68 protein-coding genes are annotated in these 43,477 nt (G+C 61.5%); 43 read left to right on the top strand and 25 right to left on the bottom strand.

Features of this window, described 5'->3' with window-relative positions:
- Positions 1 to 165: 165 nt before the first annotated feature.
- The 18 genes from AC1RKI_RS29305 to AC1RKI_RS29220 form a co-directional block, all read right to left on the bottom strand.
- A complete protein-coding gene (locus AC1RKI_RS29305) occupies positions 166 to 426 on the bottom strand; it encodes a pyocin activator PrtN family protein (protein WP_227459267.1) in 261 nt (86 codons plus the stop codon).
- A 68-nt stretch (positions 427 to 494) separates the two neighbouring features.
- Positions 495 to 1,037 (bottom strand): hypothetical protein, encoded by a 543-nt coding sequence (locus tag AC1RKI_RS29300; protein ID WP_492795123.1) that lies wholly within the window; start codon positions 1,035 to 1,037, stop codon positions 495 to 497.
- A gap of 5 nt (positions 1,038 to 1,042) precedes the next feature.
- Positions 1,043 to 1,546, bottom strand: a complete 504-nt coding sequence (locus tag AC1RKI_RS29295) for a hypothetical protein (RefSeq protein WP_492795125.1) — start codon at positions 1,544 to 1,546, stop codon at positions 1,043 to 1,045.
- Positions 1,543 to 1,815, bottom strand: a complete 273-nt coding sequence (locus AC1RKI_RS29290) for a hypothetical protein (RefSeq protein WP_492795127.1) — start codon at positions 1,813 to 1,815, stop codon at positions 1,543 to 1,545. Before AC1RKI_RS29290 ends, AC1RKI_RS29295 begins: the two co-directional genes overlap by 4 nt.
- Entirely contained in the window at positions 1,808 to 2,878 is a 1,071-nt protein-coding gene (locus tag AC1RKI_RS29285; RefSeq protein WP_492795129.1) for a hypothetical protein, read from the bottom strand. The genes AC1RKI_RS29290 and AC1RKI_RS29285 overlap by 8 nt, the downstream gene beginning before the upstream one ends.
- Before the next feature lie 202 nt (positions 2,879 to 3,080).
- Positions 3,081 to 3,623: a hypothetical protein gene (locus AC1RKI_RS29280; protein WP_492795131.1), complete on the bottom strand. Its 543-nt coding sequence runs from the start codon at positions 3,621 to 3,623 to the stop codon at positions 3,081 to 3,083.
- On the bottom strand, positions 3,620 to 3,880 hold the full coding sequence (locus tag AC1RKI_RS29275) for a hypothetical protein (RefSeq protein WP_492795133.1): 261 nt from the start codon (positions 3,878 to 3,880) through the stop codon (positions 3,620 to 3,622). The genes AC1RKI_RS29280 and AC1RKI_RS29275 overlap by 4 nt, the downstream gene beginning before the upstream one ends.
- Positions 3,881 to 4,083: 203 nt before the next feature.
- Entirely contained in the window at positions 4,084 to 4,590 is a 507-nt protein-coding gene (locus AC1RKI_RS29270; protein ID WP_492795135.1) for a hypothetical protein, read from the bottom strand.
- A gap of 2 nt (positions 4,591 to 4,592) precedes the next feature.
- The gene (locus AC1RKI_RS29265; RefSeq protein WP_492795137.1) at positions 4,593 to 5,117 is read right to left on the bottom strand and encodes a dATP/dGTP pyrophosphohydrolase domain-containing protein; all 525 of its coding nucleotides are present in this window, start codon (positions 5,115 to 5,117) and stop codon (positions 4,593 to 4,595) included.
- Positions 5,114 to 5,425, bottom strand: a complete 312-nt coding sequence (locus tag AC1RKI_RS29260) for a hypothetical protein (RefSeq protein ID WP_492795139.1) — start codon at positions 5,423 to 5,425, stop codon at positions 5,114 to 5,116. The genes AC1RKI_RS29265 and AC1RKI_RS29260 overlap by 4 nt, the downstream gene beginning before the upstream one ends.
- Positions 5,426 to 5,428: 3 nt before the next feature.
- Positions 5,429 to 5,770, bottom strand: coding sequence for a hypothetical protein (locus tag AC1RKI_RS29255; protein WP_341249093.1), 342 nt, complete (start codon positions 5,768 to 5,770; stop codon positions 5,429 to 5,431).
- A gap of 123 nt (positions 5,771 to 5,893) precedes the next feature.
- Complete coding sequence (locus AC1RKI_RS29250; protein WP_492795141.1) at positions 5,894 to 6,019, bottom strand: hypothetical protein; 126 nt, start codon at positions 6,017 to 6,019, stop codon at positions 5,894 to 5,896.
- On the bottom strand, positions 6,016 to 6,579 hold the full coding sequence (locus tag AC1RKI_RS29245; protein WP_492795142.1) for a hypothetical protein: 564 nt from the start codon (positions 6,577 to 6,579) through the stop codon (positions 6,016 to 6,018). The genes AC1RKI_RS29250 and AC1RKI_RS29245 overlap by 4 nt, the downstream gene beginning before the upstream one ends.
- A 97-nt stretch (positions 6,580 to 6,676) precedes the next feature.
- A complete protein-coding gene (locus AC1RKI_RS29240) occupies positions 6,677 to 6,922 on the bottom strand; it encodes a hypothetical protein (protein ID WP_492795144.1) in 246 nt (81 codons plus the stop codon).
- Positions 6,919 to 7,155 carry a hypothetical protein gene (locus tag AC1RKI_RS29235; RefSeq protein ID WP_492795146.1) on the bottom strand — a complete coding sequence of 79 codons (237 nt, stop codon included), beginning with the start codon at positions 7,153 to 7,155 and terminating at the stop codon, positions 6,919 to 6,921. Before AC1RKI_RS29235 ends, AC1RKI_RS29240 begins: the two co-directional genes overlap by 4 nt.
- The gene (locus AC1RKI_RS29230) at positions 7,152 to 7,592 is read right to left on the bottom strand and encodes a hypothetical protein (protein WP_492795148.1); all 441 of its coding nucleotides are present in this window, start codon (positions 7,590 to 7,592) and stop codon (positions 7,152 to 7,154) included. Before AC1RKI_RS29230 ends, AC1RKI_RS29235 begins: the two co-directional genes overlap by 4 nt.
- Positions 7,593 to 7,780: 188 nt before the next feature.
- Positions 7,781 to 8,014, bottom strand: coding sequence for a hypothetical protein (locus AC1RKI_RS29225; protein ID WP_490714893.1), 234 nt, complete (start codon positions 8,012 to 8,014; stop codon positions 7,781 to 7,783).
- Between the two features lie 189 nt (positions 8,015 to 8,203).
- Entirely contained in the window at positions 8,204 to 8,731 is a 528-nt protein-coding gene (locus AC1RKI_RS29220) for a helix-turn-helix domain-containing protein (RefSeq protein WP_492795150.1), read from the bottom strand.
- Between AC1RKI_RS29220 and AC1RKI_RS29215 the strand changes: the two genes are divergently transcribed.
- Positions 8,730 to 9,023: a helix-turn-helix domain-containing protein gene (locus AC1RKI_RS29215; RefSeq protein WP_492795152.1), complete on the top strand. Its 294-nt coding sequence runs from the start codon at positions 8,730 to 8,732 to the stop codon at positions 9,021 to 9,023. The two genes, AC1RKI_RS29220 and AC1RKI_RS29215, sit on opposite strands and share 2 nt — an antisense overlap.
- Here AC1RKI_RS29215 and AC1RKI_RS29210 read toward each other — a convergent pair whose 3' ends face one another.
- Entirely contained in the window at positions 9,024 to 9,368 is a 345-nt protein-coding gene (locus AC1RKI_RS29210) for a hypothetical protein (RefSeq protein WP_490714891.1), read from the bottom strand.
- A 165-nt stretch (positions 9,369 to 9,533) separates the two neighbouring features.
- Here AC1RKI_RS29210 and AC1RKI_RS29205 point away from each other — a divergent pair, with 165 nt between their 5' ends.
- The 42 genes from AC1RKI_RS29205 to AC1RKI_RS29000 all read left to right on the top strand — a co-directional run bounded on the left by AC1RKI_RS29205 (position 9,534) and on the right by AC1RKI_RS29000 (position 38,781).
- Positions 9,534 to 9,920 (top strand): XRE family transcriptional regulator, encoded by a 387-nt coding sequence (locus tag AC1RKI_RS29205; protein WP_244785454.1) that lies wholly within the window; start codon positions 9,534 to 9,536, stop codon positions 9,918 to 9,920.
- Complete coding sequence (locus AC1RKI_RS29200) at positions 9,917 to 10,111, top strand: hypothetical protein (RefSeq protein WP_244785452.1); 195 nt, start codon at positions 9,917 to 9,919, stop codon at positions 10,109 to 10,111. Before AC1RKI_RS29205 ends, AC1RKI_RS29200 begins: the two co-directional genes overlap by 4 nt.
- A 9-nt stretch (positions 10,112 to 10,120) precedes the next feature.
- The gene (locus AC1RKI_RS29195; protein ID WP_492795154.1) at positions 10,121 to 10,288 is read left to right on the top strand and encodes a hypothetical protein; all 168 of its coding nucleotides are present in this window, start codon (positions 10,121 to 10,123) and stop codon (positions 10,286 to 10,288) included.
- Positions 10,289 to 10,298: 10 nt separating this feature from the next.
- Complete coding sequence (locus AC1RKI_RS29190) at positions 10,299 to 10,595, top strand: hypothetical protein (RefSeq protein WP_341249090.1); 297 nt, start codon at positions 10,299 to 10,301, stop codon at positions 10,593 to 10,595.
- The gene (locus AC1RKI_RS29185) at positions 10,595 to 10,954 is read left to right on the top strand and encodes a nuclease domain-containing protein (protein WP_341249089.1); all 360 of its coding nucleotides are present in this window, start codon (positions 10,595 to 10,597) and stop codon (positions 10,952 to 10,954) included. The genes AC1RKI_RS29190 and AC1RKI_RS29185 overlap by 1 nt, the downstream gene beginning before the upstream one ends.
- On the top strand, positions 10,951 to 11,196 hold the full coding sequence (locus AC1RKI_RS29180; RefSeq protein WP_341249088.1) for a hypothetical protein: 246 nt from the start codon (positions 10,951 to 10,953) through the stop codon (positions 11,194 to 11,196). The genes AC1RKI_RS29185 and AC1RKI_RS29180 overlap by 4 nt, the downstream gene beginning before the upstream one ends.
- Positions 11,193 to 12,170, top strand: coding sequence for a helix-turn-helix domain-containing protein (locus AC1RKI_RS29175; protein WP_341249087.1), 978 nt, complete (start codon positions 11,193 to 11,195; stop codon positions 12,168 to 12,170). Before AC1RKI_RS29180 ends, AC1RKI_RS29175 begins: the two co-directional genes overlap by 4 nt.
- Positions 12,167 to 12,679: a DUF1064 domain-containing protein gene (locus tag AC1RKI_RS29170; protein WP_492795157.1), complete on the top strand. Its 513-nt coding sequence runs from the start codon at positions 12,167 to 12,169 to the stop codon at positions 12,677 to 12,679. The genes AC1RKI_RS29175 and AC1RKI_RS29170 overlap by 4 nt, the downstream gene beginning before the upstream one ends.
- Entirely contained in the window at positions 12,676 to 12,924 is a 249-nt protein-coding gene (locus AC1RKI_RS29165; RefSeq protein WP_341249085.1) for a hypothetical protein, read from the top strand. The genes AC1RKI_RS29170 and AC1RKI_RS29165 overlap by 4 nt, the downstream gene beginning before the upstream one ends.
- Before the next feature lie 113 nt (positions 12,925 to 13,037).
- Positions 13,038 to 13,577: a hypothetical protein gene (locus AC1RKI_RS29160; protein ID WP_341249084.1), complete on the top strand. Its 540-nt coding sequence runs from the start codon at positions 13,038 to 13,040 to the stop codon at positions 13,575 to 13,577.
- Positions 13,574 to 13,846 (top strand): hypothetical protein, encoded by a 273-nt coding sequence (locus AC1RKI_RS29155; RefSeq protein ID WP_341249083.1) that lies wholly within the window; start codon positions 13,574 to 13,576, stop codon positions 13,844 to 13,846. The genes AC1RKI_RS29160 and AC1RKI_RS29155 overlap by 4 nt, the downstream gene beginning before the upstream one ends.
- Positions 13,847 to 13,862: 16 nt before the next feature.
- Entirely contained in the window at positions 13,863 to 14,486 is a 624-nt protein-coding gene (locus AC1RKI_RS29150) for a DNA-binding protein (protein ID WP_341249082.1), read from the top strand.
- On the top strand, positions 14,483 to 14,983 hold the full coding sequence (locus AC1RKI_RS29145; protein WP_341249081.1) for a hypothetical protein: 501 nt from the start codon (positions 14,483 to 14,485) through the stop codon (positions 14,981 to 14,983). The genes AC1RKI_RS29150 and AC1RKI_RS29145 overlap by 4 nt, the downstream gene beginning before the upstream one ends.
- Positions 14,984 to 15,129: 146 nt before the next feature.
- A complete protein-coding gene (locus AC1RKI_RS29140; RefSeq protein ID WP_341249080.1) occupies positions 15,130 to 15,282 on the top strand; it encodes a hypothetical protein in 153 nt (50 codons plus the stop codon).
- A complete protein-coding gene (locus AC1RKI_RS29135) occupies positions 15,279 to 16,184 on the top strand; it encodes a hypothetical protein (RefSeq protein ID WP_341249079.1) in 906 nt (301 codons plus the stop codon). The genes AC1RKI_RS29140 and AC1RKI_RS29135 overlap by 4 nt, the downstream gene beginning before the upstream one ends.
- 525 nt (positions 16,185 to 16,709) lie before the next feature.
- Positions 16,710 to 17,036, top strand: coding sequence for an HNH endonuclease signature motif containing protein (locus tag AC1RKI_RS29130; RefSeq protein ID WP_341249078.1), 327 nt, complete (start codon positions 16,710 to 16,712; stop codon positions 17,034 to 17,036).
- A 388-nt stretch (positions 17,037 to 17,424) separates the two neighbouring features.
- A complete protein-coding gene (locus AC1RKI_RS29125) occupies positions 17,425 to 17,931 on the top strand; it encodes a terminase small subunit (RefSeq protein WP_492795161.1) in 507 nt (168 codons plus the stop codon).
- A 2-nt stretch (positions 17,932 to 17,933) separates the two neighbouring features.
- Entirely contained in the window at positions 17,934 to 19,625 is a 1,692-nt protein-coding gene (locus tag AC1RKI_RS29120) for a terminase large subunit (protein WP_492795163.1), read from the top strand.
- Between the two features lie 94 nt (positions 19,626 to 19,719).
- Positions 19,720 to 20,946 carry a phage portal protein gene (locus AC1RKI_RS29115; RefSeq protein WP_492795165.1) on the top strand — a complete coding sequence of 409 codons (1,227 nt, stop codon included), beginning with the start codon at positions 19,720 to 19,722 and terminating at the stop codon, positions 20,944 to 20,946.
- The gene (locus AC1RKI_RS29110) at positions 20,924 to 21,760 is read left to right on the top strand and encodes a head maturation protease, ClpP-related (protein WP_492795167.1); all 837 of its coding nucleotides are present in this window, start codon (positions 20,924 to 20,926) and stop codon (positions 21,758 to 21,760) included. The genes AC1RKI_RS29115 and AC1RKI_RS29110 overlap by 23 nt, the downstream gene beginning before the upstream one ends.
- A gap of 10 nt (positions 21,761 to 21,770) precedes the next feature.
- Positions 21,771 to 23,006, top strand: a complete 1,236-nt coding sequence (locus tag AC1RKI_RS29105) for a phage major capsid protein (protein ID WP_492795169.1) — start codon at positions 21,771 to 21,773, stop codon at positions 23,004 to 23,006.
- Positions 23,007 to 23,087: 81 nt separating this feature from the next.
- Entirely contained in the window at positions 23,088 to 23,372 is a 285-nt protein-coding gene (locus tag AC1RKI_RS29100) for a HeH/LEM domain-containing protein (RefSeq protein WP_492795170.1), read from the top strand.
- 3 nt (positions 23,373 to 23,375) lie between these two features.
- A complete protein-coding gene (locus AC1RKI_RS29095; RefSeq protein ID WP_492795172.1) occupies positions 23,376 to 23,720 on the top strand; it encodes a head-tail connector protein in 345 nt (114 codons plus the stop codon).
- A 1-nt stretch (position 23,721) separates the two neighbouring features.
- Positions 23,722 to 24,057 (top strand): phage head closure protein, encoded by a 336-nt coding sequence (locus AC1RKI_RS29090; protein WP_492795174.1) that lies wholly within the window; start codon positions 23,722 to 23,724, stop codon positions 24,055 to 24,057.
- 3 nt (positions 24,058 to 24,060) lie between these two features.
- Positions 24,061 to 24,588 carry an HK97 gp10 family phage protein gene (locus AC1RKI_RS29085; protein WP_492795176.1) on the top strand — a complete coding sequence of 176 codons (528 nt, stop codon included), beginning with the start codon at positions 24,061 to 24,063 and terminating at the stop codon, positions 24,586 to 24,588.
- Positions 24,585 to 24,938, top strand: coding sequence for a DUF3168 domain-containing protein (locus AC1RKI_RS29080; RefSeq protein ID WP_492795178.1), 354 nt, complete (start codon positions 24,585 to 24,587; stop codon positions 24,936 to 24,938). Before AC1RKI_RS29085 ends, AC1RKI_RS29080 begins: the two co-directional genes overlap by 4 nt.
- Positions 24,939 to 24,998: 60 nt before the next feature.
- Complete coding sequence (locus AC1RKI_RS29075; RefSeq protein WP_404991172.1) at positions 24,999 to 25,658, top strand: phage tail protein; 660 nt, start codon at positions 24,999 to 25,001, stop codon at positions 25,656 to 25,658.
- Positions 25,658 to 26,002: a phage tail assembly chaperone gene (locus tag AC1RKI_RS29070; protein WP_492795180.1), complete on the top strand. Its 345-nt coding sequence runs from the start codon at positions 25,658 to 25,660 to the stop codon at positions 26,000 to 26,002. Before AC1RKI_RS29075 ends, AC1RKI_RS29070 begins: the two co-directional genes overlap by 1 nt.
- 17 nt (positions 26,003 to 26,019) lie before the next feature.
- Complete coding sequence (locus AC1RKI_RS29065; protein ID WP_492795182.1) at positions 26,020 to 26,310, top strand: DUF1799 domain-containing protein; 291 nt, start codon at positions 26,020 to 26,022, stop codon at positions 26,308 to 26,310.
- A gap of 1 nt (position 26,311) precedes the next feature.
- Positions 26,312 to 29,293, top strand: coding sequence for a phage tail tape measure protein (locus AC1RKI_RS29060; protein WP_492795184.1), 2,982 nt, complete (start codon positions 26,312 to 26,314; stop codon positions 29,291 to 29,293).
- A gap of 23 nt (positions 29,294 to 29,316) precedes the next feature.
- Positions 29,317 to 29,652, top strand: coding sequence for a hypothetical protein (locus AC1RKI_RS29055; protein WP_492795186.1), 336 nt, complete (start codon positions 29,317 to 29,319; stop codon positions 29,650 to 29,652).
- Positions 29,652 to 30,128, top strand: a complete 477-nt coding sequence (locus AC1RKI_RS29050) for a DUF1833 family protein (protein ID WP_404991169.1) — start codon at positions 29,652 to 29,654, stop codon at positions 30,126 to 30,128. Before AC1RKI_RS29055 ends, AC1RKI_RS29050 begins: the two co-directional genes overlap by 1 nt.
- Positions 30,128 to 30,514: a hypothetical protein gene (locus AC1RKI_RS29045; protein ID WP_341249062.1), complete on the top strand. Its 387-nt coding sequence runs from the start codon at positions 30,128 to 30,130 to the stop codon at positions 30,512 to 30,514. Before AC1RKI_RS29050 ends, AC1RKI_RS29045 begins: the two co-directional genes overlap by 1 nt.
- Positions 30,505 to 34,149, top strand: coding sequence for a TipJ family phage tail tip protein (locus AC1RKI_RS29040; RefSeq protein ID WP_492795188.1), 3,645 nt, complete (start codon positions 30,505 to 30,507; stop codon positions 34,147 to 34,149). The genes AC1RKI_RS29045 and AC1RKI_RS29040 overlap by 10 nt, the downstream gene beginning before the upstream one ends.
- A gap of 59 nt (positions 34,150 to 34,208) precedes the next feature.
- Positions 34,209 to 34,898 carry a tail fiber protein gene (locus AC1RKI_RS29035; protein WP_404991166.1) on the top strand — a complete coding sequence of 230 codons (690 nt, stop codon included), beginning with the start codon at positions 34,209 to 34,211 and terminating at the stop codon, positions 34,896 to 34,898.
- A gap of 9 nt (positions 34,899 to 34,907) precedes the next feature.
- Positions 34,908 to 35,510: a phage tail assembly chaperone gene (locus AC1RKI_RS29030; protein WP_404991165.1), complete on the top strand. Its 603-nt coding sequence runs from the start codon at positions 34,908 to 34,910 to the stop codon at positions 35,508 to 35,510.
- Positions 35,511 to 35,686: 176 nt separating this feature from the next.
- Positions 35,687 to 36,826 carry an acyltransferase family protein gene (locus AC1RKI_RS29025; RefSeq protein WP_492795191.1) on the top strand — a complete coding sequence of 380 codons (1,140 nt, stop codon included), beginning with the start codon at positions 35,687 to 35,689 and terminating at the stop codon, positions 36,824 to 36,826.
- 82 nt (positions 36,827 to 36,908) lie between these two features.
- Positions 36,909 to 37,442 (top strand): glycoside hydrolase family 19 protein, encoded by a 534-nt coding sequence (locus AC1RKI_RS29020; protein WP_492795218.1) that lies wholly within the window; start codon positions 36,909 to 36,911, stop codon positions 37,440 to 37,442.
- Between the two features lie 29 nt (positions 37,443 to 37,471).
- Positions 37,472 to 37,810, top strand: coding sequence for a hypothetical protein (locus AC1RKI_RS29015; RefSeq protein ID WP_492795193.1), 339 nt, complete (start codon positions 37,472 to 37,474; stop codon positions 37,808 to 37,810).
- Positions 37,794 to 38,216 carry a hypothetical protein gene (locus AC1RKI_RS29010; protein WP_492795195.1) on the top strand — a complete coding sequence of 141 codons (423 nt, stop codon included), beginning with the start codon at positions 37,794 to 37,796 and terminating at the stop codon, positions 38,214 to 38,216. The genes AC1RKI_RS29015 and AC1RKI_RS29010 overlap by 17 nt, the downstream gene beginning before the upstream one ends.
- Complete coding sequence (locus AC1RKI_RS29005; protein ID WP_492795197.1) at positions 38,213 to 38,401, top strand: hypothetical protein; 189 nt, start codon at positions 38,213 to 38,215, stop codon at positions 38,399 to 38,401. Before AC1RKI_RS29010 ends, AC1RKI_RS29005 begins: the two co-directional genes overlap by 4 nt.
- On the top strand, positions 38,398 to 38,781 hold the full coding sequence (locus AC1RKI_RS29000; protein WP_492795199.1) for a hypothetical protein: 384 nt from the start codon (positions 38,398 to 38,400) through the stop codon (positions 38,779 to 38,781). The genes AC1RKI_RS29005 and AC1RKI_RS29000 overlap by 4 nt, the downstream gene beginning before the upstream one ends.
- Before the next feature lie 1,005 nt (positions 38,782 to 39,786).
- Here the strand turns inward: AC1RKI_RS29000 and AC1RKI_RS28995 are convergent.
- From AC1RKI_RS28995 to AC1RKI_RS28970, 6 genes are all read right to left on the bottom strand, one after another.
- Positions 39,787 to 40,017 carry a hypothetical protein gene (locus AC1RKI_RS28995; protein WP_492795203.1) on the bottom strand — a complete coding sequence of 77 codons (231 nt, stop codon included), beginning with the start codon at positions 40,015 to 40,017 and terminating at the stop codon, positions 39,787 to 39,789.
- A gap of 103 nt (positions 40,018 to 40,120) precedes the next feature.
- Complete coding sequence (locus AC1RKI_RS28990) at positions 40,121 to 40,300, bottom strand: hypothetical protein (protein WP_341249051.1); 180 nt, start codon at positions 40,298 to 40,300, stop codon at positions 40,121 to 40,123.
- 548 nt (positions 40,301 to 40,848) lie between these two features.
- Positions 40,849 to 41,244, bottom strand: coding sequence for a hypothetical protein (locus AC1RKI_RS28985; protein ID WP_492795205.1), 396 nt, complete (start codon positions 41,242 to 41,244; stop codon positions 40,849 to 40,851).
- 232 nt (positions 41,245 to 41,476) lie between these two features.
- The gene (locus AC1RKI_RS28980) at positions 41,477 to 42,106 is read right to left on the bottom strand and encodes an ATP-dependent DNA ligase (RefSeq protein WP_492795207.1); all 630 of its coding nucleotides are present in this window, start codon (positions 42,104 to 42,106) and stop codon (positions 41,477 to 41,479) included.
- A 5-nt stretch (positions 42,107 to 42,111) separates the two neighbouring features.
- Positions 42,112 to 42,336 carry a DUF2188 domain-containing protein gene (locus AC1RKI_RS28975; protein ID WP_492795209.1) on the bottom strand — a complete coding sequence of 75 codons (225 nt, stop codon included), beginning with the start codon at positions 42,334 to 42,336 and terminating at the stop codon, positions 42,112 to 42,114.
- Between the two features lie 67 nt (positions 42,337 to 42,403).
- A complete protein-coding gene (locus tag AC1RKI_RS28970; RefSeq protein ID WP_492795211.1) occupies positions 42,404 to 43,069 on the bottom strand; it encodes an SOS response-associated peptidase in 666 nt (221 codons plus the stop codon).
- Positions 43,070 to 43,477 lie beyond the last annotated feature (408 nt).

Raw genomic sequence — 43,477 nt, 5'->3', positions numbered from 1 at the left:
ACCCCGCAATCCGAGTCCACAAGCGGCATGCAAGGAAATATCAGGCCCCGCCGGATTTCCGTGGCCCCCATGATGGATTGGACGAACTAAAAACGGTACAGGCAAGCCCAGAAAGGCAAAGCGGGGAGACGTTGCTCCCCGCGTAGCACTGAAGTAGCACTTCGATCAGCTGTTCAGCTGCTCGCACTCCTTCTTCGCGGCGGCGCGACGCTCGTCGATATAGCCCGCCAGATCCTCCACGTGTACCCCCTTCGCGCTCTTGTTTGAACCCTCGATCCGGACCACGGGCAGGCGGATTTCGCCTAGGCTGATCTTCCGTAGCAGCTTCTCGGGGCTGAGATGGGGGAAGTAGTCTCTGGCCACCACATCGATAGGGATCACGGCGGTGGCGCCGTACTGGGCCAGCAGAAGGAAGATCGTGGTCATTTGAGTCCCCACAGGATTCGGGTTTGTTCGATGATGCGTTGCGCTGCTTCGTGCATTTGATGGTCGATTCACGATGGCAATCCCGCGGCAGCTGCGCGCAGTGATTCGAGGAAAGGCGCCGCTTTAGCTGCCCGGCGAGCGATCTCCGCCTTGATGGCGGCGTCCAGGGCGGCAGGTTCATCCGCCAGGCCCCTGTGGCGCTCGCACAGCTCCGCACGGTGGTCTGTCACCGGATTCCAGTTCCGGGCCAAATAGACGATCAGGGCGCCGGGCTGGGCATTCTCGGGCGGGCAGAGGCGGCACTTGTTCTGATGGCGGCGCTCGCCCACCGGGCGGGAGTTCCGGATCTGCGGATACTTCGCCCGCTCGGCGGCCACCTGGTCGTCTGTCAGCGCCTCAGCGGCCAGCTGCAGGGCGAGGAGGGTGGGGAAGCGTTTATTGGGCAGTGCATCGAGCCAATACGATTCCTCGAAGGGTTTGCCAAACGACTCGCGCCGCGCGTCCAGGTGAACACCAAAGCCATCTCGGTCGGCATAGCGGTAGAAGGCCAAGCCGTTGGCGCCGTGGCCGTGCACAGTCGAGTAGAGGGTGAGGTTGTCAGGAATGTTCATGCGAGCTATCCCTCCCTCCGCCCGTCCAGCGAAGCGCGGGCTGTGCATATTGCGGCGTCTTGCTCATCTAGCGCTGCACTCAATGCAGAACCAGCGCCATCAAATGCAGCGGTCACCCCCTCTACGGCAGCGACTAGGCGGCGCAAGACATCATCGCTATGCGCCTTTTCCCTGCTTGCCTTCAGTGCGTGAGCTTGATTTGCTAGTGCCAACCATTCGGCACCGCTCACAGCCTCCCCGCTGCCAGGCTGGCTGGCGCGCTCCAGTTCCGGGTTGGCTGCGGGATCGCGGTCCAGATAGTGGCGGTAGGCACCCTCGATGAATGCCTGCTCAATAAACGCTGCGATAGCCTTGGCGCGCTCTGCGTCGGGTTTCGCGGCCAGCCTTTGCGCTACGTCATGGATGCGAATCTCCGCGCCCCACATCGCAGCCATCGTTTCTAGGGCGGCCAGCGCCTTATCCAGCGCGCGGCGCTGGTTCGGCGTCAGCTCTTCAAGATTTTCACTCATTGCTTCCCGCCCTCCGGTTCGGTGCGCGCACGTTCGTCTACCGCCAAGGAAGCGCGGTACTCAATGCTGAGTCGACTTTGATCGCCGTGACGGCCCTGTGACCAGTTCATAGTCACATCTTCGGAATTCCACTTATCGCCCCTAGCCCATGCGGCGCCCACGTTTTCGCGGTAGGTCATGCGGAGGTTATCCATGCCGTGCTGACGGGCCAACGCGACGACAGCGCGAGCAAAATCCACATGCCTTTCTGTAACGGTCTGGTCAGCCACGGTCCGCCCCCTGTTGCCGCTCGCGCTGGATGGCGGCGTCGACCTTTGGCAGAACTTCGCCTTGCGCCCACTCCACCCATTCCTTGCGCTGCCAAAAAACAGGCTCGTCGTTCACGATGACCTCGTGATGCTTTGCCGCATTGATGCTGGACAGCACGCTGCGCGCATCCTTCAGGGCTTCCAACAGCGCATCCCTCTTGTCCGCCTCGCTCGCCGCGTCTGCCGGGGTGGCGACAGGGGCCACGTGCATCTTGGCGACTTCGTTGGCGAACACGCAGCACATACGACCGAACGAGGCATTACTCGTCGCGCTCCAAAGTCGCAAGGCCGTCGCAACAGCTACGCGGGTATCGCCCTGATAGAGATCGAGATTGCGGTCAAAGGCTGCCCGCTCGCATGCGTCCTCTGGCATCGGCTCCCATTCAATCGCCATAGGCACAGGCTCTGCCGGGGTGGCGGGCGCCGCGAGCATGGCGCGGATTGCAGCCATGTGCTTATCGGCCTCCCCGTCTTGCTTGTGAGCGAACGCCACGGCGAATGCTCCGATCCGCTGGACGATCTCATCCGCCTGCGCAACGGGTGCAGGTGAGCACGGCTCGCTGCATTCGTTCGGGCAATTACCCGCTGTTCCGTCACACTTCGGCGCTGGTGCGGCGGGTGCCGGGGCTGCATAACATGGGCCGTCGGTGCGATGCACAGCGTTCAACGTTTCAGGCTGACCGCAGACACAATTCGGCGCTGGTGCGGCGGGCGCGGCGAGTAGGGCGCGGGCCTTGTCCTTCAATGCCATGAACTCGGCCAAGTACTCATCCGCGCGAGTCGTGGAGACGCGCGACGTCTGCGTTTCCTTCTCCCATGCGTCGTCGTGCGCAATGATCTCGCGCAGCACCTGCATTGCCACCGCCTCCCCACTGCGGGCATCCGCAGAATGGGCGGCGAGTATGGCGCGCAGTTCGGTTGCGTGCAGGTCAAGGCCGCGATTGTCGGCTTCTGAGGCGGCCCAAAGCAGCGCAATTTGCGCCGCACTCGTCAGCCCCGCTTGGCGTGCGTTGTGGTCGGTCATTTTGCTTCGCTCCATTTCGCGTCAGCCTCAGGTTTCTTGAAAGACCCCGACCATCCATGGAGCTTCCCGCAATCGCACGGATGCTCGTCTCGCGTCAGAGATTTGGGGTTGTCGGAATAGCGCCCGCAGTAAGAGCATCGCGCATACGCGCCAGCGTCATGGTGCCAAGTAGCTTTGATTTCGCTCCCTCGCTGCGGGCCGGTCATGATTGGTCCTTTGCAGTCGTTGTGGGCGGTGGCGGCAGGGGCATCCAGTGAGTGGGACCGCCATCAAAATCACTGATCGGCATGTTGTATGAACCAACCCATCCCTTATCGAGCCCGTGCCAGTCGCTATCGCATAGCGATCCCATTTCCCCGCAGCAGTGGTCTGGGAGGCCCCAATAGCAATCTGGCTCGCGACGTGGAAATTCGCCACCGATCCACAGATCAATGAAGGTCCCATCCTTCGGCGCAGTATCAATCGGCTGCCACACCCCCTCCACATTGCGGGCATCCGCAGAATGTGCGGCGAGGACCATCGGGCCGATAGCGTCCACGATGTCTTCTGCAAGGATTTCTACTTCCTCCTTGCCTGTTTTAATGCTGTCGTCGCCCGGCGCGCACAACTTGTCCACGAGCGGATATTTCTCGCCGCTACCCGTATCTTCGGTGTGCTGCATTCCATGATTCATGAGGCAATCAAGCACGGCTTGATATAGCGTCTCAGTCGTCAGCCCCGCTTTGCGTGCGGTGCGGTCGATCATGATTGGTCCCCGGTCGATTTTCCGCAGAACGGGCAGAAGCTCGCCATCATCGATACTTCCTTGCCCTTCTGACTGCGATACCCGGGTTTGTCAGCCTTGATGAAGAAGGTCTGTCGGAGCGCCGTGCCGCCACCGTTGCCCAAGACGAATACCGCATCCGCCGCGCAGATCTCGACGTCAGTACCCAGTAGGGTCCGATAATGGTCGCGCAGTTTGCCCTCGACTTCGTTGAGGCATTTGCATTGGAGGGCAGTCATGGAATCTCCCGCGCAATCTGAGCCGCGGCGTACTTCACCTCACCGCACTCGCATCGATATTTCCCTCGCAGGCTGATGCTGACGCGCGAACCGCCTGGGCCGTGGCTGGCGCGTGTGAACTTCACGTTCGACACGAACGTCCATGAGTGCTTCGGGGTCACGGTGCAGGGCTTCTGTTTGGTTGCCATACGAACGTTCCTCGTTCAGTTGGGTTGGCGGCCGGCAGCGTGGCGGCCTTTCGGAGCGTGCTTCCACCACTGCGCAGGCTTGCCGCCGGTGCCATAGTCGAACGGCGTGAACACCTGGCCCATCTGACCCTTGTCGCGCAGGAAGCCCCACACCTTCACGTCCTTAGCAGGAACGATGAAGAGCGACCAGACTTCGGCTGGCGTGTGAACTCCGGCCAGCGGGCCCGGACTGAGGATCACGCGGTGGAACGTGTCGCCGGTCAAGAAGTTGAACCAGCGCACCTTGCGCATCCCCATGCGCGTCGCTTCGTAGTACCAGCCTCGCAGGATGATGGACACGGCCCAGCGCCACGGGTGGTCGTGCAGGCCGCGGTCGGGATCGGAGCCGACGAAGCGGTGCAGGTAGACGCGGATCCCGAGGAAGGCGCACACAAAGTAGCGCTCCAGATAAGGACGACCGGCCTCGCTGATGATTTTGCAGGGGCGGCTGGCGGAGTACGCCAGGAGAAGGTGACGGATCATTCTTATCTTCCCGGGTGTTTTTCGAAGTGGTTGCCGGCGCAGATTTGGCGAGCAGGGTTGACGTTGAGGCCCCACGAGAATGCTCGATTGAACTTCGCCTTGGCGGCCTCAATAACATCGACTTGGACACAGAATGGCTCGAGATCCATGTCCATGCCGCAATGCGCGCACTTGTCGCAGCCCGGCTTTACGTGCTCGATCGCTTTGTTCGGATCGGCCGTGCGCCAATCAGGCCAGACACGACCTTCGTTTTTGGTCTGCTTCGCGACGATCGTTGCAACGATCTGCTCCGGGCTCGCGCCAGCCCGCCACGCGCCGTCCAGCGCAAGGATTACGACGTCGATCCATTCGGTAATGTCCGTCGGGTCCGCTTCAATCTCGCGCAGCTCTTTACGGATGTGGTCGATCACGCCTGCGGCACGCGCGCCCGGACCGAATGTGCGCTCGGACCATTCGCGCTGACGTTGCAGGTGAGCGTAGATGTCGAAGCTCTCAATGCGGGTGTGAAGGGCAGTTTGTGTAGTCATCGAAAGAGTCTCCCGTGGATTTCATCGAGCTTCTCCACTTCGTCCGCCGTGAGGTCGACGATGCGAGAGCGTCTGACTTTCTCTTTGAGGGCTCGCATGAAGATGACTTCATCAATACGAAGTTCGCGCGTGTCGATCAGTCCGACCAGGCGATCAATCATCGTCGCGGTGCTGACGATTCCCATCTTGGACATTCCTTTTTCGAACCGCTGCAGCCAGCGGTGGTGGGCATAAGCCGCCAGGCCGAGCGCGACAAAAGGCGCGACTAGCGCTGGTAAGGCGGCGAGAACGGCGATCAGCGTAGGCATGGCTTAGGCTTGGTATGGAGCCCAACCAAGCGTTGGGAGCCCCGTCGTTTTGCTCACGACGGGATTGCCGTGCTTGTCGATTTTTTGCTTTCGAACCATGACCTTCGGCGCGTAGATCTTCGAGGTGCGTTGCGCAACCTCGATCCATTCCCGCGCAAACTGAGGGGCGTCAAACGTGGGGCTGACTTGCACAGGCGCATGGCTGACGAGAATGGTCTCCGCGACTTCCCCTACCTTCTCTTTCCATTCCTCTTTGGTCTTGCAGTCGTGACCGCGCTCCAGGCGCTTTTCTGCAAGCTTCATGGCATGAGTGATCGTCATGCCGTAGACACAAAATGCGGACATGAGGCTCTTCTCCTTTTCAATGAAGGCGTACCAGAACCGGTGCGCCGTTGATCCAGCGGCCGGTGACCTTGAAGCCTTCGGCGCGACGAGCGCGCACGTACTCCTCCCATGTGATGTCGGGACTCATGACTGCCTCCAAATCGGGGTGGTGGTGGGCGCATCGGGGTTGAACGCTGCGTAGAGGCCGGAGAGGGCGATCACGCCGGCGGCCGTGGCAAACCAGAAGGCGATGGCGCGGAGCAGCTTCATGCGCAGGCCCTCTCGTACTCGCGCTGGCGCTGCAGATAGTCCTTCAGCGCGGCCTTGTAGCTCGCCTTGGCAGCCTTCCTCGTCGGAGCCCAATCCCCTTCAACCTCGCGCCGATAGTCGTAGGGAAACGCCTGATGCCGGTACATCCTGTACTCATTGCCATAGCGATCGCGCGGGCTCTTTCCATAGGCCGTCCGGTACTCGATTTGCGGCAACCGGCCGCCGCAGAGGAACTCGGCAAATGAGTCGCCCGCGCAGCCGTCGGCGTCGAGGTATTCCTCGTACCGGGAGCGTTTGCGGGGCGGCGGCGCTGGCGGCAGGTGGCGCAGCGCATAGACGCGGCCGGCGTCGGTGACGCGGAACACGGTGTCATCGGCAGCCAGGAATCCAGGCTTCGGGCTACGCTCCATCAGGCCAGCGTCCACCAGCACCTGCAGGTCTGGCAGGTCGCTATGTCCACGTCCAGCCACGAAGTGATTGCGGTAGGGCTCGCGCCGCTCCGGGGTCACGCCGAGCGTGTGGTGCAGCAGGCCAAGCTGGTATTGGGTAGGCGCGATCATGCTGCGACTCCGCAGGACTTGACCAGCAGCATCACGACCAGCACGAGCGGCGGCAGGACGAAATAGAGCATTGTGGCGACGAGAAGGGCGCGGGCGTTCATGCTGCTTCCCCAGTTGCGCGGTAGACCTCGCGGGCCCAGAGTTTCGCGTCGAACTTCTCGCGCAACGCCTTCATGCTCCGGCCAATCGAGCATGCCAGATGGGTATCGCCGTCTTCGGTGGCCGAGAGCTGCTCGTCCCGCCAATCGAGATATATGGCCACGGCCATCTGCAGTTCTTCCTTCGCGTAGAAGGCAGCGCTAGCACGGCTCAGGTCCTGAACTCGGTGGAGTGCCGCGCTCATGCCACGCTCCCGGAGGCGCGCTCAATGACCGCCGCGCGCTCATGGAAGCGGGTGGTGCCTTCGCCGTCCACGCCATCACGCGCATTGCGCTCAGCCCAGACTGATTTCTGGAGCACGGACATGATCTGCAATCCGTTCTGGATGATGCGGTGGGCATGCTGCAGTTCGCGCAGCAGCTCAGCCTGGCAATTGACGGCGGTGGCCTGCCGCTGGGTGGCTTGATCGGGCGTCATGCTGCCTCCTTCAACTGCCGAGAGGCCGCATATTCCTGTTCCGCGCGCGTCAGGTGCTCGACCGAGGTGAACACCTGCAGATTCAGACGCCCCTTCTTGAACACAACGGTTCGGAGAGTGGTGCGGCTGGTGTCGTCCCGGTCGATGATCACGAAGCCCACTGTCAGCAGTGCCTTCATCAGAGAGATCTCCGACGACGTCGTTAAGACAGAGATGCGAAGCGTGTTGCGCTTGCCGTATGCGGGCGAGAGGCTGCCTGCGTAGAGGGTGTGCCCGGCGGCCTGAATGGCGGACTGCATCGGCTGGAGCATGGCCAAGGCGGAGGCCATCTGCTTGATCTCCTGCAGGCGCGCGCGGTTGCGCTGGTCTTCCCATGCAAGCGCCTGCTGATGCAGCGGCAGCGCCAAGATCTGTTGGGGGGTCAGTGCCTTTGCCATGGCTTAGCCCTCACCACCAACACGGAACAGCTGCACCACAACGATGAGCAGCAGCGTCCAGGCCATGATTCCGATAGGTACGAGCAGTTCCATCCCTCTATCTCCCGATATGCGCCGTGGCGCGTCGATGGAGGGAACTATACACAAACGAATAGAAATAGCAATACGCGAATGAATAGATTCGAGCGCTATGTTCCTTCGAGTCGTTTGGCTCGCGCCAGGCGGCGCGCCAGGTCAGTTAGGTGTTCGACCGATAGCAGGTCGTCTTCCAGATAGGCGCCGTTAACGAAGGCCTTGTAGGTGCCGTCGTCTTGGCGGAACAGGTGGATGGAATCGTCTCGATTGGTGCGCGGCAGTGCGTCGGCACGGTCAATTCGCCCCGTCCGGCGCTTGTGCTCGGCGAGGCTAACTACGTTGCTCATGTGACCCCTCATGCGCAAGCTTTGAGTTTTGGCCTGCAGTTCTGAGGTACTCACTTAACTCTGATGGGGTGCTGTATTAACCCCACGTTAGACGGATGCTGTGTAGTCAGCCGCACTCGAGGCAAAGGTGTCTGCCAGTCGGGGCGAAAAAAAGCCCGCTAGCGCGGGCCCAGTCTGAACGTAGAGGTGTCAACGGGTTTTTCCCCGTTTGTTGCGTACCGGCACGGGATCGGGCTCCCCGCCGTGTATCTCCCGCGCGCCGCTGTCCCGCCTGACTTCTGGGCGGTGGGCCAGCCTGGGCTGGAATAGGGCGAAGTCCCCTGTAGCGCTTGCTTCCTGCAAAACGCCGAGCAATTGGGAAAGGACTGCACTAGGCAGCTTGTGGATCAGTGCCTGGGCCGCCTCGAGTTGTGCGGCGCGAACACGCTCCTCGATCGACAGATGCGAATGCGCTGCGGCTAGAAATGCTGCGCTTCCTTCGGCCGGATCTGCCGGCGCCTCGGGCGGCGCATCTCCAGGCCCTTCTGCCAGCCAAGTTGCCGGCACGTTGAGTGCCGCGGCGATCTTCTTAATCGTGCCGAGTTCTGGAGTGTCGGTCTGGCCCTTGAGGATGCGATTGATCGTCGGCTGCGGGACGCCCGTCATCCTGGCGAGAGCGCTTTGGCTCTTCACCTTCCGGGTTTGCATCAGGCGATCAAGGCGGGTTGCGATTGTCATGTTTCTCGATATACGGCGGCGAATAGCTACGGTCAAACAGCTATTCATGGGCGCATTGACAAGCTATGCGGCAATGTATAGTCTTGAGGGCATGGACAAGACCCACCAAGTCAAGCTTGCCGAACTGAAGGCTCACACCGGGATGAGCGAGGTAGCCCTTAGCCGCCGCCTGCAAATCTCCCAGCCGACGGTCAACCGGATCCTGAACGGCCAAGGGGACTGCAAAGGCAGCACCTTGGTCGCAATCGACCGGATGTATGTCGAGGTGTTTGGCCGGCCGTTGGCCGCCTGATCAATTTCCGCTCTGGCCGTCTTCCAGTGCTTGTGCGATGCGTTCCAGTCGCGCAAGGAGTTCGCGCGTCGCGCGAATGCAGTCCTGAAGTGCCGGGCGCTGGTCAGGTGGGAGGCGGCGACCGCGGTGGGGTTTGCCTTTTCCAGTAGCGAGCCATTGGGCAGAAACGCCGAGGGCGCGCGCAATGGCTTCTGTGTGGCGGCTGCCGGTCGCATTGCGGTTCGGATCCGCGAGGTACTGGATGGACTGGTACTCGACGCCGACGAGCCGAGCCAGGGCGCGCCGAGAGGTCGGCGGATCTGTCTGTTGCATGGCCCAGCGGAGGCGTTCGGCGTACGTGTACATGCGGTCGAGTGTGTCATTGCCTCTGTGCAGATGTGTCTGTGTTTTGCCGGTAGAAGCTTCTGCCGGGCTGGGCGAAGTGATCGCCTGGCAAAAAAATTTTCGGTTCCGCGCGACCGTGGAAGCAACCGTGGAACCGATTGAATTTCGCAATCAGGAGAAGAAGAAATGCGGGTAGCCGATCAGTCTGAAAGTGGCGCCAGTAAAGCGATTCGAGGCCTTTACGTTGAAGGGAAGGGGCGGTTTTTCCCAGACGAGGCTATCGCCAGCTGCAGCAGCTTTCGAGACGCGTGCGCGCTGGCGTGGGCGAACCGCGCAAATCCTGATCTGACTTTTCAGATGCTGGCGGTGCTGGCGGGGCTTCAGCACCAGCACGTGGGCGACTACTTCAACCGGGACGAGCGCACCGAGAAGGGCCATCCGCGCCGCTCGTTGCCGGCCGAGAAGCTCGACGCGGTCGAAGCGGTGCTCGGCAACCGGATCCTGAGCCAGTTCCTGATGTACCGCGGGGCGCTGACCATCATGGAGGCGGTACTGGCTCAGAGGGCTGCATGAAGGATGCCGAAGCACTAAAGGCGATCGACGTGGCCACCAGAGCCATGCAAAACGCGCTGGAGACGAGTGGGGGTGACGACGTACGGCTGACGAAGGCGCTGGCGGAGTCGATGCAGGACCCGGTGGTGGCAAGGGCGTTCAGGACGGTCGGCTACCTCACCTCGATGTCAGAGATCAACACGAAGCACTGAGGGGCAGACATGTACGAAATCATGAGCCGCGCTGCGGTGCGCGAGCAGGGCGCAGAGGCGTTCCGGCGGGGCAGCGCGGCGGTGGACAACCCGTACATGCCCGGTACCGACGCCCACCTTGAGTGGAACGCCGGATACAAGGACGAGAAGTACACGCCGACCAGACAGCAGGCGTAGGGGAGAGGGCATGCACACACAAGTCGCGCACACCAGTATCCGGACCTACCGGGACATCAAGAAGGACGGCACTCTCAGTGCCAGACAGCGCCAGGTGATGCTGGCGATCCAGCCGTACCCGGCGGATTACTCGCTGCAGGAGTTGTGCGAGCTGACCGGGCTGCCGGTCAACATCGTCAGTGGCCGCGTCAATGAGCTGCGGGAGGAATTGGGCGAGTTGGAGCGAGCACCGGCGCGCAAGTGCCGCATCACCGGACGCACCATCCGTCCGGTGCGTCGCCCGCATCCGCAGATGGGGCTGTTCTGATGCAGGTCGTCGTCATTGCGAACGGCAAGGCCGTCCGCGTCAACCCGCTGCTGCACCCGGACCTCCTGTGTCACGGCCAGCAGTGCTATCTCCGCTTTCCCGGCATTTGCCGCAACAACCCAGACACGGTGGTGCCGGCTCATTCCAACCAACTGAAGCACGGCAAGGGGAAGGGCATCAAGGCGGACGACCGCATGACGGTTCCTGGCTGCTTCCAATGCCATGCCGAGCTTGACCAGGGTGGACGCTTCACGAAGGAACAGAAGCGCCTGCGCTGGGACCAGGCATATGACCGGTGGGCGGCTTACCGCTTGAAGAAATTCGGCGTGCCGGCGGCGCGCATCGAGGAGGCCGCATGAGCAAGTCGAAAATCACCAAACCTATGCGCCGAGCGCTCGAAGTGCAAGCCGAGAAGGAGCGGGGCGGCGCTTTCCGCAGCTTCTGTACTGCCACGCTGCACGCGTGCATCGAGGCTGGACTGATGCGCTGGAGCACTAATGGCGGGCTGGAGATTACGGATGCCGGCTATAGGGCGATCGGGCAGGACAACCGGCGCGCCGAATATCCGTGCGGCTACATGGAAGGGCGAGGGGCCGCATGAGCACCATCATCATGTCCCAGTGCTGGCCGCTGGAGGGGATGTCCATCGCGCAGAAGGCGGTTCTGATCTCGCTGGCGGACAACGCCAATGACCAGGGCGTTTGCTGGCCGTCTATTCCGACCATCGCGAAGCGGGTTTGCGCGTCCGAGCGAGCGGTGCAGAACGCCATCAAGTGGCTCGAGGCGGCAAAGGTGGTCACGGCCAACCGGTCCAATGGCCGGCACACGAGTTATTCCGTAACCCCCGCAGCATATTCACCCCCGCAGGAGATTCACCCCCGCACCAAATGCACCGGCGAAGGAGATGCACCGGCGCAGGAGATTCACCACACCCCCGCAGGAAATGCCGGGGTACCCCCGCAGGAGATGCACCAACCCCCGCACCAGGTGCCGTCTAACCGTAAAGAACCATCAACTGAACCGTCAGGGAACCGTCAAGGCGCGACCGCGAAGAAGGCGAAAGGCGAAAAGCCAGGAACCGGGTTTGAGTCGCTGTGGGCGATCTATCCCCGGAAGGTGGCGAAGGCCGATGCCGAGAAGGCGTTTCGCAAGCTGGCGCCGGATGCCGCGTTGCTGGAGGTCCTGCTGGCAGCGGTAACGACGCAGGCCGCATGGCCGAAGTGGCGGGAGAACAGCGGCGAGTTCGTACCGCACCTCGCGACCTGGCTGAACGGCAAGCGCTGGGAGGACCAGGCACCGGCGGCGCCGGCGGAAGCAGGGGGCCAGACCGGCGGCGGCGAGGGGGCGAGCTGGTGGCAGAGCGCCACAGGCATTGAGGCAAAGGGTGCGGACTGCTGGCGTCCGCGAAAGGCCGGCGAGGAATTCCAGCGCTACAAGGTCGGCGTCTTCAAGGTGGCGGGCGAGGGACCGTGGCGCCAGGCGCTGCTGGCCGACATGCTGCGGACCAAGAACACGGCCTACGCCGCGGTGCACGAGTTTTTCTACGGCCATCCGCCGGTCGAGGGGGCGCTATGACGAGCATGTGGGGGCGGTATGCGAACGGACGAAGCCTGGCGCCACGAGTGCGAGGTGCGGTGGCTGGCGGGAAGGTCGGACGCGGACGTGACGGCGTATCTGGTGAAGGTGGAAAAGCACCGGGGGCGGCCGGCAGCGGTGCAACTGGCATCGGACATCCGAGCGCACCGACGCGCAAGGCGAGCAAGTACGGCAACGAGCGGCTGACGGTGAATGGCGAGACGTTCGACAGCCGGCGCGAGATGGAGCGGTACTTCCATCTTCTGGTGTTGCAGCGGGCCGGACACATTTCGCAGCTGGAGCGCCAGGTGGTTTTCATCCTCGCGCCCGCGGTGGTCATCGGCGGCCGGAAACGTCCCCCGCTGAAGTACGTGGCGGACTTCGCCTACGTCGAGCGCGGCGCAAAGGTGAAGACGGTGGAGGACGTGAAGGGCGTCATCACCAAGGAATACCGGATCAAGCGCCACCTGATGGCGGTCATGGGGTTTGAGATCAAGGAGACGAAATGAGCGAGATAAACGTGCACGAGTCGTCGGTAGACGAGCGCCGCGTGCGCGCCACTATCGAGGAGAAGCAGTTATTGGATATGGTCGCGGAGGCAGTTGCCGCGAAAGCCGGCCTCAGTCTTGCGGCGCCGAATGTCTATATCAGGACGCTGCACATCTCCAGCCGTGGCGGTGGTCTCAACACAACCAAGTACGACGTCGTGTGCGAGATCGTGGAGGATCGCCGCCCCAAAAGCCGCCAAAGGTGATGCATGAGCGCCGCAGACATCTGTGACTGGTTCGCAGCCGTCGTGATGGCGGGCGTTGCGCTTCCAATTCTGTGGGGGATGGTTCGATGACCATGCTATGGACGGAGGCAGAAATGGTGAAGCTGGCCGATCTGGTCAGCCAAGGGCTGAAGTGGTCGGAGATCGGCTTCCGGTTGGGACGGAGCGGCAATGCCGTCCAGATGAAGGCGGCAAGCATGAATCTCGGGCCGAAGCCGTTCAAGGGCAAGCGGTCACCGGTGTGGCGACTGATCGTGAAGATCTGTGCAGATGGGCGGCCTCGCACCGTCCACGAGCTGGCTGCCGTCACCGGTGTGAGCCGCGTCCGCATCGACTGCCTTATGAGAGAGCACCACGCGGCAGGCGAAGCGCACCGGGCGGCCTGGCTGAAAAGTCGTCGAGGACAGCCTAAGCCGCTGTGGTTGCCCGTAGCCGGGAAGGACGCCGCGAAGCCCTATGTGCCGACCGCCTCCGAGCGACAGCGCGCCCGCATGCGCCGAATGAAGGAAGAAGACCCTCTCCGCTACAAGGCAATCGTCGACCGTTGCACGTTGCGGCGGAAGCTGAAGCGCGGCGCCGTGTCGCAGCAGCATCCTGTGGTGCAGGCGCTCTTTGGCATGGGGATGTCGGCATGACAGAGAAGCGGAAGGGCGGCCCTCTGTCCATCCTGGCGGCGAGGCTCTGCGATAACCCCGAATTCCGCCGGATGGTGGCCGTCCGCACCGGCAGGCCGTGCGAGACGCCGAACGACGCGCGAGCCCGCATCCTGGAGCGATGCGGCGTCACGTCCCGGGCGGACATCGACCACGTGCCGGAAGCGGAAGCGGAATTCCACGCCGCATTCCGACTGCCATGGATGCGGTGGCAGCAAGGCGCAAGAAAACAGAATCAGTTCACGAGATAACCGGGGAGCCACAGAGATGAACGAGACCGAGATCCTTTTCAACAGCGCGGACAGCGCACTCCGCTTTGCGTTCTCGTACTCGACGCAGCAGTACAGCCCGACGCCCATGGCGCGCGCGATGCGCGGCGGCAACGTTGGCACGGGGAAAGGGTTGGCAGGGGTAGACGGCGCTGGGCAGGCCGGCATGGTGCGCGCAGAGCTGCGGGACTTCAGCCTCTTGCACCAGGCCGTGTTGATTGCACAGTTCGCGCCGGCGGAACTGCCGTGCGATTGCACCGCGCCATGTTGCTCTGGGAGGAAGCCAAACCGGGAATGGGGTGAGGCCGTGTCGTTCCTGACGGAACATACCGCGCACCTGTTCGCGGGATCGCTCTCGCACTACAGGCTGAGACGAATCCTGATCGAGAGACACTTCGGCGCGCACCGCGGCGCGGACGGCAAGAAGATCACGCTCGAGCGGGTGGCCGAACATTGCGGCGTTCACCGGCAAACGGCGTCGACGCATCACCTGAAGCTGCTGACGTATTTGCGCGGCAAGAAAGGCGTGGGCGGCGAAGTAGGGATCCAGGCGATCGCCCTGCAGCGTGCCGACGAGCTGCTGCGCGATCGTGGCCTTGTGGGGATGGAGGAGGCGGCATGAGCCAAGACGCGGTTTCGGAAGTTTCCGAAAGGATCTGCCGGGCGCTGCTGGGTGATGCGCGGAAGGTGGACTGCGACATCATCGAAAGCCACATCCGCGAACTGCTCTGCGCCACGGCGCCAGAACCCCAATCAGCCATTGGCGTGGGGGACGGCTCCGGTGCCCTGTTCGTCCATGGGTCGTATGAAGCGATTCGACGAGTCCGCTCGTTCATTTTCGACGCTGAGAAATGGCGCACCCAAAGCGCCGTGCCGGCACAAGACACGGCGCGACTGGATTTCCTCGACCGCCTCAACGCCGGCCTGAACCAGCACTACGGCACCGAATACGGCTGGGAGTTGATCCAGAGCCCGAACATCGTCCGGCTGATGAGCGGACCGGGCGGTCGTGGGCGCGTCGCAGCCATTGACCTCAACGACAGCAAAGCTCGGGGTGCGAAGTCTTGCCGCGCGGTCATCGATGACGCCATGAAGCGCAGCGGGGAGCAGAAGGCGTGATTCCGGACACACGGCAAACGTCGGTCGACACCTTCTATGCCAAGAATGGGCCATGTTGCGCCGGCTGCGATCACTGGAGATGGATCAACAGCCTGGTGGGGGAATGCCGCCGGTCAGCGCCGGTCAGCGGCTTCGAGCGAGCCGACATGCTCCAGACGAAGATACTCGGCCACGCTGTGGAAGCCGGTCACATCCTGACCCGCCGTGAGCACCAGTGTGGCGAATTCTCGGACACCTTCGATTGGTCAACGCTGCCGGCCCACTATCTGCGCAGCATCGGCATGGAGCACAAGGCATGAACTGGAAACATGACGATCTCGCAGAGGACTTGGCTTCGCACCTTCGTGGCTCAACTGATCGGATGATTTGGACGGATATGCAGCTCGGCCCATCCGGATCGAGCAGGCCGGACGTGTACGCGCTGCCAATTGCATACGGGCGGTTCCAGCCCATAGCCTATGAGTGCAAGGTGTCGATGTCTGACTTCCGGGCCGACGTCACTAAGGGCAAGTACACCGACTACCTGAAATTCGCGGCAGGCGTCGTGTTTGCGTGCCCAGCCGGTCTGCTGAAGAAGGATGACATCCCGGCCGGCGCCGGTCTCATGGTGCGCGGCCCAGATGGTTGGCGATCGCTGAAGAAGGCTACACTGGTGAAGTGCGAGACGCTGCCGCGCGAGGCCTGGATGAAGCTGCTCATTGATGGATCGCGCCGCGACATCCAGCGAAAGGAAATCGAGAAAGAGAGTTCCTGCCGTTCCCTGAATGAATACCGGACGATTCAGAAAATCAGGGCCGAGTTCGGTGAGGTCGTGGCGGCGGCAATCAAGGACCACCGGAACCAGACGACGCATCACCTCGCGGATCTGAAGACCCGATTCGCCACTCAGACGGCGATGCTGGCGGCCGATCTCAAGCGCGTCGAGGAAAAGCGCAAGGCCGCCCGCAAGCAAGTCGATGATCACTGTTCGAAATTGCTGACGGACCTCGCCGCAGTGGTCGGCATGGATCCGGACGCAGAACAGGTCTACGAAATGGGTTGCAGGCTTCGGGACATGATCAAGCTGGCACAAGCGGACACCACCGTGCAGGAACTTCGCTCGATCATTCGCAGTATGAAGTATGGGTTTGATCAGTTTCGTGAGGCTGAGGCTGTTCTGGATGCCGCAGCACACGGTGATCAGCCCCGCTTGGTTGCGTGATGTCATGGGCTTTATTTGCAACCCTTCTTGACCTTTCGACATTTTGTGTCGAAAATAGGCTCCATTCTGATACACCGCAGAATTGCCTCCAAAGCCCGCTAAGCGAAAGCCAGCGGGTTTTTTGCTTTGGCGGTTTGGGGACCGAGATGAACATTCCTGTCGACCTTCACACGAATGAAGCGTACTGGCAGGAGTACGACTGTCCCAGTTGCGGCCAAGATTTCGACGTGTCGCCCATCCCTATGCGCGGCACGCAGGTCCGGTGCGGTTGTGGTGCTGAGTGGCCAGCGTGGGAGCAAGAGCCCAACACCTATATCGTCGACGCCGACTGCAACATGATCTGCGTCACCCTGACCGTCCCGTCTGTCTCCTCCCGGTAGTTGCCTCGGGTTTGGGTATGCCGGCCACTGGCCGCCGTACCCGTTTCTTCTTACAAGGAATTGGTCGATGGCTGATGTCAAACAGCGCGGCCGGTTATCCATGTTGGGCGGTAGAGTTCCGGCCGTTGACGGTCGGACGCCGACTATGCAGCCCGGTTCGTGGCGCACCAGTGCGCAGACCAGCGGGCAACGTGGCTACGACTATCGGTGGCAGAAGGCACGGGCCGCATACCTGCGGCTGCACCCGTACTGCGTCTACTGCCTACGTGACGCACGTATCGAGGCCGCAGGGTTGGCCGACGTGATCGTCGAGTGTGCGGAACGTGCGCTGCCTGTGCCGTATGGCAACGTGGTCGACCACATCGTCGCGCATCGCGGCGACCATGGGCTGTTCTGGGATGAGTCGAACTGGCAGACGCTGTGCCAGACGCACCACAGCCGCGACAAGCAGCGCCAAGAGAACGCGGCATGATTCCGTTAATGAAGTTGGCACGGTCCTTGTCCAGCTCCACTCAACACCTTAACGACATAAAAACAAGAACCGAAAGCAGGGCGAGGTCTCTGGCGCACCGTGATGGAGCCCGATGAGGCGTCCAAATGCGATGGGCGGTCGCCGTGCTGCCCTTGCCGGTCCCGCCGCTGCCGGGGTGCAAGTGACGGGAGGGGCACCCCAAAAGTCCGGCCGGCCCGCCGGCTCTAGACCACTCGTTCCCTCACGCACAGAAAATATTCCCCTCCACGAAATTTGTTAAAGCTTTAACACGCTGGCTGCATTAACAACATCGTGCAAACCGTTGAACGAGAACGGTAAACGTCCCGTTTGATGTTTAACATTTGACCGCATTCGAGCGGGATTTAACATGGCGCTAACCGGCAAAAAGCAGAAGTTTGCCGAGGCGAAGGCCAAAGGGCAGACCAATAAGGATGCCGCGATCGCGGCCGGCTATAGCGCGAGCTCTGCTGCCTCCGCTGGCTCTCGCCTGGCGAAAGATCCGGATGTGCTCGCGTACCTAGAGCGCAAGGCTAAGGTCAAGGCGACAAAGAGGCCGCCTGCTGCGAAGGCGACAATTTCCAAGGCGGCAGAAGCTGTTGAGGGGCAAGGATTGCGCGATGAGGCCGAGACAATCTGGGAGCAGGCGACCCAGTTCTCCGACCCCAAGGCATTCCTGAAGGCAGCGATGAACGACAACTTAACGGAACCCAAGCTCCGAGTGTTCGCCGCCAACGCGTTGATGCCGTATTTCCACAAGAAGCTGGGTGACACCGGTAAGAAGGAGCAGGCCGCGGCGGATGCCAAAAAAGCCGCTAGTCGATTCGCGCCGGCGACACCGCCCAAGCTGGTGGCGAATGGCGGCAAGAAGGTGTGAGCATGAACTGGTCGACTGCTTGCCCCGATTGGGAGTCCCGACTGGTAGGGCGGAAGTCGATTATTCCGCCGCCGATTTTCGTCGACGAGGCTGAGCGTGCGCTCGCCATCTTCAAGGAATTGCGGGTTGTTGATCTTCCTGGCAAGCCGACCTTTGGTGAATGTAGTGAAGGATGGGTATTCGATTTTGTCCGAGCCATTTTCGGTGGCTACGAGTCGGAGGCCGGCAAGCAACTCATCCGCGAATACGGGCTGCTGATCAGCAAGAAGAACACGAAGTCAACCATCGCGGCCGGCATCATGCTGACAGCGCTGATTCTCTGCTGGCGCGAAGAAGAAGAGCATCTGATTCTGGCGCCGACAAAGGAAGTGGCTGACAACAGCTTTAAGCCAGCAGCGAGCATGGTCCGAGAAGACGACGAGCTCGCGGCGATGTTCCACATTCAGGACCATATTCGGACAATCACGCATCGCGTGAACCGGAACAGTCTTAAGGTGGTGGCCGCCGACACCGATACCGTGTCGGGGAAAAAATCTGGCAAGGTCTTGGTCGATGAGCTCTGGCTCTTTGGCAAGCGACCCAATGCTAGTGCCATGTTCATGGAAGCGTTGGGAGGACAAGTGTCGCGGGACGAAGGGTGGGTGATTTATTTGACTACCCAGTCTGATGAGCCGCCGGCCGGGGTCTTCAAGGAGAAGCTGGACTATTGGCGCAATGTGCGCGACGGGAAGATCATCGATCCCAAAACGCTACCTGTGCTGTATGAATTTCCAGATCGGATGCTTAAGGCGAAGTCGTACCTGGAGCCGTTGAATTTCTACATCACGAACCCCAACATTGGGCGCTCGGTGAGCGCCGAGTGGCTGGAAGACCAACTTCGGAAGAATCAGGCAAAGACCGATGGCACGTTCCAACAATTCTTGGCGAAGCATCTGAACGTCGAGATCGGGATGAACCTGCGCACCGATCGGTGGGCGGGCGTGGATTTTTGGGTTCCTAGGTCGGACGTTTCATTGGCGCTACTCGACGCGATCATAAAGCGCTGCGAGGTGGTGGACGTCGGAATAGATGGCGGCGGCCTGGATGACTTGCTGGGCTTTGCTGCTGCGGGACGTGAGAAAGGCACTGGAAAGTGGCTGTCTTGGACGAAGGCGTGGGCGCATCCGGCTGTGCTTGAACGCCGGAAAAGCGAGGCGTCGCGGCTGAGAGACTTTGAGCGGGATGGCGATTTGGTGATTGTCGACCGTATCGGGCAAGACATCGACCAGTTGGCCGAGACTGCTTTTCGCATTTATCAGTCTGGATTGCTCGACCGTATCGGCGTCGACCCGAGTGGGATCGGCGCCATTCTGGACGGGATCCTAGACGCGGGCGTCCCGGAGTTTGACGACGCTGACAAGCCAATGATCGTCGGCATCTCACAAGGCTACAAGCTTCACGGGCCAATCAAGACCACCGAACGCAAGCTGGCAGAGGGCGCGCTCTGGCACGGTGGGTCTGCGCTCATGAACTGGTGCGTCGGGAATGCGCGCGTGGAGCAGCGCGGCAACGCGATTCTTATTACCAAGCAGGCCAGCGGCACGGCCAAGATTGACCCCTTGATGGCGTTGTTCAACGCCATCTCACTGCTGTCGCTCAACCCAGAGGCGAAAAGGTCCTCTGTCTACGAAAAACGCGGTATTAGATTCCTCTGAGGTGCCAATGGGCTTTTGGAACTCCTTCCGACGCGGTGCGGCGCCGGAGGCTGCCGCTCGCCCAGCGGAGCCGTCCCCGCGCACCGAACCAACAATGTCGGCGCTCAGTGCTGGCGGCGCACGGGCTGAGCTGCCGGCCGGGATGACATTTACGGGATTGGATGATCCCGCACTGCTCGAGTACATCCGCAGAGGGCAAGGAGGACTGGAGGATGCGCGCGCGAAGCGTCTGCGCAATATGGCGGTACTTCGGTGCGTCACTCTGATCTCAGGCGCAATTGGTCGGCTGCCTCTGAACCTACAGTACGCGGGAACTGAGCGCCTGGTGGCCAGAGAGCATCCAGCGTATCGCTTGCTCAAGCTCAAGCCAAATAATTGGCAGACGCCAAACGAATTCAAGAGGCTGCTGCAGACCCACACCATGGTGGACGGGGAAGGCTTTGCGCGGGTCATCTGGTCCGGATCGCGCCCTATCCGATTGATTCCGTTCAAGCGAGGATCGGTAAAGCCGCGTCAGACGGACAGCTGGGACATGGTCTATGACTACACGCGTCCTGACGGTGGCGTTGTCACGTTGCCGGCGCGGGAGGTCTTTCATCTTCGTGATGTGTCGCTGGATGGAATTCAAGGCATCTCACGGATGCGTTTGGCCCGCGAGGCGTTGGACCTCGCTGACCAAGCGGAGCGTGCGGCTTCGCGGACATTCCAGACCGGTGTCATGGCTGGCGGCGCGGTAGAAGTACCAAAGGAACTCTCTGAGACCGCATATCAGCGCATGAAGTCTTCGATGGAGGAGAACTACTCGGGTGCTGACAACGCGGGCAAGTGGATGCTCCTTGAGGAGGGTGCGAAGGCAAACAAGTGGTCAAGCACCGGACGTGAAGCGCAGCAGATCGAGAACCGTACCCACCAGATCGAGGAAGTGGCGCGCATGTGGGGCGTGCCGCGCCCCCTTCTAATGATGGACGACACCAGTTGGGGAAGTGGCATCGGCCAACTTGGCATTTTCTTCGTTCAATACACGCTGGCTGACTGGTTCACAGCGTGGGAAGAGGCTGCAGCCCGTTCGCTCCTTTCGGAGCGAGAGCTCGAGGAGATGCAATTCAAGTTCAACGAAGGCGCTTTGCTCCGCGGCACGCTGAAGGAGCAGGCCGACTTCTTCGCGAAGGCGCTTGGTGCCGGCGGCCAGGCGCCGTGGATGACGCAGAACGAGGTGCGGGATTACTCCGATCTGCCTGAATCTGACGATCCGGCAGCCAACCAGCTGCGCAACCCAATGACGCAACAAAGGACGAGCAATGAGTCTGCTGCACCTACCTGAGATTCGAGCCGACCACAGGTTGACCGGCGCGCAATTCGACCTGCGGCCTGATGCTGTGGAACGATGGCAGCCTGAGATTCGCGCAGCGAAGAGCGATGACGAGGCCACTATCTCCATATATGACGCTATTGGAGAAAACTGGGAAGGAACTGGCGTCACAGCAAAGCGCATCAGTGCTGCCTTGCGCAGCATTGGCGCGCGTGACCTGACCGTGAACGTCAATTCACCAGGCGGCGATTTCTTCGAGGGAGTGGCGATCTACAACCTATTGCGAGAGCACAAGGCCAAGGTCATCGTGCGGGTGATGGGCGTCGCCGCGTCCGCAGCCTCGGTTATCGCCATGTCGGGCGACGAAATCCTGATGGGTGATGGCGCGTTCCTGATGATCCACAACGCATGGGCCGTGGCCATCGGCAATCGTCATGACATGACTGCGACGGCCGCGATTCTGGAGCCTTTCGACGCCGCGATGGCAAAAGTCTACTCCCAGCGAGCCGGTATCACGCAGGCTGAAGCCGCGACGATGATGGACAAGGAAACTTGGATCGGTGCGGATGAGGCCGTCGAACTGGGGTTCGCTACCGGACTTGTCGACAGCGCGGAAATTTCTCGTGGCACGAACGCTTCAGGCGAACGACGCGCCATGGCAATGATCGAGGCGTCCATGGCGAAGGCTGGATATTCCAGATCAGCACGCCGGGACGCTTTCAAAGCCCTTTTCTCTGGCAAGCCGGGCGCTGCCGGGGATCATGCCACGCCGCGCGCTGGCTCCAGCGACATCAACTGGGTCGCAAACAACCTCCTGAACTTCTAAGGAAATCGAGATGAGCAAAGTAATCGGAGTGCCGCGCGGCATCATGGCTGTTCGTGCAGAAGGCTCTGTGACGCCAGAAATCAAGGCTCTGGTTGAAAACGTCAATAGGGCATTCGATGCCTTCAAGGCAGAGCACACGAAGCAGCTCGACGCCATCAAGGCTGGTCTGCCGACGGCCGACATCACTGCGAAGGTCGAAAAGATCGATGCGCACGTGGCCGAGCTGCAAAAGTCAGTGGACGAGGCAACGGTAAAAATGGCTGCAGCCCAAATGGGGGCAGGACAGCAGCTCAAGGACGCGGAATACTCGGACGCTTTTCGGGCTCACTTCAAGAAAGGCGACGTCCAGGCGGCGTTGAACAAGGGCGCTGATGCCGAGGGTGGCTACACCACGCCCGTCGAGTGGGACCGCACCATCACGGATAAGCTGAAGCTTGTCTCCCCCATGCGTCAGTTGGCTACGGTGACGCCGGTGTCGGGTGCTGGCTTGACCAAGCTTTACAACATGGGCGGTACCGCTTCGGGGTGGGTGGGCGAATCTGATCCGCGTCCACAGACCGGCACTGGCACGTTCGCTTCGCTGGGCTTTGGCTGGGGCGAAATCTACGCGAATCCCGCGGCAACTCAACAGATCCTGGACGATGCCGCTATTGATTTGGAAGCGTGGCTCGCGGGCGAGGTGGAAACGGAGTTTGCGCAGCAGGAAGGCGTCGCGTTTTTCTCCGGTAACGGGGACAAGAAGCCGTTTGGCATCCTGACCTACGTAACTGGCGCGGCGAACGCCGCCAAACACCCATTCGGCGCAATCAAAGTGGTGAACAGTGGGGCAGCTGCGGCGTTGGCTGCGGACGGCATCATCGACTTGGTCTATGACCTGCCATCTGCCTTTACAGGCAACGCGCGCTTCGCGATGAACCGAAAAACGCAAGGCGTGGTACGAAAGCTGAAGGACGGGCAGGGCAACTACCTGTGGCAGCCATCGTATGTGGCGGGTCAGCCCGCAACCGTCGCGGGTTTCCCGGTCACCGAAGTTCCCGACATGCCTGACGTGGCCGCCAACTCGACGCCGATTCTGTTCGGGGACTTTAAACGGACATACACCGTGTATGACCGCGTTGGCATCCGTGTGCTGCGCGACCCGTTCACCGCCAAGCCTTATGTGCTGTTCTACACGACAAAACGTGTCGGCGGCGGTGTCCATAACCCGGAGCCGATGCGGGCTCTCAAAGTCGCAGCTTCTTCCTAAGCTAGCGGCACGGTTGATCAAACACTGACCAAAAAGGGGCGCCATGGGCGTCCCTTTGTTCATAACGCGTAGGAGGCAGACATGCCGAAGCTGATCAAAGCGTTCTTTGGGGTGCCCGATGGTGAGATCTATCCCAAAGCGTTCGAAGTGGGAGACGAGTGTCCACCGGAACTGATCGCGGGTGCGCAATCCGTTGGCGCGCTGGGTGACGATGGAGATGGTGGTGGCGTCGACATGACTGCGGCACAGCTCCGCGCCGCTCTCGATGCAAAGGGTATTCAGTACAAGAACAACGCCAGCAAGGCGGAGCTGGCTGCGCTGCTGTCGCAAGAGGCGGCCCAACAAAGCAGCTCGCCCGCGGAGTAATTCATGGCCCTGGTAACCCTTGATCTGGCGATCGGGCACTGCAGGGCCAACCCGGGCGACGAGGACGAACTGATCCGACTATACCTCGACGGGGCCGAGCAGTCGGCGCTCGACTATCTGAATCGCAAGGTGTTTGTGGACCAGGCAGCGATGGATGCCGCGGTGGCCGCGGGCACCGCCGGAGACCATCCAATGGTGGTCAACTCGGCCATTAAGGTCGCGATTCTGAAGACGACTGCTGAGGTGTACGCGAACCGCGAAGACTCTATCGTGGGCGCTACTGTTGTTGAGTTGCCCGTTTCTGCAAAAGCATTTCTCCGACCACATCGAATTGTTCCGGGGGTGTGATATGCGAGCGGGTCTACTGAATAGGCGGGTGCAGATTCAGCGCAAAGGGCCGGAGCGCGATGACGCGGGACAGCCAATGCTGGACAACTGGGTGGATGTCACTCCTCCGATTTGGGCGAGTATCAAGCACAAGAGCGGGATGGAGACTATCCGTGCCGATATGCCTACGTCCCTCGTTCAAGCCAGCGTGCGAATCCGATTCCGTGAAGATGTTGATGCGACGATGCGGCTTGTCCACGGCTCTACCGCGTACATGATCGAGGCAGTCTTGCCGGATGAGGCTGGGCGTCAGTTCGTCGATCTCATCTGCCAATTGGTGCCAGCCAGGGCGGACTAGGAAATGGACGATTTCTCGCTGAGCTTCGAAGGCGATGATCTTGGCGCGGTTCTGGCGGATCTCGAAGATCGTCTGGTAGAGCAGATCGTGCGTCCGGTCGCGCGCGCCGGCGCGCTGGTGTTCTATGAGGAGGCGCGGCGCCTTGTGCCCGTGTATCAGGGCGCGCCTATCACGCGCAAGAACGGCATCAAGACGACACCTGGGCAACTGCGCGATGCGATCTATCACGTGTACTCGGACGGTCTGTCGAGCAAGGAGCACGCTGTCTATCAGGTCAGCTGGAACGCCAAGAAGGCACCTCATGGCCACCTGGTTGAGAACGGTCACTGGCGCGTGAACAAGCTCGTTAAGACGGCGACTGGATGGATAGCCACCAACGAGCGCCTGGCGACGCCCGTGCGCGTGCCCGCTGTCGCGTTCATGCGAAGGTCCGGCGATCGGGCCCAGGCCGCGGTCGACGCCATGCGCCAGCGCGCGGCAGAGAAGGTCGCCGAGGTGTTGTCCGGCGCCGAGGGAGGAGATTATTCATGACGGTGGAGGCCGAAATGGTGCGGGCGCTTGGAGTGCTCGTAGAGGGACGCGTCTATCCTGACACGCCAGAGGAAGGCGCAAAGCTGCCTCTCATCGTCTACCAGCAGGTCGGTGGCGATCCGATGAACTTCCTCGAAGGCGTGCCGGACAAGAAGAATGGCCGGTTCCAGATCGAAGTCTGGGCGGCCAGACGCACGCAGGCCAGCGCCTTGGCGCGCCAGGCGCACGACATCATCTGCACAGACACAGTCCTGCAGGGCACGGTGTTGCTCGGCATGCTGGCGACCTATGACGACGTGCTGAACTGGTACGGCACACAGCAGGACTTCTCCATCTGGTTTTCGAACTGACGCCCGTTCGGGCGATTACCCAGCCCGCGCAAGCGGGCATTTTTCATTACGGAGCCTACTATGTCGGTAAAACTTCCGAACGGTGCCATTTTCGCGATCGCGGCCTCGATGGCGGCGACTGCCACTCCCGTCACCGCCTTGAGCAACGCGAGTCCGCCGGTGGCCACTTCGGCCGCTCACACGCTCACGGACGGCGACATCGTTGCCATTACTTCCGGCTGGACGCGAATGGACGGTCGCATCGGCCGTGTCGACGGTTCCACCTCCGGCGCCTTCGATCTAGAGGGATTCGATACGACCGACATCGGCAACTATCCAGCCGGCGCGGGCGTCGGATCGGTGCTGAAGGTTCAGTCCTGGCAGGAGATCAAGCAGACGCTCACGTCGACGAGCCAGGGCGGCGAGCAGCAGTTCTACACGTACTCATTTCTCGAGGACACCGGCGATGACAAGCAGATTCCGACGACTCGCAGCCCGCGCTCGATCACGCTCACGATCGCCGACGATCCAACGCTGCCACAGTACCCGGTACTGAAGGCGGCGGATGAAGACCGGCTTGCGCGCGCCATCCGGTTCCGGCTGCCGAGCGGCGACGTCATCTACTTCATGGCCTACGTGACGATGTCGGACATGCCGACCACCACGAAGAATGAGGCGATGGCGGTCACTGTGACGCTGTCCCTGATCGGCAAGCCCACTCGCTATAGCGCAGGTGCCTGATGTTCAAAATCAACCCGAATCCGACCTTCACGGCTGAAGCGAATATCGCCGTCCCGGGCCAGCCGGCCGAAAAGCTGAAGCTCGTCTTCCGCCACAAGACGCGGGCAGAGGTGAAAACCTTCTGCGACCGCGTGGCGGAGGCCGCCAAGGCGGCGGCCGACGAGCACACTGCGGGCGTCCGGGACGCGGCACTCCTGCAGGAGATCGTCGCAGGATGGGAGGATGTCGATCAGCCTTTCACCCCGGAAAACTTCGCGCTAGTGCTGGAGAACTATCACACAGCCAGCCAGGCGATTTTTGATGCCTACACATCGGAAATCACGACGGCGCGTCGGGGAAACTGATCGCGGCGGCACGCCGGATGTATTGGCGGGCGCCGCCGGCCAAGGAACTCGCACAGATCGGTCTCGTATTGGATGACGTCCGTCCGCCGGACGTGGAAGTGTGGCCGGACAACGCGGTAGCGCTCGGCGTTTTTGTGCAGATGGAGACGCAATGGCGGGTGGGAATGGGAGGCCCTGTGGGGCTTGACTACACGGCGCTGCGCATCGTGATGCGCATGAACCGAATCCCACCCGACGAGCAGTCCGAGCTGTTCGAAGCGGTCCGGGTGATGGAGCGCGCGGCGTTGGATGAAATGAACGAGGAATAGCATGAGCCAGGTTGTCGGAAAGGCCACCCTGCAGGCGGATGCCGATGTTTCTGGCCTCAAGGCCGGCTTCGCCGACGCCAAGCGTTCCGTCCAGGATCTGAAGCAGGCCGCGGCAGAGACGAGCCAGTCGACATCTCGCAGTGCCCGTTCGATGGCTGATGCCGCGCGGGATGCGTCCGACCGCATGAAGGCGGCAAACGACAGGTTTGTGACGAGCCTGGAGAAGACGGCCAATACCTTCGGGATGTCGAAGTCCGCGGCGCTGGAATACAGCGCAAGGATGCGGGGGATTCCGAAGGAGGTCTATGAGCCGCTGATCGCCAAGATCCGCGAAACGGAACAGGCGCAGGCTCGGCTTGCCGCCACGACGGAGCGCACGCAGGCTCGTGTGGGAGTATCCGCAGCCCAGACGGCAGCTGCAATGCGCCAGGTGCCAGCGCAATTCACCGACATCGTGACTCAGCTCGCTGGCGGGCAAAGCCCTTTGCTGGTGCTCACGCAGCAGGGCGGTCAGCTCAAAGACATGTTCGGCGGAATCGGACCCGCCGCGCGCGCCTTGGGCGGGTATGTTGCCGGGCTGGTGAACCCGCTGACGCTCGCGGCCGGCGCCGCTGCGCTGTTTGGCGTGGCGCTGTACAAGGGCGAGCAGGAAACGGTTAATTTCAACCGCAGCCTGGTGCTCACCGGCAACTATGCCGGTCAGACGGCCGCCAGCTTCGAACGATCGGTAGAGGTGATCGCCGATTCCACGCAGCGCGGCTTCGGCCCTGCGCGCGAAGCGCTGATGGCGCTGGTTTCCAGCGGACGGCTTTCTGGCGAGGCGCTGACAGTCCTTGGCGAGGACACGGTGCGCATGGCAGCCCTGACAGGAAAATCTCTGGCCGACATCGCTGCGGACTACGCAAAGATGCCCGACGGCGTTGCGAAGTGGGCGGAGGAACACAACAAGAGCCTTCACTACATCACGTTCGCGCAGTACGAGTACATCAAGTCGCTGGAGGACCAGGGGCGCGTGCAGGAGGCGGTGCTCGAGAACGCGCGGATCCTGCACGAACATCTGGCCACGAAGGGCGTGCAGACGGTCGGATACCTCGAGCGTGCGTGGAACGGCCTGGCCAACGCGATTGGCAAGGCGTGGGACGCTGCCAAGTCGTTCGGTCGGGAGACGCCGGATGACGGCAGTGCGGCGATCACGGGCCGCCAGAATGAACTGTTACGTCGCGCCGGCGCAGCGCGCGGCCGCGGTGACGTGGATACCGCCAAGCGCCTGGAGCAGGAGGCCAATCAGCTCGCCTCATCGATTCAATCGCTGGCGGTCGAGCAGAATCGGCTGGCAGAGGCGACAGCGCGCTACAAGCGCGAGCAGGAAGCGGCGATTTCCGCCAGCGGTAAGCTGGATTCCATCGACGAGCGCGTCAACAAGCAAAAAGCGCTGAACAAGGCGCTGGAGGAAAACAAGCGCCTCGAGGAAGCGATCCGCAAGGTGAATCCGAACGACGAGCGCGTCTCGGCGTCGGCGATCGCGGCGCGCGAGGCCGAGACGCGCCGGCGCTATCGTGACACTGCAGGCATCGCCGCCGGGCAGAACGCGCTGGGTGGAGAACTGGAAGCGCTACGGGCGCAAGGTCGCCAACTTGAACTCCAGCTCAAGCAGGAACTGTCGACGCTGGAGAAACTGCGCGCAGCGGATTTCTTCTCGCAGGAAGACTACATTCACCGCAGCTATGAGGCGAGGCGCGCGGCGCTGGAAGATCAGGTGCGCCTGGCAGAGCGTGAAGCGAACGTCGCCGGGGGAAGACAATCGTTGGCTGAACGCGAGCGCTACGCCAGCCGGGTCAAGGAACTGCGGGCGGAGATCGCAGGCACATATGCCGAGGAGGCGGCCGACGTCGAGAAGTATCAGGAGCGCATCCGCGGCGCTGTGGCTCAGACGGCATTGCAGATCTCGAACTACAACGGTACGCGCGCCGTGCAGGCGCAGCGTCAGATCAATGCGTTGGGTCTCGGGGACAATGCCAAGCAGCTCGCCGACACGCTGAACCAAATCGAAGACCAGTTTCGCCGGTTCCGAGACCAGTTCACGGAGCGCGTGCGGCAGGCAGGCGGCGCCAACGCACTCGAAACAGACGACTACCGTCGGCAGATTGAGTCCATCAATCAGGCGATGGCTGATGCCATGGAGCGCGCGCGGGACGATCAGCAGAGACTATTTGCGGCGCAGGGCGACTGGACCAACGGCGCGACGCGCGCGCTGCAGAACTATGCGGATGGCGCGAAGGACATCGCTGGCCAGGTCAGCCAGGCATTTGGCAATACCTTCAAGGGCCTGGAGGACGCGGTAGTCACGTTCGTGACAACGGGGAAGCTGAGCTTCAGTTCGTTCGCGCAATCGGTTATCGCCGACATCGCGCGGATCCAGCTGCGCTCGTCGCTCTCGGGCCTCTTTCAAGCGGGTGCGTCGTTCCTTGGTGGGTTCTTGGGCGGGGGCGAGGCCGCCACCTCATTCAACGGTGCCAGTCCGGTTGCTGGTTCCTTCGGCGGTCCAACGACGACGGGAATTTTCTATTCGGACGGTGGTTACACCGGCGACGGCGGCAAGTTCCAGCCTGCAGGCATCGTGCATCGTGGCGAGTATGTCATCGACGCTGAAACCACCGCTCGGCCGGGGGTCCGTCAATTACTCGATGCGCTGACGGGACGGGATGTGGTGAAGGGCTATGCCGATGGCGGATATGTGGGCACGTCGCCCGCAACGCGGCTGCTGAGAGGGAGCGCTTCTGAACTGGCCGGAGGCGCGGGCGATAGCTCGGGCGGTCCTGGCAGCCTGAAGATTGAGCTTGTCAATCAAGGTTCGCAGCAAATGCAGGCCAAGAGCGCCACACCGCGTTTTGATGTCAACGGCACCATTGTTACGGTGGTGATCGACGATCTGCAGAATGGCGGGCCAATCAGGTCCGCGATTCAGAACCTGCCGAGACAATGACGACACCTACATTTCCGAGCTACATGCCGCTGCCAACCGCGGCGGCGTTCCAGCAAACACCGGACTACGGTGTGCTGGTGACTGAAATGGAGTCAGGGCCGGACAAGCAGCGCCCCCGGAACACCCGCGCCATCGTGTCTCGCACGATGCAGTTCGTCGTCGCAAGCCTGACCGTGCGCAATGATTTCGAGAATTGGGTACGGGACGACCTTGCAGGCGGGACGTTGTGGTTCAACTGGAATGATCCACTTACCGGAACCACAAAGCTCGCGCGGATCGTCGGCGGCCGTGTTGAATACGCGGCCGTCGCCCGCCGGCAAATCTGGACGGTGAAATTCACGCTGGAGACATACGGCTGATGGCACGCAATTATTCACCACGCTACCGCGAGACCATTGGAGCGCTCTCAGCACCCGAATCGCCGCTCTTGCTGTTGCAGATCGATCATCCCGATCTCGCGGCGCCAATCCGCGTCGTGTGTGACACACAGGACGTCACGAGCGGCGGGCACCTGTATCAGGCCCTCGCGTTCAGCGCAACGGTGCCGGATGACCAGCAAGGTCAGCAACCACAGGGACAGCTGGAGATCGACAACGTCGGACGCGACCTGGTGCAATGGCTGGAGATCAGCCAGGGTGGGCTGGGCGCGACGGCGACATTCTCCGAGATCCTGCGCAGTGATCCCGACCACATCGAGTGGACGGCAACCATGGATCTGCTCGGCATCCGGGTCAACTCTTCAAAGGTCACCGCGAGGCTTGGGTATTACGACATGCTGAATCAGCAGGCTGTCGGCATCCAGTATCGACCCGACACCGCTCCAGGACTCTTCTGATGGCACATTGGAGTGATGCCTACATGTTCCGGCCGTACGTGCCGGGAGAATTCGATTGCGGAGAACTGGCGCGCTTAGTTTTAGCCGAAGTCTTCGGCCGGCACATCGCCATTCCCACCGCCCGCGGCACTGGCCCCTTCGCAGATTCACGGCTCGTCACGCAGTGCTGCGCCGAGATTGGAGAGCGCACTGACAGGCCGGCCGATGGCGATGCAGTGGTGATGATCGCGCGCGGGCGGCTCGGTCACGTGGGCGTCTATTACGAAGTCAGGGGCGTCGCGTGGGTGCTCCACAACTCGCGCGAAGCAGGGCAGGTCGTAAGGCATCGGATACGGGAGTTGCCGGGAACGGGCCTTCTTCTGGACGGATTCTATAAATGGAAGTGAACGAACATCGCGCGCCTGCGCTGGTGCACCTTCCGCACCCCCTGACTACGGACGGTCGACATGTCCACCTGGCGGAGTTTCTGAAGGACGAGACGCTGGGCGAGTATTTGAAGCGGCAGGGTGTCTCACTTCCGCGCGGCGCAGTCTCGCTCTGGTGCAATGACATCCCGGTGCCTTCGGAGAACTGGCACATGCTGATGCCGTATCCCGGAGACCGCATTGTCCTGCGCACGGCGGTGGAAGGCGGTGGCGGTGGCGGCGTTGGAAAGGTGCTTCGCACCGTCGCCATGATCGCCATCGTGGTGGCAGCCGTCTATACGGGGCAGTTCTACGGGGCGACGCTGGCGACGTCCTTGGGCACGACAGCCGCCACCGCTTCCGCCTTGGTCCAGGCGGCGGTGATGATCGGCGGATCATTGCTTGTGAACGCGCTGCTACCACCGCCGAAGGCCACACTCGCTTCGTCGGCCTATCAGGCAAACAGCGAGACGCCCACCTATGCATTAAACGGCGGACAGAACACCGCGCGGCTGTACGAACCTTTGCCGGTCTGCATCGGGTACAACCGCGTCGTGCCGGATGTCGGATCCAACTCCTACACCGAGTTCTTCGATCAGGACCAGTACCTCTACCAGACGTTCAACTTCGGACTTGGCGATCTGACGCTGTCTGATTTCCGAATCGGGGACACGCCGATCTCCAACTATAGCGACGTCACCATCGAGGTCAGCGGGCCGGACGGAAAGCTCTCCCTGGTGTCGGCAAACGTCGACAGCATGTCGGTGCAGGACGTGAGTTCCAACGCTGGATGGGTCCAGCGCACGACTTCGCCGAACACGACGCGCATCTGGGTCGATTTCGTTGCGGTGCTGTTCTACGCGAACGACAAGGGCGGACTGGACCCGCGCTCGGTACAGTTCGACCTGCAGTATCGTGAGGTGGGTCAGACAGCGTGGCAGGACTTCACCGGCCGAGGCACGCTCACGATCGCCAATTCTTCGCAGACGCCGCGGCGCGCCAACTATTGGCTCGATGTGCCGGCAGGGCAATATGAGGTGCGCGTGAGGAAACTGACGCCCGATGTCACGGATTCCCGTGAGCAAAACGCTTTCAGCTGGGCGCAGCTTCGCAGCTATCAGCTCGACACCACGGACTACACCGGCCAGAAGCGGGTGGGGCTCAGGATCAAGGCGACCTCGCAGCTCAATGGGACCATCAGTGACTTCAGTGCCCTGGTGCAAGCATCATGCCCTGTCTGGACCGGTGCGGCGTGGGAGACCAAACCAACGAGCAACCCCGCGTGGTGGTATCTCTGGTGGGCGCGCGGCAAGTTCGTAAATGGCCGGCGCGTATTTGGTGCTGGGCTGCCAGATAGCCGCATCGACATCGAGGGCATCAAGGAATTCGGGCTGCACTGCGATTGGCATGGCCTGTCCTGCAACTTTGTTCAGGCGGCGGCGACCAGTATCGCGACGATGGCCGAACAGATTGCGCTGTGCGGCGACGGCTCGCCCACGTGGATGACTGGCAAGCTGGGCGTGGTTTGGGACGCTGCTGACCAGGCACCAGTGATGCAGTTCGGGCCATTCAACATCAAGCGCGACAGCTTCCAGATCGAGTACAACACCCAGAACCTGGCCGACGAGATCATCATCAATTTCGTCAACCCGGACAAGAACTGGCAAACCGATCAGGTGCGCGCGAAACCGCCGGACGTCACTGCGCCATCGAATCCCGTGTCGCTGAACTTCATTGGGTGCACAAACGTTGCCCTGGCGGGCCGCAAGGCGAATCTGATGGCGGCCGCGCAGTACTACCGGCGGCGGAAGATCACGTGGGTGTCGGATCTCGAGGGGTTCGTGGCGCAGCGCGGTGATGTGGTGCTGCTCTCTCATGACATGACCGCATGGAGTTTTGCGGGGCGACTGGTGGGAGGCGACCGCGCGACGCTGCAGCTCGACCGGCAGGTGCCGCTGACCGCGGCGCCGGGTTTCGTGGGGATCCGCTTTCCTGACGGCCGCTACCAGGTGTTTGGCGTGCAGAGCGGTGAGGGCAACGCCGACACGTTGACCCTGACGTCGCCGATCCCTGCTGAGTTCCCTGTTCCGTCGGAGAATCCGGACCGGATTCCCTATGACTGGGCGTTCGTCTTTGATCCGATGGCCACGCCGGGAAAGGCCGTGAAAATCACGGCAGTGATTCCGCAGGCCGGCGGCGCTGAGGTTCAGATCATCGCCACGGACGAAGAGCCGGCGTATTACCAGCGCGCGTCGGGCGGATATGACTATGTCCCGCCACGCACGTACAGCCAGCTCAGCGGCGACGTCAGGTCGATCACCTTCAATGAAAGGTTGCTCGATGGCGTGACAGGGCGCAGCCGCGTCACGATCGCATGGGTGACCGGCGCGGCCACCACGGCCACTGTCGCGGTGTCGATCAATGGCGGGGCGCCGACTACGTACAACGCGACGAACAACAGCCTGGAGGTCGAAGCCTATACGAACGACATCGTCGACGTCTTCGTGACGCCGGTCTCCCTCGTGCAGTTGCGTAGCGCCAAGGGCCAGGGCGATCGCTACATCGTTCAGGGCCTGATCGCGCCACTGCCGGCGCCGACGAACCTTGCAACGGTCTACCGCGATCAGCTGACGCATCTGACGTGGTCGCCGGTGTCGGATCTGCGCTTGCCCGGTTATGAGGTGCGGATTGGCCCAACGTGGCAGAGCGCGGTGGTGGTCGGCACGACGCCGTTGGAGGACATCGTTGCTGTTGGCGATGGGACGTACTGGGTGGCCACGCGTTACGTGCCGCCCAGCGGATCGCCCGTGTATTCCGCAGCGGTGTCCATCGTCATCGCGGGTGCCGCGCTGGTGCGCAACGTCCTTGTGACGCGCGACGAGGCGCCCACATGGCCCGGTGTGCTGACGGGCGGGGCGGCCGTGAACGCGGGGAGCCTGGTGCTGGCCGGCGCGGGCAATGTGCTGGGCGATACCGACGTGTTGGATGAGTCGAATATCCTCGAATACGGTGGCATAGCCACTGACGGCGCCTACACCCTATCTGTGAGCCACCAGGTCAACGTGGGCCGTGTCGTGCCATGTCAGTTGATCATCAAGACGTCTGTGCACGGCGTGCGCTCCACGGACAATGTGTTGACCGAAGAGGATGTGTTGATCGATCAGGACATGCTCGGCGAGGCGCTGGGCGCGGCGGTCACGGCCAAGCCGCAAATCGCTATCGCGCAGGGAGACGGCGTGTTCGGTAACTGGCAGGACTTCCTGCCGGGCGTCTACAACGGCCAGTACTTCACCGCGCGTCTGCTGCTGTCAACGACTGATCCGGCCATTCATCCGCAAGTCGATCAATTCAGTCTCACGGTGGACATGCCGGATCGCCTGGACACCGGTACGAACGTCGCTATCGGCACTGGTGGATTGCATGTCGGATTCGGCGACCCGTTCAATGCTGGCCCGAATGGCGAGAACGTGCCGCACGTCCAGGTCACGCTGCTCGGTGCGCAGGCAGGCGACCGGGTCGTCATTACGAACATCAGCCTGTCGGGCTTCGATGTGCAGGTACTGAACGGCACCACGGCGGTCGCGCGAAACATCAACTGGTCAGCTCAGGGCTACTGAGCAACGCTGCAATCACCATCGGGGCCGCTTATGCGGCCCTTTTCCTTTTTGGGGATCTCATGTCGCAGGACACTCTTGACATTCCGACCACCGGCACGCTATCGGGGCTGGCGCTGGTCCAGAAGATCAACTCGGGGCAGCAGGCTCTCGCATCGAACAGCTCGGGGTCGAGCCCGCCATCCAAGACCTATCCGTGCCAGTTCTGGGTGGATACTTCGAGCAACCGTCTGCGCATGCGCAATGTCGCGAATACGGCGTGGATCGACATGGGTGACGTGACGCTGCCGAATTTCGGGATCATGCAGCCCGGCACGATCCTGATCTTGGCGCATCCCAACGCTGCGAATGGGTGCCTGAAGTGCAACGGCGCGGCGGTATCGCGTACGACCTACAAGGCGCTGTTCGACAACATTGGCACGACCTTTGGGGTGGGCGACGGCTCGACGACCTTCAACGTGCCGGAAGCGCGCGGCGAGTTCCTGCGGTTTCTGGACGACGGTCGCGGCATCGATGCGGGCCGCTTGATCGGTAGTTTGCAGCTTCAACAGCTGGTCCAGCATACGCACGTCAACGATCCTGGCCAGAACGGGTGGTGGGGCGACGCGCCTGGGCTGGGAATCATCAACATCGGCGGGTCGACGTTGCAGATCAACCGATCGACCGTTACTGGCACGGTGTCCGCAGGCCCCGCGACCGGCGCAGAGAACCGTCCTCGCAACGTCGCGTTTCCCGCATACATCAAGTACTGAGGCACCCCCATGCAGATCTACAACTATCACCCCTTCACCGGTGAGTTTCTGACGGTCGGCGTGGCCGACGACAATCCGCTGGAGCCCGACGATCCCATCGTGCCGGGCTATGCCACCAAGATCGCGCCGCCGCAGGCGGAGGAGCGTCGCGTGCCGGTCTATCTGAACGAGAGCGGTATCCCGCCGCAGAATTGGCCGGAAGGTGAGTGGACGCTGATTGCCGACTATCGTGCCGTGCCGCTCTATCGTACAGCCGATGGCAGCGTATTCACCTTGAGCGGCGAGTATTCCGGCCTGGGGCAGTTGCCGTCGTTCCTGACGGAAGAACCACGGCCGTCGCCGGCACATGTTTGGATCGACGGCGCGTGGACGCTGGACTCAGCTCTGGAGACGGAACAGTTGGGCGCGCTGGCACGGCGTGAGCAGGCGGTGCGTTTGTACGAAGCCGACCAGCTCATCGCGCCGCTGATGGACGGCTTCGTGCTGGGCGAGCTGACGACCGAAGACGAAGTCGCGCTCAAGGCTCTGAGCCAGTACCGTAAGGCGCTGCGCGCGGTGCCATTGCAAGCCGGCTTCCCGCATGCGATTTCTTGGCCGGAAAAGCCTGCCTGACCGGTAGACCGGTGCCCAGAGAACAACTGACTGTCTCGCGGAGGGGATTGAGTGTGCACCGCCCCAGTGGCTCCGCCGCACACAGGAGGGAATTTTTGTAAATTCGGCGCGTAGTTGTTACATTACATCCCATTTGGTGCGAATATCGATACCATCATGGGTCGTTGTAACAAAAAATGATAACGAATCTACAACTGATTAGGGCGTTTGCAGCACTCGGGGTTGTCTTCTATCACACGGGATATGTCATCCCAGGGCACACCCACACAGAGTTACAAGGGGTAGCGATCTTCTTCGCACTAAGCGGCTTCCTCATGGCGTATCTCGCGCAGACGGCTGAATCCGCCAAGGATTTTTTTGCTCGGCGACTTGTTCGAATTGTTCCTTTTTATTGGTTGATTACGATTTTCTCTGTTCTGTGGTTTAACTATGGAATGGGAAATCCGCCTTATCAATGGCCTTTAATTTGGGAATGGATTTGCCATGATCAAAAGCAGCTTCTGATTTGGTTATCAAGTCAGCACGGCCTTGGCAACGGCGCACTGCTTACCCAACTGGGGAAAAGCCTGCTTTTCATCCCCTATCAGAATGCGTCTGGGGATTTTCATCCTTTACTTGGGGTGGGCTGGACTCTGAATTTGGAAATGTTCTTCTACCTCATTTTTTCAGTGTCACTGTTATGCGGAAGGAAGATCGCTCCGCTTTTGGCCGTAGCTATCATTGTCGGTGTGAAGATAATCGACAGTCAGATGGGTGGTTCAAACAGAATCATACATTTCTACGCGCATGAATACACATGGAATTTTGTATACGGGATCTTTGCATATTACGTCTGGGTTTTGCTTCCAAGCGTCGTTGCAAAGCTGAAGTGGTGCATTGTCCCGCTGGTGGTCGCGTTCAGTGTCTTCTTCGTCTGGGTCAATTTTGCCCCGCACGATATTCGACTGCTTGTGAACGAGTACATTCCCGTTCGATGGGCATTTATGCTCATGCCAGTGTTAGTAGTCTTCGCGGGATTGCTGCTTCATACGGTCGGCGCGAGGGCTACGTCGCGTCTGGCTATACTGTTGGGTGACGCATCGTATGCAATCTACTTAACTCATACAGTGGTCATCGGGACTTTGTATCCCGTCGGCGAGCGATGGGAATGGCTCAGTGCCAGCCGAAGCGCTTCCGGTGTAATGATAGCGATGGCGCTGAGCACGATTATTGGCGTGTTGTCCTACCTATATGTTGAAAAGCCCCTGCTTAGAATCGTAAGGGAATGGGTCCATCGCGCCAGACGTGCCCCTGAATCTACCGCCATTCCAGCATAGATTTAAAACGAAAAACTTAGCCGCCTCCGGGCGGCTTTTTTATTGCCCGCTTCGAGCGGGCTTTTTTGTCTATGGAGCCAAAGTGGACAAACAGACATTCAAGCTGGCCAGCGGAATGACGCAGCCGACAGCCGACCGGTGGTGGCCGCACGTGGACGCGGCATGGCGCGAGTACGGCATTGACACGACGGCGCGCCAGGCAGCATGGCTTGGCCAGATCGGCCACGAGTCCGGCGGCTTCGTCTACACGCGCGAACTCTGGGGACCGACGCCGGCGCAACTGCGATATGAGGGGCGCGCTGATCTTGGCAACACGCAGCCCGGCGACGGAAAGCGCTACATGGGCCGCGGCCTGATTCAGATCACCGGGCGCGCCAACTATAGGGCGTGCGGCGCGGCGCTCGGCGTCGACCTCGAGGCCAGCCCAGAGCTGCTGCAGGGCGACGCGCTGGCCGCGCGCTCGGCATGCTGGTTCTGGCAGCGGAAGAACCTGAATGCCCTGGCCGACGCCGGCGACTTCGAAACGCTCACTCGCCGGATCAACGGGGGCCTGAATGGCATCGAGGATCGCAAAGAGCGATGGGACCGCGCCCGCCGGGTGCTGGGTCTCCAATGACGGGCATTTACACGGCGACCGGGGAAACGATGGACCTGAACGATTTGAACGTGCCGGGGGGCACTGGTGGCGCGCTGGGGTTCATCGTAGCCGCGGTGAGCGGGGCAATCTGGTTCATCCGAAAGGCATGGCGCAACGACAAGGTCGACGGTGCCGAAACACAGGCCCAGATCGACATCATTGCCCGCCTGGAGGCGCAGCTGGACAAGGCGAACGCGCGGGCTGACCTGGCCGAGCAGCGGGCCGACCTTGCCTACAAGGAACGCAATGAGGCGTATCGAGAGATCGGCGATCTGAAGGGAACGATCGCTGCGCTGACGACCGAGGTCCGTCTGCTGAAGGAGAGGCTTGATGGCAAAGCTACGTGATTGGCTGGCGCGCCATCGCGCGACGTTCATCCGCACCGCCCACATGCTGGAGGCGGTCACGCTCATGGCACTGATGGTGGGCGGGGGGATGGGTGCCGGCTACGCGCTGTGCCAGTGGCAGTCGCGCGAAATACTGGCCCAGCAGCGCGATGACCACCAAGCCGAGATCGGCCGGCTGCAGGAGGCGTACACCCAGACGCTGCAGGCGCTGGCGCCGAAGGTCTCGGCAGCGGCCAACGCGTCTGCGCAGGCCGCGGAGGCATCTGTGGAAGCAGCGAAGTCTGTGAAGCGTGCAGCTCGCCCGGCGGCCGCAGCGGCGCCGCGCCCGCTCACCGAGGCGGAGCGACAGGGCGTGAATCGAGACATCGAGGCGGCGAATCGGAAGGTGAGGGAGGCCCGGAAATGAGGATTCTGCTGTTCTGCCTGTTGCTCGCCGGCTGCGCTGCGGCCGATCCGCCCGCCGCACCGGCGCGCCAGCCGCGCCACTGCGACACTCTGCCGACCCTGAAGCCCGGCGCCACGCGCGCCGACATGCTCGATCACATCCGCGTGACTGCGGATCTCTACGCGCGCTGCGCGGCCACGCCATGATCGCACTACCGTTCGTATTGCCGTGGCGCGCGATCGCCGCGGCCGCGCTGGCCGCCGGCGCCTTCTCCGCGGGCTGGGCGGCCAACGGCTGGCGCAAGGACGCCGAGATCGACAGGATGAAGACCGCCAGCGCTCAGGCGGACCTGGCCAGCGCCAACAAGGCGATCGAGAACCTTGGTGCGGCCAGCCAGACCATCCGCACCAAAGCCGACGAGTTCAACGCCAGCCAGGCCGCGCTGACCGCCAAGGTCGACCAAGCCTTGAAGGAATTCCGAAATGCGAAGAAGCCTCTGCCTGTGGATTGCCGCCCTGATGATTTCCGGGTGCGCAAGCTGTCCGACGCCGTCGACGCGGCCAAGCAAGCCGCCGCCGCTCGATAGCGCGCTGGCCGCGCCGTGCCGAATCCCGGATGCGCCCGCCACCGCCGACTATGATGCCTGGCAGGAATGGGTGATGGGGGACGTGCTGAAGGCGCTGGGGGAATGTGCGGCAAAACACCGAAAAACGGTTGAGGCGTGGCCCGCTTAATCCATCAAGCTATGAGGTAATGTAAAGTTCAGATAAGGGACCCGATTTTATGCGAGGTCTTCCAAGAATCGGGGAGCAACTATGAACTTGGTGTTTGATGCGCCAAATCCGGCAGAAGAAGGCGAAGTCAGGGCTGCGCTTTTGAGCCTGGAACGGCTTGGGATGTTAAGGGCGTGGCAGCAGCAGTCTGACGGATCGTTCCTTATCGAGGTCGACCGCGAATTTGTTGGCGAATTTTCTCGACTGGGAAAATTAATGTCCCTCAGGAGCCATAACCCACGCACCCTCCAATAGGGAAAACCTCCCGACAGTGTGCGGGAGGTCAGAAAAAGGTTGCTCCAAAACATTTCCCGCTAGGGAATGCGCTCCCTGTCCGCACGCACGACGCCGGGGGTGCGACTTTCGTCCCTTAGCCTTTGGATCGGTGCCAAGTAATCCGCCGCCTCCTTCATGGTCTCTTCCGCCAAGCGACGTGAAACGTCGTCTAAGCCAGAAGAAAGGATCGAAGACAGAGCTGCATAAAGTGCTAACAGGTGCTCGTGGGCTTCGTCAGACGCCGATGTACCGGTCATTGCTCACCTCGAAAAAGACGCCAAAGTCGACGTTTAACCAGTGTAGCAATTGCAAGCAACGTTTTTGCAGACGCTGCCGACTGTGCAAGTTTCCCGCCGAGGGAATCGCCTGAAGGGGTTACGGAAACGCAGCATCAATCCCGCGGCGGCTCCTCAGTCGAGAGGTAGACACGGTACTGGCCAACACGCGCCACGGTGCAAAAGCGTTGCCGACGTCGGCAGAGTGCTCATACGCTCACTTTTTTGGCGAGGGTGAACGGCAAGGCTATTGCCGGAGGGCTCGACTTATTTTTGCGCGGCGTGGCCCGGCTCTGTCGCAACGGCGGCTTCCGGCGCAATGTCAATTTCCGCGCCGATCTCTCGCATCCGCGCGAGCACGCGCTCGAGCTCTTCGTCAGACAGAGCTATGCGGGCCGCGCCGAAGAACAGCATCTGGGGCGCCATCTCACGCGGTTGTGCGCCGCCGGTATATTTCCGCCATTGCTGGCCGCCAGCGACGCCGAACAGGTCAGCCATTTGTTCGCCCGTGCGGCCAAGTTCGGACTTCAGGCGCTGGAGATCGGCCGGAGTAGGAGGGGTGTATCGCATAGAAGAAAACCCGCCTTGCGGCGGGCCTTGGTCAGTTCAGAAAGAGCTTCGCGAAGGTGATGGACGCCGCGATCAGCCCTGTGGCATACACCACCGGAAGCCAGCGGTGCTCTCGGTTCAGCTTTGACGCTTCGGCATTGAGCTTCATCGTCTCGGCCATCAGCTTGCTGATTTCAGCTTCGGTCTTGAGGATGTCCAAGGTCTTTTCCATTCGATCTTCCTTTCGGGATGTCGGGCCGCGCGGCGCGCTACCTCTGAGATGAATATTAGCACCAATGGGGCTAATTGCAAGGGGGTGAGAAAAAAATAAGCCACGCCCAAGGGGGGAGGCGGGCGTGGCGAACAGCTCGTACCGGTTTCCCGGCAGACGCTACGTTGCCACGGAAGACGGCAGTATTGGAATCGCCTGAACGGGTTAAAAAGATCGGCCGGACAAAGCGGGTGATTGCCCGGCCGAAGTCCACAGGGGAATCAAACCTCTTCCGACGCCTTCGTTCGCGGCCTTACGAGGCAGTATTCGACGCCCCGCCTCATATCGGCTCGGCTCGGCAGGCCCAGCCTCAATCGGGTTTGGTTGATCGTGCGCTCGGTGCGGCGCGGCAGGAGGTAAGGCGCCCATTCGATGACAGGAGCCATGGTGGCCCACCGCGCGTACAAGATGTCGAGTTCCTCCGGCTCCCAGCGATACCAGTGCTTAACGCCCATCGCGCGGAATAGAAGTGGCCAGCCGACCGACTGGCAAAAATTCGGGGACAGTCATCAGCGAATCAGGCGCTCCCACCACGAACCGAAATTCGGGTCATATGCAGCCTTCCAGCCATTGGCAACCTGCTTGATTGCTTCTTCCTGGCACACCCCGCGATCAATAAGGCGATGGACTTCGGCCTCAGCTGCGTCGCTCTGGAACACTCTGACCGTCAAAGGTTCGACATCTTCCGGGCAATGTTCTCTCGGATCGGGAGGTCCCACGAATCCGATCCCCCGCACCGGCATGAAGTCGCAGAACCACGCCCGGCCATCACACGGCCTTTGCTCGTCTTTGAACCAGTACGACGCGACGCCGACGGCGACAACTGAGAGAAAAAGCAGCGCAGTTTTGAAGCTGGCGACGCGCCAAAAATAGAGCGCTATGCCAGCAATCGCGATGGCCCCCATCCGTTGTGTCTCCCTGATTATTTACGTGAGCGCCGTGGTCGCCAACATTCCGCAAAGAATCAGCAGTGGCATGCAAAGGTACAGGGCTGTCGCGACGAGAATGGCTGGCATGGTCGGGCGCGGTGACATGACTATTAAGCAAGTGCCGAAAAAGGCAATTGTATCTAAAATAGATACATGCCACATCCGCCGAAAGGTGGGGTGCAGATAGTTCTGCCACTTAGGGTATTTACTAGCGCTTAAAGCGTTCCGGCGGAACGCTCCCGGGCACCTTGACCTTGATCCAGTCTGGCGACCGGGCGCCGTCCTGGTAGCTGGACCCGCGACGCTTTCCGACTACGCCCTCGAGGTTCAAGGCGACGGCGGACCGGTAAAGCCATTTGCCGTCGTCGACAGCGGTCACGAGCAGCAGTCGGTCAGAAGAGGCGTGAAGCAACTTCGAAAGCGCGCGTTTGCGAGCTTCCACCGCAGATTGCCTTACATCCCGGCCTCGGGAGGTGAGAACGTCGAACACGCAATAGACAACCAGATCGGCCCCTATGTACCATCCTCTTCGCCGCGCTCGAGTGTGAAGCCGATTAAAGTCGCTGCGGCCCAGATCGTCCAGCACGCAGACTTCCCCATCGAGGATCGTTCCGCCGGGGACGTCCGCTAAGGCCGCTGCCACTTCGGGAAACCAACCGGTCGCATCAATCCCGGCGCGGCTTTTCAGCCGGGCGGTGGACCCGGTACTGGCCAAGACGCGGTAGCCGTCGTACTTGATCTCGTAGAGCCAGCCGGGTTCGCGCGGAATGGCCTTTCTTTCGACCAGTAGCATGGGCGAGAGCTGATCCAGGGTCGGCGCGGGCGTGCCGCGCGGCATGGCGCTCAGCCCTTAATGTCGCGCGGATCATGGCCAAAAGAGTTGCGCTCCCTTATCTGGCCGTCGCGGCCGTGGATGAACAACTCCACCTTGTCGTTCTTCGCTTTCTGGGTGCCAGCGGCGATTGCCTCTTCCTGGCTCGGGTAGTGTGATGTCGCGCCGTCCGTGCCCTCGACCTCTACAGCCCAGCCATTGCGCTCGGTGGGTACCACGTGGATGTTCGCTGCCATGGTCGTCTCCTGAGTTGATCATGACAGTCTCGCGCTGCCGCAGGGCAGAGCGGTATCCGGCGGGCGCCTACAGGTCCGTCGGCTGAGTGGCCGGTACAGCTTTGGCGCGTGGAGGAAGAGGCGCTGGCTCAGCCACAAGCGCGTCAGCCGGCATGAGCCGCAAAAAGGTGCGGGCCACCTCAGGGTCGCGGCATGCCAGCCACTCATCCCAGTCTTCGCGCGGCAGGACGACCACGCCGCGCTTTTCGTCTCCCGGCTTATGGAACCGCTTCATCAGCGGGTGCGCGTCAGCGTTAAGCGTGGGCATCGTAAAACTCACGGCGCCGTCGGGCCAGGCGCGCCATAGTCCGGCAATAGCGAAAGGTTCGCCGCCCGGCAAGCCGATCTTCCATCTCACGGCTTTGCCCGTCTCCCAGTTTGGTTCGTAGAACGCCGTTGCGGGAATCAGGCAAAGCTGCCCGGCCTTCCAGTGTTTGGCGAACGAACTGAGTTTGCCGATCGTTTCGATGCGAGCGTTTGCGGTCGGGTAGTACCGGACGCCAGGCGGGATGCGTCCCTTTGGCACCATACTGAACGAACCCATGACCGCCTCGCGCGCGCCGTCTTCGGCCGTGCGGACGATGGGGGCTGGGTAGTCCGGCCATGCCTCCGCCTTCCATTCGCCACCCGGCGGCTCGACGCCAAAGATGTCCCGCAGGACTTGCCGCTGGATCGGAGCATAGTTCACGCACATCACGGCTCTCCAGAGTCTGTGGTGTCCACGCGCGCGGCGCGGACAGCGCACCAAAAATAGTGCGAGTGCTTGCCGCGTCTCGCCTGTAGCCTCTCAACGGAGAATTCCACCAAGCCAATCCCTTCGACGTCGTACAGCACCACTGCGGTCAGGGGACTCAGGTGCGTTGGCGGAGGAAGAGTTTGCAGTGCCGCAGAGACTTGGTCTCCACGCACCTTCCGGAGGATGTCGCCGTTGAGCGGAACCGACGCCGCGGGAGATTCACCGGAAGATATATGGCACCGGTTTGCCAGTTTGCTGTTTCCCATGACGCATCACCAATACTGTATGGATATACAGTGTGCGCCGGCTAACCGGCAAGGAGTAGAGGGTGAAAGTCCCTGACAGCAGAAGATCTAGCGAATCACG

This window comes from Cupriavidus sp. GW822-FHT06G04, from assembly GCF_058799075.1.
Note: the sequence above shows the minus strand (reverse complement) of the source record. Positions and strands in the feature narration are given on the sequence as shown.

What these genes read in the sequence shown, in the direction of transcription:
- AC1RKI_RS29305 (WP_227459267.1), bottom strand. Translation starts at nt 426, where the DNA reads ATGACCACGATCTTCCTTCTGCTGGCCCAGTACGGCGCCACCGCCGTG.
- AC1RKI_RS29300 (WP_492795123.1), bottom strand. Translation starts at nt 1,037, where the DNA reads ATGAACATTCCTGACAACCTCACCCTCTACTCGACTGTGCACGGCCAC.
- AC1RKI_RS29295 (WP_492795125.1), bottom strand. Translation starts at nt 1,546, where the DNA reads ATGAGTGAAAATCTTGAAGAGCTGACGCCGAACCAGCGCCGCGCGCTG.
- AC1RKI_RS29285 (WP_492795129.1), bottom strand. Translation starts at nt 2,878, where the DNA reads ATGACCGACCACAACGCACGCCAAGCGGGGCTGACGAGTGCGGCGCAA.
- AC1RKI_RS29280 (WP_492795131.1), bottom strand. Translation starts at nt 3,623, where the DNA reads ATGATCGACCGCACCGCACGCAAAGCGGGGCTGACGACTGAGACGCTA.
- AC1RKI_RS29275 (WP_492795133.1), bottom strand. Translation starts at nt 3,880, where the DNA reads ATGACTGCCCTCCAATGCAAATGCCTCAACGAAGTCGAGGGCAAACTG.
- AC1RKI_RS29270 (WP_492795135.1), bottom strand. Translation starts at nt 4,590, where the DNA reads ATGATCCGTCACCTTCTCCTGGCGTACTCCGCCAGCCGCCCCTGCAAA.
- AC1RKI_RS29265 (WP_492795137.1), bottom strand. Translation starts at nt 5,117, where the DNA reads ATGACTACACAAACTGCCCTTCACACCCGCATTGAGAGCTTCGACATC.
- AC1RKI_RS29260 (WP_492795139.1), bottom strand. Translation starts at nt 5,425, where the DNA reads ATGCCTACGCTGATCGCCGTTCTCGCCGCCTTACCAGCGCTAGTCGCG.
- AC1RKI_RS29255 (WP_341249093.1), bottom strand. Translation starts at nt 5,770, where the DNA reads ATGTCCGCATTTTGTGTCTACGGCATGACGATCACTCATGCCATGAAG.
- AC1RKI_RS29250 (WP_492795141.1), bottom strand. Translation starts at nt 6,019, where the DNA reads ATGAAGCTGCTCCGCGCCATCGCCTTCTGGTTTGCCACGGCCGCCGGC.
- AC1RKI_RS29245 (WP_492795142.1), bottom strand. Translation starts at nt 6,579, where the DNA reads ATGATCGCGCCTACCCAATACCAGCTTGGCCTGCTGCACCACACGCTC.
- AC1RKI_RS29240 (WP_492795144.1), bottom strand. Translation starts at nt 6,922, where the DNA reads ATGAGCGCGGCACTCCACCGAGTTCAGGACCTGAGCCGTGCTAGCGCT.
- AC1RKI_RS29235 (WP_492795146.1), bottom strand. Translation starts at nt 7,155, where the DNA reads ATGACGCCCGATCAAGCCACCCAGCGGCAGGCCACCGCCGTCAATTGC.
- AC1RKI_RS29230 (WP_492795148.1), bottom strand. Translation starts at nt 7,592, where the DNA reads ATGGCAAAGGCACTGACCCCCCAACAGATCTTGGCGCTGCCGCTGCAT.
- AC1RKI_RS29225 (WP_490714893.1), bottom strand. Translation starts at nt 8,014, where the DNA reads ATGAGCAACGTAGTTAGCCTCGCCGAGCACAAGCGCCGGACGGGGCGA.
- AC1RKI_RS29215 (WP_492795152.1), top strand. Translation starts at nt 8,730, where the DNA reads ATGTTTCTCGATATACGGCGGCGAATAGCTACGGTCAAACAGCTATTC.
- AC1RKI_RS29220 (WP_492795150.1), bottom strand. Translation starts at nt 8,731, where the DNA reads ATGACAATCGCAACCCGCCTTGATCGCCTGATGCAAACCCGGAAGGTG.
- AC1RKI_RS29210 (WP_490714891.1), bottom strand. Translation starts at nt 9,368, where the DNA reads ATGTACACGTACGCCGAACGCCTCCGCTGGGCCATGCAACAGACAGAT.
- AC1RKI_RS29205 (WP_244785454.1), top strand. Translation starts at nt 9,534, where the DNA reads ATGCGGGTAGCCGATCAGTCTGAAAGTGGCGCCAGTAAAGCGATTCGA.
- AC1RKI_RS29200 (WP_244785452.1), top strand. Translation starts at nt 9,917, where the DNA reads ATGAAGGATGCCGAAGCACTAAAGGCGATCGACGTGGCCACCAGAGCC.
- AC1RKI_RS29195 (WP_492795154.1), top strand. Translation starts at nt 10,121, where the DNA reads ATGTACGAAATCATGAGCCGCGCTGCGGTGCGCGAGCAGGGCGCAGAG.
- AC1RKI_RS29190 (WP_341249090.1), top strand. Translation starts at nt 10,299, where the DNA reads ATGCACACACAAGTCGCGCACACCAGTATCCGGACCTACCGGGACATC.
- AC1RKI_RS29185 (WP_341249089.1), top strand. Translation starts at nt 10,595, where the DNA reads ATGCAGGTCGTCGTCATTGCGAACGGCAAGGCCGTCCGCGTCAACCCG.
- AC1RKI_RS29180 (WP_341249088.1), top strand. Translation starts at nt 10,951, where the DNA reads ATGAGCAAGTCGAAAATCACCAAACCTATGCGCCGAGCGCTCGAAGTG.
- AC1RKI_RS29175 (WP_341249087.1), top strand. Translation starts at nt 11,193, where the DNA reads ATGAGCACCATCATCATGTCCCAGTGCTGGCCGCTGGAGGGGATGTCC.
- AC1RKI_RS29170 (WP_492795157.1), top strand. Translation starts at nt 12,167, where the DNA reads ATGACGAGCATGTGGGGGCGGTATGCGAACGGACGAAGCCTGGCGCCA.
- AC1RKI_RS29165 (WP_341249085.1), top strand. Translation starts at nt 12,676, where the DNA reads ATGAGCGAGATAAACGTGCACGAGTCGTCGGTAGACGAGCGCCGCGTG.
- AC1RKI_RS29160 (WP_341249084.1), top strand. Translation starts at nt 13,038, where the DNA reads ATGGTGAAGCTGGCCGATCTGGTCAGCCAAGGGCTGAAGTGGTCGGAG.
- AC1RKI_RS29155 (WP_341249083.1), top strand. Translation starts at nt 13,574, where the DNA reads ATGACAGAGAAGCGGAAGGGCGGCCCTCTGTCCATCCTGGCGGCGAGG.
- AC1RKI_RS29150 (WP_341249082.1), top strand. Translation starts at nt 13,863, where the DNA reads ATGAACGAGACCGAGATCCTTTTCAACAGCGCGGACAGCGCACTCCGC.
- AC1RKI_RS29145 (WP_341249081.1), top strand. Translation starts at nt 14,483, where the DNA reads ATGAGCCAAGACGCGGTTTCGGAAGTTTCCGAAAGGATCTGCCGGGCG.
- AC1RKI_RS29140 (WP_341249080.1), top strand. Translation starts at nt 15,130, where the DNA reads ATGCTCCAGACGAAGATACTCGGCCACGCTGTGGAAGCCGGTCACATC.
- AC1RKI_RS29135 (WP_341249079.1), top strand. Translation starts at nt 15,279, where the DNA reads ATGAACTGGAAACATGACGATCTCGCAGAGGACTTGGCTTCGCACCTT.
- AC1RKI_RS29130 (WP_341249078.1), top strand. Translation starts at nt 16,710, where the DNA reads ATGCAGCCCGGTTCGTGGCGCACCAGTGCGCAGACCAGCGGGCAACGT.
- AC1RKI_RS29125 (WP_492795161.1), top strand. Translation starts at nt 17,425, where the DNA reads ATGGCGCTAACCGGCAAAAAGCAGAAGTTTGCCGAGGCGAAGGCCAAA.
- AC1RKI_RS29120 (WP_492795163.1), top strand. Translation starts at nt 17,934, where the DNA reads ATGAACTGGTCGACTGCTTGCCCCGATTGGGAGTCCCGACTGGTAGGG.
- AC1RKI_RS29115 (WP_492795165.1), top strand. Translation starts at nt 19,720, where the DNA reads ATGTCGGCGCTCAGTGCTGGCGGCGCACGGGCTGAGCTGCCGGCCGGG.
- AC1RKI_RS29110 (WP_492795167.1), top strand. Translation starts at nt 20,924, where the DNA reads ATGAGTCTGCTGCACCTACCTGAGATTCGAGCCGACCACAGGTTGACC.
- AC1RKI_RS29105 (WP_492795169.1), top strand. Translation starts at nt 21,771, where the DNA reads ATGAGCAAAGTAATCGGAGTGCCGCGCGGCATCATGGCTGTTCGTGCA.
- AC1RKI_RS29100 (WP_492795170.1), top strand. Translation starts at nt 23,088, where the DNA reads ATGCCGAAGCTGATCAAAGCGTTCTTTGGGGTGCCCGATGGTGAGATC.
- AC1RKI_RS29095 (WP_492795172.1), top strand. Translation starts at nt 23,376, where the DNA reads ATGGCCCTGGTAACCCTTGATCTGGCGATCGGGCACTGCAGGGCCAAC.
- AC1RKI_RS29090 (WP_492795174.1), top strand. Translation starts at nt 23,722, where the DNA reads ATGCGAGCGGGTCTACTGAATAGGCGGGTGCAGATTCAGCGCAAAGGG.
- AC1RKI_RS29085 (WP_492795176.1), top strand. Translation starts at nt 24,061, where the DNA reads ATGGACGATTTCTCGCTGAGCTTCGAAGGCGATGATCTTGGCGCGGTT.
- AC1RKI_RS29080 (WP_492795178.1), top strand. Translation starts at nt 24,585, where the DNA reads ATGACGGTGGAGGCCGAAATGGTGCGGGCGCTTGGAGTGCTCGTAGAG.
- AC1RKI_RS29075 (WP_404991172.1), top strand. Translation starts at nt 24,999, where the DNA reads ATGTCGGTAAAACTTCCGAACGGTGCCATTTTCGCGATCGCGGCCTCG.
- AC1RKI_RS29070 (WP_492795180.1), top strand. Translation starts at nt 25,658, where the DNA reads ATGTTCAAAATCAACCCGAATCCGACCTTCACGGCTGAAGCGAATATC.
- AC1RKI_RS29065 (WP_492795182.1), top strand. Translation starts at nt 26,020, where the DNA reads ATGTATTGGCGGGCGCCGCCGGCCAAGGAACTCGCACAGATCGGTCTC.
- AC1RKI_RS29060 (WP_492795184.1), top strand. Translation starts at nt 26,312, where the DNA reads ATGAGCCAGGTTGTCGGAAAGGCCACCCTGCAGGCGGATGCCGATGTT.
- AC1RKI_RS29055 (WP_492795186.1), top strand. Translation starts at nt 29,317, where the DNA reads ATGCCGCTGCCAACCGCGGCGGCGTTCCAGCAAACACCGGACTACGGT.
- AC1RKI_RS29050 (WP_404991169.1), top strand. Translation starts at nt 29,652, where the DNA reads ATGGCACGCAATTATTCACCACGCTACCGCGAGACCATTGGAGCGCTC.
- AC1RKI_RS29045 (WP_341249062.1), top strand. Translation starts at nt 30,128, where the DNA reads ATGGCACATTGGAGTGATGCCTACATGTTCCGGCCGTACGTGCCGGGA.
- AC1RKI_RS29040 (WP_492795188.1), top strand. Translation starts at nt 30,505, where the DNA reads ATGGAAGTGAACGAACATCGCGCGCCTGCGCTGGTGCACCTTCCGCAC.
- AC1RKI_RS29035 (WP_404991166.1), top strand. Translation starts at nt 34,209, where the DNA reads ATGTCGCAGGACACTCTTGACATTCCGACCACCGGCACGCTATCGGGG.
- AC1RKI_RS29030 (WP_404991165.1), top strand. Translation starts at nt 34,908, where the DNA reads ATGCAGATCTACAACTATCACCCCTTCACCGGTGAGTTTCTGACGGTC.
- AC1RKI_RS29025 (WP_492795191.1), top strand. Translation starts at nt 35,687, where the DNA reads ATGATAACGAATCTACAACTGATTAGGGCGTTTGCAGCACTCGGGGTT.
- AC1RKI_RS29015 (WP_492795193.1), top strand. Translation starts at nt 37,472, where the DNA reads ATGGACCTGAACGATTTGAACGTGCCGGGGGGCACTGGTGGCGCGCTG.
- AC1RKI_RS29010 (WP_492795195.1), top strand. Translation starts at nt 37,794, where the DNA reads ATGGCAAAGCTACGTGATTGGCTGGCGCGCCATCGCGCGACGTTCATC.
- AC1RKI_RS29005 (WP_492795197.1), top strand. Translation starts at nt 38,213, where the DNA reads ATGAGGATTCTGCTGTTCTGCCTGTTGCTCGCCGGCTGCGCTGCGGCC.
- AC1RKI_RS29000 (WP_492795199.1), top strand. Translation starts at nt 38,398, where the DNA reads ATGATCGCACTACCGTTCGTATTGCCGTGGCGCGCGATCGCCGCGGCC.
- AC1RKI_RS28995 (WP_492795203.1), bottom strand. Translation starts at nt 40,017, where the DNA reads ATGGCTGACCTGTTCGGCGTCGCTGGCGGCCAGCAATGGCGGAAATAT.
- AC1RKI_RS28990 (WP_341249051.1), bottom strand. Translation starts at nt 40,300, where the DNA reads ATGGAAAAGACCTTGGACATCCTCAAGACCGAAGCTGAAATCAGCAAG.
- AC1RKI_RS28985 (WP_492795205.1), bottom strand. Translation starts at nt 41,244, where the DNA reads ATGGGGGCCATCGCGATTGCTGGCATAGCGCTCTATTTTTGGCGCGTC.
- AC1RKI_RS28980 (WP_492795207.1), bottom strand. Translation starts at nt 42,106, where the DNA reads ATGCCGCGCGGCACGCCCGCGCCGACCCTGGATCAGCTCTCGCCCATG.
- AC1RKI_RS28975 (WP_492795209.1), bottom strand. Translation starts at nt 42,336, where the DNA reads ATGGCAGCGAACATCCACGTGGTACCCACCGAGCGCAATGGCTGGGCT.
- AC1RKI_RS28970 (WP_492795211.1), bottom strand. Translation starts at nt 43,069, where the DNA reads ATGTGCGTGAACTATGCTCCGATCCAGCGGCAAGTCCTGCGGGACATC.